51 protein-coding genes and 1 riboswitch (1 of these 52 only partly in view) are annotated in these 57,671 nt (G+C 35.4%); of the genes, 27 read left to right on the plus strand and 24 right to left on the minus strand.

From position 1 onward, the window contains the following. Positions 1-201: 201 nt before the first annotated feature. Positions 202-1,023, minus strand: coding sequence for a helix-turn-helix domain-containing protein (locus tag H8R22_RS04210; RefSeq protein WP_187008782.1), 822 nt, complete (start codon positions 1,021-1,023; stop codon positions 202-204). A 284-nt stretch (positions 1,024-1,307) separates the two neighbouring features. On the opposite strand from H8R22_RS04210, the gene H8R22_RS04215 reads away from it, so the two are divergent. Together H8R22_RS04215 and H8R22_RS04220 are read left to right on the plus strand one after the other, a co-directional pair. Continuing rightward, positions 1,308-2,654, plus strand: a complete 1,347-nt coding sequence (locus H8R22_RS04215) for a deoxyguanosinetriphosphate triphosphohydrolase (protein ID WP_187008781.1) — start codon at positions 1,308-1,310, stop codon at positions 2,652-2,654. Between the two features lie 107 nt (positions 2,655-2,761). Then, complete coding sequence (locus H8R22_RS04220; protein WP_187008780.1) at positions 2,762-5,437, plus strand: T9SS-dependent M36 family metallopeptidase; 2,676 nt, start codon at positions 2,762-2,764, stop codon at positions 5,435-5,437. 57 nt (positions 5,438-5,494) lie between these two features. Here H8R22_RS04220 and H8R22_RS04225 read toward each other — a convergent pair whose 3' ends face one another. Next, a complete protein-coding gene (locus tag H8R22_RS04225) occupies positions 5,495-6,463 on the minus strand; it encodes a DUF3078 domain-containing protein (protein ID WP_187008779.1) in 969 nt (322 codons plus the stop codon). A 31-nt stretch (positions 6,464-6,494) separates the two neighbouring features. Further along, a complete protein-coding gene (locus H8R22_RS04230) occupies positions 6,495-8,270 on the minus strand; it encodes a 1-deoxy-D-xylulose-5-phosphate synthase (protein ID WP_187008778.1) in 1,776 nt (591 codons plus the stop codon). 38 nt (positions 8,271-8,308) lie between these two features. On the opposite strand from H8R22_RS04230, the gene H8R22_RS04235 reads away from it, so the two are divergent. The 4 genes from H8R22_RS04235 to H8R22_RS04250 all read left to right on the plus strand — a co-directional run bounded on the left by H8R22_RS04235 (position 8,309) and on the right by H8R22_RS04250 (position 18,293). Beyond that, positions 8,309-8,749, plus strand: a complete 441-nt coding sequence (locus tag H8R22_RS04235; protein ID WP_187008777.1) for a nucleoside deaminase — start codon at positions 8,309-8,311, stop codon at positions 8,747-8,749. A 136-nt stretch (positions 8,750-8,885) separates the two neighbouring features. Further along, entirely contained in the window at positions 8,886-14,555 is a 5,670-nt protein-coding gene (locus tag H8R22_RS04240) for an alpha-2-macroglobulin family protein (protein ID WP_187008776.1), read from the plus strand. Positions 14,556-14,609: 54 nt separating this feature from the next. Then, positions 14,610-16,985: a penicillin-binding protein 1C gene (gene pbpC, locus H8R22_RS04245; protein ID WP_187008775.1), complete on the plus strand. Its 2,376-nt coding sequence runs from the start codon at positions 14,610-14,612 to the stop codon at positions 16,983-16,985. A 141-nt stretch (positions 16,986-17,126) separates the two neighbouring features. Next, positions 17,127-18,293 (plus strand): MFS transporter, encoded by a 1,167-nt coding sequence (locus H8R22_RS04250; protein ID WP_187008774.1) that lies wholly within the window; start codon positions 17,127-17,129, stop codon positions 18,291-18,293. A 248-nt stretch (positions 18,294-18,541) separates the two neighbouring features. Here the strand turns inward: H8R22_RS04250 and H8R22_RS04255 are convergent, their stop codons facing one another. Next, positions 18,542-20,086 carry an Rne/Rng family ribonuclease gene (locus H8R22_RS04255; protein WP_187008773.1) on the minus strand — a complete coding sequence of 515 codons (1,545 nt, stop codon included), beginning with the start codon at positions 20,084-20,086 and terminating at the stop codon, positions 18,542-18,544. Positions 20,087-20,471: 385 nt separating this feature from the next. Then, the gene (locus H8R22_RS04260; protein ID WP_066080765.1) at positions 20,472-20,762 is read right to left on the minus strand and encodes an HU family DNA-binding protein; all 291 of its coding nucleotides are present in this window, start codon (positions 20,760-20,762) and stop codon (positions 20,472-20,474) included. A gap of 133 nt (positions 20,763-20,895) precedes the next feature. On the opposite strand from H8R22_RS04260, the gene mutY reads away from it, so the two are divergent. The 5 genes from mutY to H8R22_RS04285 all read left to right on the plus strand — a co-directional run bounded on the left by mutY (position 20,896) and on the right by H8R22_RS04285 (position 25,257). Further along, complete coding sequence (mutY, locus tag H8R22_RS04265; protein ID WP_187008772.1) at positions 20,896-21,930, plus strand: A/G-specific adenine glycosylase; 1,035 nt, start codon at positions 20,896-20,898, stop codon at positions 21,928-21,930. Positions 21,931-21,978: 48 nt separating this feature from the next. Continuing rightward, positions 21,979-22,419 carry a single-stranded DNA-binding protein gene (locus H8R22_RS04270; RefSeq protein ID WP_187008771.1) on the plus strand — a complete coding sequence of 147 codons (441 nt, stop codon included), beginning with the start codon at positions 21,979-21,981 and terminating at the stop codon, positions 22,417-22,419. Between the two features lie 23 nt (positions 22,420-22,442). After that, a complete protein-coding gene (locus H8R22_RS04275; RefSeq protein ID WP_187008770.1) occupies positions 22,443-23,741 on the plus strand; it encodes a gliding motility-associated protein GldE in 1,299 nt (432 codons plus the stop codon). Continuing rightward, the gene (gene gldD / locus H8R22_RS04280; protein WP_187008769.1) at positions 23,734-24,315 is read left to right on the plus strand and encodes a gliding motility lipoprotein GldD; all 582 of its coding nucleotides are present in this window, start codon (positions 23,734-23,736) and stop codon (positions 24,313-24,315) included. The genes H8R22_RS04275 and gldD overlap by 8 nt, the downstream gene beginning before the upstream one ends. A 75-nt stretch (positions 24,316-24,390) precedes the next feature. After that, entirely contained in the window at positions 24,391-25,257 is an 867-nt protein-coding gene (locus tag H8R22_RS04285) for a DMT family transporter (protein WP_187008768.1), read from the plus strand. 88 nt (positions 25,258-25,345) lie between these two features. Here the strand turns inward: H8R22_RS04285 and H8R22_RS04290 are convergent, their stop codons facing one another. Then, positions 25,346-27,394, minus strand: a complete 2,049-nt coding sequence (locus H8R22_RS04290; protein ID WP_225875975.1) for a M16 family metallopeptidase — start codon at positions 27,392-27,394, stop codon at positions 25,346-25,348. 12 nt (positions 27,395-27,406) lie between these two features. Beyond that, positions 27,407-28,732 carry a M16 family metallopeptidase gene (locus tag H8R22_RS04295; RefSeq protein WP_187008767.1) on the minus strand — a complete coding sequence of 442 codons (1,326 nt, stop codon included), beginning with the start codon at positions 28,730-28,732 and terminating at the stop codon, positions 27,407-27,409. Between the two features lie 260 nt (positions 28,733-28,992). On the opposite strand from H8R22_RS04295, the gene rplU reads away from it, so the two are divergent. Together rplU and rpmA are read left to right on the plus strand one after the other, a co-directional pair. Beyond that, complete coding sequence (gene rplU, locus H8R22_RS04300) at positions 28,993-29,628, plus strand: 50S ribosomal protein L21 (RefSeq protein WP_187008766.1); 636 nt, start codon at positions 28,993-28,995, stop codon at positions 29,626-29,628. 32 nt (positions 29,629-29,660) lie between these two features. Further along, positions 29,661-29,927 (plus strand): 50S ribosomal protein L27, encoded by a 267-nt coding sequence (rpmA, locus tag H8R22_RS04305; RefSeq protein ID WP_026709571.1) that lies wholly within the window; start codon positions 29,661-29,663, stop codon positions 29,925-29,927. A 230-nt stretch (positions 29,928-30,157) separates the two neighbouring features. Here rpmA and H8R22_RS04310 read toward each other — a convergent pair whose 3' ends face one another. Both H8R22_RS04310 and ahcY read right to left on the minus strand, forming a co-directional pair. Then, positions 30,158-30,766 carry a hypothetical protein gene (locus H8R22_RS04310; protein ID WP_187008765.1) on the minus strand — a complete coding sequence of 203 codons (609 nt, stop codon included), beginning with the start codon at positions 30,764-30,766 and terminating at the stop codon, positions 30,158-30,160. Between the two features lie 265 nt (positions 30,767-31,031). Then, on the minus strand, positions 31,032-32,348 hold the full coding sequence (gene ahcY / locus H8R22_RS04315; protein ID WP_187008764.1) for an adenosylhomocysteinase: 1,317 nt from the start codon (positions 32,346-32,348) through the stop codon (positions 31,032-31,034). 256 nt (positions 32,349-32,604) lie between these two features. On the opposite strand from ahcY, the gene H8R22_RS04320 reads away from it, so the two are divergent. From H8R22_RS04320 to H8R22_RS04345, 6 genes are all read left to right on the plus strand, one after another. Next, positions 32,605-33,243 carry a 4'-phosphopantetheinyl transferase family protein gene (locus tag H8R22_RS04320; protein ID WP_187008763.1) on the plus strand — a complete coding sequence of 213 codons (639 nt, stop codon included), beginning with the start codon at positions 32,605-32,607 and terminating at the stop codon, positions 33,241-33,243. Between the two features lie 68 nt (positions 33,244-33,311). Next, positions 33,312-34,031, plus strand: a complete 720-nt coding sequence (locus H8R22_RS04325) for a geranylgeranylglyceryl/heptaprenylglyceryl phosphate synthase (RefSeq protein ID WP_187008762.1) — start codon at positions 33,312-33,314, stop codon at positions 34,029-34,031. A 21-nt stretch (positions 34,032-34,052) separates the two neighbouring features. Continuing rightward, positions 34,053-34,676: a nicotinamide riboside transporter PnuC gene (pnuC, locus tag H8R22_RS04330; RefSeq protein ID WP_187008761.1), complete on the plus strand. Its 624-nt coding sequence runs from the start codon at positions 34,053-34,055 to the stop codon at positions 34,674-34,676. Continuing rightward, positions 34,637-36,751: a DUF4301 family protein gene (locus H8R22_RS04335; protein WP_187008760.1), complete on the plus strand. Its 2,115-nt coding sequence runs from the start codon at positions 34,637-34,639 to the stop codon at positions 36,749-36,751. Before pnuC ends, H8R22_RS04335 begins: the two co-directional genes overlap by 40 nt. Positions 36,752-36,772: 21 nt before the next feature. Then, positions 36,773-37,177 carry an alternative ribosome rescue aminoacyl-tRNA hydrolase ArfB gene (gene arfB / locus H8R22_RS04340; protein WP_187008759.1) on the plus strand — a complete coding sequence of 135 codons (405 nt, stop codon included), beginning with the start codon at positions 36,773-36,775 and terminating at the stop codon, positions 37,175-37,177. Positions 37,178-37,422: 245 nt separating this feature from the next. Continuing rightward, a complete protein-coding gene (locus tag H8R22_RS04345) occupies positions 37,423-39,660 on the plus strand; it encodes a TonB-dependent receptor (RefSeq protein ID WP_187008758.1) in 2,238 nt (745 codons plus the stop codon). A 60-nt stretch (positions 39,661-39,720) separates the two neighbouring features. On the opposite strand, the gene H8R22_RS04350 is transcribed toward H8R22_RS04345, so the two are convergent. Next, a complete protein-coding gene (locus H8R22_RS04350) occupies positions 39,721-40,134 on the minus strand; it encodes a Rieske (2Fe-2S) protein (RefSeq protein ID WP_187008757.1) in 414 nt (137 codons plus the stop codon). Between the two features lie 163 nt (positions 40,135-40,297). On the opposite strand from H8R22_RS04350, the gene greA reads away from it, so the two are divergent. The 3 genes from greA to H8R22_RS04365 all read left to right on the plus strand — a co-directional run bounded on the left by greA (position 40,298) and on the right by H8R22_RS04365 (position 42,446). Further along, positions 40,298-40,774, plus strand: a complete 477-nt coding sequence (gene greA, locus H8R22_RS04355; protein WP_187008756.1) for a transcription elongation factor GreA — start codon at positions 40,298-40,300, stop codon at positions 40,772-40,774. A gap of 42 nt (positions 40,775-40,816) precedes the next feature. Continuing rightward, positions 40,817-41,206 (plus strand): HIT family protein, encoded by a 390-nt coding sequence (locus H8R22_RS04360; protein ID WP_187008755.1) that lies wholly within the window; start codon positions 40,817-40,819, stop codon positions 41,204-41,206. Between the two features lie 85 nt (positions 41,207-41,291). Then, positions 41,292-42,446, plus strand: a complete 1,155-nt coding sequence (locus H8R22_RS04365; protein WP_187008754.1) for a transglutaminase domain-containing protein — start codon at positions 41,292-41,294, stop codon at positions 42,444-42,446. Between the two features lie 15 nt (positions 42,447-42,461). Here H8R22_RS04365 and H8R22_RS04370 read toward each other — a convergent pair whose 3' ends face one another. Then, positions 42,462-43,610 carry a sensor histidine kinase gene (locus H8R22_RS04370; protein ID WP_187008753.1) on the minus strand — a complete coding sequence of 383 codons (1,149 nt, stop codon included), beginning with the start codon at positions 43,608-43,610 and terminating at the stop codon, positions 42,462-42,464. 167 nt (positions 43,611-43,777) lie between these two features. Here H8R22_RS04370 and H8R22_RS04375 point away from each other — a divergent pair, with 167 nt between their 5' ends. Then, positions 43,778-44,653 carry a flavin reductase family protein gene (locus tag H8R22_RS04375; protein WP_187008752.1) on the plus strand — a complete coding sequence of 292 codons (876 nt, stop codon included), beginning with the start codon at positions 43,778-43,780 and terminating at the stop codon, positions 44,651-44,653. Between the two features lie 29 nt (positions 44,654-44,682). Next, positions 44,683-45,063 (plus strand): DUF3127 domain-containing protein, encoded by a 381-nt coding sequence (locus tag H8R22_RS04380; protein WP_187008751.1) that lies wholly within the window; start codon positions 44,683-44,685, stop codon positions 45,061-45,063. Positions 45,064-45,130: 67 nt separating this feature from the next. Here the strand turns inward: H8R22_RS04380 and H8R22_RS04385 are convergent, their stop codons facing one another. Beyond that, the gene (locus tag H8R22_RS04385) at positions 45,131-45,868 is read right to left on the minus strand and encodes a phosphatase PAP2 family protein (RefSeq protein WP_187008750.1); all 738 of its coding nucleotides are present in this window, start codon (positions 45,866-45,868) and stop codon (positions 45,131-45,133) included. 69 nt (positions 45,869-45,937) lie between these two features. Here H8R22_RS04385 and aat point away from each other — a divergent pair, with 69 nt between their 5' ends. Continuing rightward, entirely contained in the window at positions 45,938-46,579 is a 642-nt protein-coding gene (gene aat / locus H8R22_RS04390; RefSeq protein ID WP_187008749.1) for a leucyl/phenylalanyl-tRNA--protein transferase, read from the plus strand. Here the strand turns inward: aat and H8R22_RS04395 are convergent. The 12 genes from H8R22_RS04395 to H8R22_RS04450 form a co-directional block, all read right to left on the minus strand. Continuing rightward, positions 46,563-46,805, minus strand: a complete 243-nt coding sequence (locus H8R22_RS04395; RefSeq protein WP_187008748.1) for a hypothetical protein — start codon at positions 46,803-46,805, stop codon at positions 46,563-46,565. The two genes, aat and H8R22_RS04395, sit on opposite strands and share 17 nt — an antisense overlap. 243 nt (positions 46,806-47,048) lie before the next feature. Continuing rightward, the gene (locus H8R22_RS04400; protein ID WP_187008747.1) at positions 47,049-47,759 is read right to left on the minus strand and encodes a HesA/MoeB/ThiF family protein; all 711 of its coding nucleotides are present in this window, start codon (positions 47,757-47,759) and stop codon (positions 47,049-47,051) included. Between the two features lie 210 nt (positions 47,760-47,969). Next, positions 47,970-49,091 carry a 2-iminoacetate synthase ThiH gene (gene thiH, locus H8R22_RS04405; RefSeq protein ID WP_187008746.1) on the minus strand — a complete coding sequence of 374 codons (1,122 nt, stop codon included), beginning with the start codon at positions 49,089-49,091 and terminating at the stop codon, positions 47,970-47,972. A 123-nt stretch (positions 49,092-49,214) separates the two neighbouring features. Further along, positions 49,215-49,592 carry a GxxExxY protein gene (locus H8R22_RS04410; protein ID WP_187008745.1) on the minus strand — a complete coding sequence of 126 codons (378 nt, stop codon included), beginning with the start codon at positions 49,590-49,592 and terminating at the stop codon, positions 49,215-49,217. Between the two features lie 123 nt (positions 49,593-49,715). Beyond that, positions 49,716-50,489, minus strand: a complete 774-nt coding sequence (locus H8R22_RS04415) for a thiazole synthase (RefSeq protein ID WP_317171723.1) — start codon at positions 50,487-50,489, stop codon at positions 49,716-49,718. Continuing rightward, positions 50,470-51,108 carry a thiamine phosphate synthase gene (locus H8R22_RS04420; RefSeq protein ID WP_026709592.1) on the minus strand — a complete coding sequence of 213 codons (639 nt, stop codon included), beginning with the start codon at positions 51,106-51,108 and terminating at the stop codon, positions 50,470-50,472. Before H8R22_RS04420 ends, H8R22_RS04415 begins: the two co-directional genes overlap by 20 nt. Continuing rightward, positions 51,101-51,856, minus strand: coding sequence for a hydroxymethylpyrimidine/phosphomethylpyrimidine kinase (locus H8R22_RS04425; protein ID WP_187008744.1), 756 nt, complete (start codon positions 51,854-51,856; stop codon positions 51,101-51,103). Before H8R22_RS04425 ends, H8R22_RS04420 begins: the two co-directional genes overlap by 8 nt. Next, complete coding sequence (locus H8R22_RS04430) at positions 51,829-52,422, minus strand: thiamine phosphate synthase (RefSeq protein WP_187008743.1); 594 nt, start codon at positions 52,420-52,422, stop codon at positions 51,829-51,831. Before H8R22_RS04430 ends, H8R22_RS04425 begins: the two co-directional genes overlap by 28 nt. A gap of 40 nt (positions 52,423-52,462) precedes the next feature. Further along, positions 52,463-54,286 (minus strand): phosphomethylpyrimidine synthase ThiC, encoded by a 1,824-nt coding sequence (gene thiC, locus H8R22_RS04435; RefSeq protein ID WP_187008742.1) that lies wholly within the window; start codon positions 54,284-54,286, stop codon positions 52,463-52,465. 305 nt (positions 54,287-54,591) lie between these two features. Beyond that, positions 54,592-54,798, minus strand: a complete 207-nt coding sequence (gene thiS / locus H8R22_RS04440) for a sulfur carrier protein ThiS (RefSeq protein WP_187008741.1) — start codon at positions 54,796-54,798, stop codon at positions 54,592-54,594. A gap of 71 nt (positions 54,799-54,869) precedes the next feature. Next, positions 54,870-54,966, minus strand: a riboswitch (TPP riboswitch). 114 nt (positions 54,967-55,080) lie between these two features. Beyond that, a complete protein-coding gene (locus tag H8R22_RS04445; RefSeq protein WP_187008740.1) occupies positions 55,081-55,653 on the minus strand; it encodes a DNA-3-methyladenine glycosylase I in 573 nt (190 codons plus the stop codon). Continuing rightward, positions 55,646-56,293 carry a queuosine precursor transporter gene (locus H8R22_RS04450; RefSeq protein ID WP_187009582.1) on the minus strand — a complete coding sequence of 216 codons (648 nt, stop codon included), beginning with the start codon at positions 56,291-56,293 and terminating at the stop codon, positions 55,646-55,648. Before H8R22_RS04450 ends, H8R22_RS04445 begins: the two co-directional genes overlap by 8 nt. A 313-nt stretch (positions 56,294-56,606) precedes the next feature. Between H8R22_RS04450 and H8R22_RS04455 the strand changes: the two genes are divergently transcribed. After that, complete coding sequence (locus H8R22_RS04455) at positions 56,607-56,921, plus strand: hypothetical protein (protein WP_187008739.1); 315 nt, start codon at positions 56,607-56,609, stop codon at positions 56,919-56,921. Between the two features lie 42 nt (positions 56,922-56,963). Then, positions 56,964-57,671 carry the 5' portion of a GLPGLI family protein gene (locus tag H8R22_RS04460; protein ID WP_187008738.1) on the plus strand. It continues 42 nt past the right edge of the window, so the window shows 708 of its 750 coding nt (coding positions 1-708); the start codon lies at positions 56,964-56,966; its stop codon lies off the right edge, out of view.

Consider the following 57,671-nt stretch of genomic DNA (forward strand, 5'->3'; position numbering starts at 1 on the left):
AAATCTAACAGTCAGTTCGAGCGGAGTCGAGAACCAGTATTGGATCTCGACTCCGCTCGATATGACAAAATCGAGATATAAAAGATAATTGTCACTGAACATCACAATCACCCTAGCCCGGATAAAAGCGGCATCCTTTTATACTGGGGTTCAGTATAAAAGATAGAGCGGATAGCCGGATTAGCTCCAGAGTAATATAAATTAGATTTCCTTCTTGAAATCAGATGGAGAAATGCCGGCTGCTTTCTTGAAAAACCGGCTGAAGGATTGAATGTCTTCGTAGCCTATTTCATAAGCAATCTCTTTGATGCTCTTGTCTGAGTAACGCAATAGCCGACGCGCTTCGAGGATCGTGCGATCTTGAATGATTTGTAAAGGTGATTTTTCGTTGTACTTTTTGAATAAATTCGATAAAGTTTTCGGACTTTTATTCAGCATTTCGGCATAATCAGCGACTTGGTGCTTGGTTTTGAAATGGCTTTCGACTAAGTAGTTGTACTCTCGTACAATGTCCAACTGTTTTTTATCAAAAGTGGTTAGCTCCGTTTGCTCTTTGTAAACGCGGGTACATAAAATGAGTAGGCGTTTTAGCATCATTTGTAGCATATCGTTTTGCAAATCGTCTTTAGAAACCATTTCGATGGTGAACATTTTCCAAAGGATTTCGAATTTCTCTAGCTCGGTTGCTGGAATAGCGATTTTTGGAAATTGAGACGCACCAAAAAATAAAATTCCCTTACATCCTACCTCGCTGTCGTGATCTGCAATGCAGTAAAACGCTCTGTTGAACCGAATTAATCTTGCAGTATTTATGCTTAAAATTTCTACTTTATGGTACTCCGTTAAAAACAAAACCGAATTAGTAGGGAAACTATATTCGATACCATCTACTTTAATTTTTAATTCGTCTAAAGCCCAAATTACGCTCAAACCGTCTGTGATCTTTTCTTTAAGTAAATCACAATTTGTATTATCAATTTCGGCTAAACGTATGAATTCATTGAGTTGACCTGTATACAGCATAGATGGTTTTTAAATGTGAAATTCCCCCTGTTGGAAGTAAAGTTTTTTAGAAAAAGTAGTTAACAATTTATAGGTACTTACGATTTTTAAAAATTTTAGCTTTGAAAGCTATTTAACGAATAATGTCAACTCTTAAACTTATGGTTTATAAAATTATGAAAGACAAAGATAGGCCGTTTTAGCGTAATTGTTTGCTTGATAATAAACAGGAAAGCTATTTTATCTTATTGCTATTTCTTTATCTTTGAAAATTAGTCCAATTATTCAAATTTGAAAAAAACAGCATGAACTGGGAACAACTTTTATCACTAAAACGCCAAGGCGACACAAGTAAACGATTACGTATTGAGCAAGATGATACCCGTTTAGGGTTTGAAGTAGATTATGATCGTATTATTTTCTCGGCAGCTTTTAGAAGTTTACAAGATAAAACCCAAGTAATCCCTTTGTCAAAAACCGACTTTGTGCACACGCGTTTGACACATAGTTTAGAAGTTTCTGTAGTGGGAAGGTCTTTAGGAAGGCTAGTTGGTAAGAAAATAATCGAGAAATATCCCCATTTACAAGAAATTCATGGATATCAGATGAATGATTTTGGAGCTATCGTAGCTGCGGCTTCACTGGCGCATGATATTGGGAACCCCCCATTTGGTCACTCTGGTGAAAAAGCAATTGGAGAATATTTTTCTATTGGTAATGGCAAGAAGTATAAAGAACAACTCACTGCCAAAGAATGGCAAGATTTAATTGATTTTGAAGGTAATGCCAATGGTTTTACTGTTTTGACGGGAAGCCGACCTGGAATTGAAGGAGGGCTTCGCATTTCATACGCCACCCTGGGCGCTTTTATGAAGTATCCAAAAGAAAGTTTACCAAAGAAACCGACCAACAATATTACTGATAAAAAGTATGGTTTTTTTCAAATTGACAAGCAATTTTTTCAAGAAGCGGCTACTGATATGGGATTGATTCCAAATAAAAAGGAGGGTAATATAGGATACGAAAGACATCCTTTAGCTTATTTAGTAGAAGCAGCAGATGATATTTGCTATACTATTATTGATTTTGAAGATGGAATTAATCTAGGTCTAGTTTCTGAGGATTTTGCCTTAGAGTATTTAATTAAATTAGTAAAGGATAATATTGGTACCTCTAAGTATCAAACTTTAGAAACAAAAGAAGATCGTATTAGTTACTTGCGCGCATTGGCAATTGGTAGCCTTATTAATGATGCAGTCAAAGTTTTTATTGACAATGAAGAAGCTATTTTAGCAGGCAAGTTTCCTTTTGCATTAATGGATAAAAGTAAGTATAAAGCGCAGATGGATGATATTATTAAAATTAGTGTTAATAATATATACCAAAGTAGAGAGGTAATCGAAAAGGAGATTGTGGGTTATCAGATCATCCAGACGTTACTTGATAAATTTATTACGGCCTTTGATAACAAATACAATGGTACGGCGTCTAATTACGATGCATTAATCTTAAAACTCCTTCCGGAGAAACATCAGATCGAAAAAGGAAATCTATACGAAAGACTACTTCATATTTGTCATTACATCTCATTACTCACTGATGGTAATGCTTTAGAGCTGTACGAGACCATTAATGGGAAGAAGAAGAATTAATGATTTTTTAAAATATTTTAAAAATCAATTTATTTTTTGTTGTTAAATGCTATTGTAATTAGTAAATTCGTTTTTTTTAATAAATATTGTTACATATTAGTCGGCTTATGAAGAAAATTACTCTAATTGCCTTTTTATTAATTTCTATCTTATCATTCTCTCAATCTAATAAGGAGGTAATTCAAAACTATTTAAATTCAAATACTGCAAAATTTGGACTTTCTAAAAATGACGTGCAGGAGTGGATAATTCAAAGTGAGGGTAATTCATCTTCTACCAATATAGAAAGTTGCTATGTTATTCAAACCTATAATGGTATCGAAATATTTAGGGCGGTTTCTAATTTTTCAATTAAAGATAAACATGTACTTAACACTCAAAACAAATTTATTAGTAATGTTTCGAGAAAAATTAATGCAGAGAAACCGCTGTTGACAGCTACTGATGCGCTGTCGAAAGCTTATTTACAATTAGGAATCACCAATACAAATTCTGCGTCTGCGGTTGAGAAAGTTAGTGAATATAAATACAAAATAAGTAACATGATAGCCAATCATGAGCCAACAGAAGCTAACTTGGTGTACCATCAATCAGTAGAAAATAATTTAATTTTAGCTTGGGATTTAACTGTTGAAACACCAGCTCATGACCATATGTGGAGTGTGCGAATTGATGCCTTAACAGGGGTCATATTAGAAAAAAATGATTTGGTTATTTCTTGTCAATTTGATAGAGAAGTAGTTTTACTCAATGAAAATAAAAACGCTTTCTCAACTTTTAATTCTTTTGACAGTTCCTATAAACAATTGTTTTCATCAGCCGCTACAACCGTGGTTGGCGGTGGGACTTATAGAGTGATTCCATTTAATTTTGAGAGTCCTAATCATAGTAATACACAACTTATTACTAATCCAGCAAATAGCATAGCTTCTCCTTACGGATGGCATGATATTAATGGTGTGGCTGGGGCCGATTATACGATAACTCGTGGAAATAATGTATGGGCTAAAGATGATTTTTTTGGATCTAACCTAGACGATGGTTCGAGCCCAGACGGAGGGCAGAGTTTGTTGTTTGATTTTCCTTATGGAGGAACAGGCGTTGCGGCATCATCCTATATTAATGCTGCAAATACAAATTTGTTTTACATGAACAATATCATGCATGATGTTTGGTACCAATATGGCTTTACAGAGGCGAATGGTAATTTTCAACAAAATAACTATGGACGAGGAGGGACAGCTTCTGATTATGTAAATGCAGAAGCACAAGATGGTTCATTAGCTACTGAAGTTAGTTTAAATAACGCAAATTTCTCTTCTCCTAGAGATGGAAGTCGAGGTAGGATGCAAATGTTTTTATGGAATAGAAGTTCTCAAATCAAGCCTTTGATTGTGAACTCTCCTTCAAGTATAGCTGGGAGTTATGTTGCTACTCAAAACTCCTTTAGTCCAGGACGTGTAGATTTACCGGTGACGCCACAATTTTTGCAATCTGATTTAGTCTTGTATCTAGATAGTTCAGGCGGAACCTCTCAAGCGTGTGTTTTGCCGAGCAATCCTGAAGCAATGAATGGAAAAATAGTAATATTAAGAAGGGGTAATTGTCCCTTTGTTGATAAAGTTAAAGCCGCTCAAAATGCTGGTGCGATAGCAGTTATTGTTGTCAATAGTGATCAAACTAATATTACGATGTCAGGAGCTGATGCTACAATAGTTATACCAGCTATTAGTGTAACCAATACTATAGGGGAAAGTTTAATCTCTCTAATGAAAACTGAGATTGTGAATTTAAAACTTCAATTAGAATCTTCGCCTTTTATCAATAGTGACGGTGATTTCGATAATGGAATCATTTCACATGAATATGGACATGGAATTTCGACTCGTTTAGCAGGAGGTCGTTTAAATTCTAATTGCTTAGACAATACAGATCAAATGGGTGAAGGCTGGTCTGATTGGTTTGCTTTAATGATGCAGTTAAAACCGGGAGATACTGGTGCTTTGAAAAGAGGTATTGGTACGTTTGTTTCTTCTCAGTCCACAGATGGTTTAGGAATAAGGAGTTATGTTTACTCAACAGATAGAGCGTTGAATCCTATGACCTATGCTTTTACAAATAATTTTCAATATGTAGATGAGGATGATAAAGTGCAAACGTCAGTACATGGAGTTGGGTCTGTGTGGGCGACTATGTTATGGGATTTAACTTGGGCCTATATCAATAAATATGGTTACGATGATAATAAATATACTGGAACGGGAGGTAACAACAAAATTATGCAACTCGTTATTGATGGTTTGAAATTGATGCCTTGTAGTCCAACATTTGTTACGGCAAGAGATGCAATAATTGCTGCTGATCAAGCTACTACCGGTGGTAGAGATTTTTGTATGATATGGGATGTCTTTGCTTCGCGAGGATTAGGCATAAATGCATCAGCAGGGGATGGAAATGTTGGAAATGATCAAGTGGAGGATTATACAAGACCTGTTGCAGGAGCTAATTGTTCTACCTTAGGCACTAATGAATTCGATAGTGAAGATGTAATGAAAGTATATCCAAATCCAACTAATGGTTTACTCAATGTTCGAATCAGTAAATATTTTGGAAATGTAGATATACAATTAATTGATATAACGGGTAAACAAGTTTATAGCGCTATTAAAGTTGAATTTAACGGTCAAAAGAGTATAGATTTAAGTAGTGTCAATCCAGGAATCTATCTTCTTAAAGTTAAAGGAGATTCTTTGAATTTTGTCGAAAAGATAATTTTGAATTAGGATCATTAAAGTTTAGATAAAAAAAGTCGGTTTGCATTTATTGCAAACCGACTTTTTTTAAAATTGATAAAGAAGGCCAACTCCTAACATTTGTTTAAGCTGTGTTTTAGGGCCAAGAGTTACTTGTTCACCATCAATGTTTTTCTTAGCTTTAATGTCGTCGTCGTATATCACGTGAATGCCGATACTAGTTCTTATGTATTCGTTAACTACTAAATCAAAAGCAACATTGTAATCCACATCGATGTTACCAAAATTATTGATGTAATCAGAATAGAGACTTAAACGATTTTCAACTATTACATTTTTTATAATTTGTTTTTTGTAATAACCGGTTAATAAAAATCCTAGTTCTATCTTGGACTTTTCACCCTCTATAATTAATATTCCGTTACTATCATAGATTCCTTTTACAACTCCAAATGCTCCCTGATTAGCTAAACTTTGATCTAGTACGAAAGTCATTTTAGAGGTAAAGGGTGATAGGTATAATAATTCATCCTTCTTTTGAGAGGCATATTCAGCTCCTAATCCTAAAAAGACGTAAGCAGGTGCAAAGGGCTTTGATATTGATTTTTCGGTATTAGGGTATGCGTATCCGTTGGTGAATTGGGTGTTAAAATTAAATTTTGCGGTGTGATACCAATTGGATAAAGTGTCTTTTCGATATCCAAATGCAGAGCTGAACTGAAAAACATCATCTGATTTTCTTAGTTCAATACCGTCTTGTTTGTTTAAACCATAACGCATAATTAATTCATTAGACCAGTTGTAATTATCAGTATTGTAATTACGGTTGAATTTTGTTTTAAGTAACCCAGAAACGGAACTCGTTCCTCCTGCATTCCAATTAACAAATGCAATTTCACTTATATCAAATCCTACTTGATTCTTTTTAGTCCAATGAGATACGGTATCTTTTGGTTTTTTTAATGAGCCCTCTAAAGTGGTAATGATTTTTTGAGAGAAGATGTTGGATGTAAAAAGTAATAAGATAAAAAGTGAATTTAAGGTGGTGAATTTCATTATGGCTCTTTTATATTAGCGGCTTAAAATATTAATTTATATTATTTAGAAAAAGAATCTCTAGACTACTAACGTCTATTTTGCAAAATTGTTGCTGCTCGAGAACAGTTCCTTGGTCTATAAATGTATCAGGAATGCCAAGTATAGTAATTTTTGACTTGTAGTTATGGTTAGTTGCAAATTCAGCTATAGCACTACCAAATCCTCCTTTTATAGTTCCGTCTTCGATAGTAATTATCTGTTTAAATTGATTGAATATGAGATGCAGCTCTTTCTCATCTAATGGTTTTACAAATGCAAAATCATAATGGGCTATTGTCTTTGGCTGACCTAATTTAGCAAGTGCAGCGGTTACATTTTTACCAATAGGTCCATTAGATAGTACAGCTGTCTCACTTCCGGATTTTAAACAATTTGCCTGACCGATTACAATTTCTTTATACGGTTTTTCCCATTCAATAGTAACTCCTCTGCCCCGTGGATATCTTATCGCAATTGGGTTTTTTAATCCTAATTGGGCTGTATATAAAATATTACGTAATTCTATTTCGTTTAGTGGAGAGTAGATGACTAAATTAGGAATGCATCTTAAATAAGCAATATCATACACTCCATGATGTGTAGCGCCATCCTCGCCTACAAGACCAGCGCGATCCAAACAAAAAATCACAGGTAGATTTTGTAGTGCGACATCGTGTATCACTTGATCGTAAGCTCTTTGTAAAAAAGTAGAGTAGATATTGCAGTACACAACCATTCCTTGTGTGGCCATTCCTGCGGCAAGAGTGACCGCATGTTGCTCAGCTATACCTACGTCAAAGGCGCGGTCAGGTAAAGCTTCTATCATAAATTTTAGTGAACTGCCCGAAGGCATTGCTGGAGTTATCCCAATAATATCTTTATTTTTTTTGGCTAAGTCTAGTACGGTCAAGCCAAAAACATCTTGGTATTTTGGAGGAAGATTCTCTTCCGATCTAGAGTGGATTTCTCCGGATTTAGCATCGAATTTTCCAGGTGCGTGGTATTTTACTTGGTCTTTTTCCGCTTGCTTTAAACCCTTTCCTTTTGTAGTTATAACGTGAAGGAATTTAGGTCCTTTTAATTTTTGTAAACGTTTTAATTCTTTTATCACCGCATGAATATCATGTCCGTCAATAGGTCCTGAGTAATCAAAATTCAATGATTTCATCATATTGTTCTGTCTTGGATTCTTTCCGTTTTTGACAGCAGTTAGGTACTCTTTTAAAGCGCCTACACTTGGATCAATGCCAATTGCATTGTCGTTAAGAATAACTAATAAGTTGGCGTTAGTGACACCAGCATGGTTTAGACCTTCAAATGCCATTCCTGATGCGATTGAGGCATCGCCTATTACAGCAATATGTTGTTTTTCAAAATTTCCTTTTAAGTTGGACGCGATCGCCATTCCTAAAGCTGCCGATATTGAAGTTGAGGAGTGGCCTACGCCAAAAGCATCATACTCACTTTCACTTCTTTTTGGAAATCCAGAGATTCCGTTTAATTGTCGGTTGGTGTCAAAGTTTTCTCTGCGGCCCGTTAGTATTTTATGTCCGTATGCTTGATGACCAACATCCCAAACAAGTAAATCAGCAGGTGTATTGAAAACATAATGTAAAGCAATGGTAAGTTCTATAACACCCAAGCTGGCTCCAAGGTGTCCCTCTTTTACGGATACGATATCAATTATAAATTCACGTAATTCCTGCGATAGTTGTATTAACTGATCTTCCTTTAGAAGACGCAAATCTATGGGACTATTTATGTTGGAAAGTAAATTTTGTGACATACCACAAATGTACGAATTGAATACTGTATTTTTGTTTTATGGAAAATATTTTTACTGACGAATACTTCATGAAAAAAGCGTTGCAAGAAGCTGAAATGGCTTTTGAAAAAGGGGAAATCCCTGTTGGAGCGATTGTAGTTGTCAATAATACAATTATTGCAAGAAGTCACAATCTAACGGAAATGCTAAATGATGTTACCGCTCACGCTGAAATGCAATCGATAACCGCTGCGGCAAATTTTCTAGGTGGAAAATATTTGAAAGATTGTACATTATACGTTACACTTGAGCCTTGTCAAATGTGCGCTGGCGCTTTGTATTGGAGTCAAATTTCTAAAATTGTTTTTGGTGCTACCGATGTTCATCGCGGTTATGAAAAAATGGGGACTCAACTACATCCTAAAACAACTGTGATAAGAGGTGTTTTGGCTGAAGAAGCAGCTGATTTGATGAAACGTTTCTTCGCGTCCAGAAGATAAAAAGTTTGCTGCGAACTTTATTTTCAGATCTTATAATAAAAATAGTACATTTACTTTTGATGAAATTAAGCTAATTTTACAAGAAGTCTGATCAGTTTTGTTAGTTATATTTTTTAACTTTTTAAAAGTAATATATATGAAAAGTAAAGGATTAGTTGCCATGCTGTCTTTGTTTTTATTATTCCAAGGATGTTCTAAAAAGTCAGCTTCTGATTTTGATTCTGACTTCTCTCTATTTAAAGAATTTATCAGCAATTTTACTGGAGGAATTGTATCAGCACAATCAGACATTCGTGTCGTTCTTGCTTTTAATAAAAAGGAATGGAAAGTAAATCAGGTTTTGGATGATGATTTATTTGACATTTCGCCTAGCGTCGATGGAAAAGTAGTAGCGCTCTCAGCTAATACAATTGCATTTATCCCAAAAGAGAAATTAAAACAAAATACAGAATATCAGGTTACCCTTCATTTATCAAAGATAATAGAGACTGAGAAACACCTTTCTGAATTTAATTTTACAGTAAAAACTATAAAGCAAAATTACATTGTTGTTACAAACGATATTCAGTCCTATAGTAAAGAATCTCAATTTTTAAATTGTGTGTTAAAAACAGCAGATGTTGTTAATTTAGAGTCGGCTATAAAGCTGGTTTCTGCCCAACAAAACGGAAGCAATCTCCCAATTAAGTTTGATAGAACAGTTCGTTCTGGAACAGAATTTAAATTTGTAATTGATAAAATTCAACGTTTAAGCGCAGAAAGCAAAGTAGCAATCCATTTTGACGAAAGTGTGCTTGATGCTGAAGAAAAAGAAGCAGTTGAATATACTATTGCTGCAAAAGGGTATTTTAAAATAATGAAAGTTGATGTTCCAGAAGGAAACAATCAAATGATGACAATCAATTTTTCTGAACCACTTCGCAAGAATCAAGATTTTAGTGGTTTGGTTTCTATTGAAAATGCTCGAAATTTAAAATTCAGTACCGATGGTAATGTATTAAAGGTCTTTTTTAATAATCAAACGGCAGCGAGTCCTAAAAAGTTGGTCGAAGAAACTGTTGAAGAAGTAGAAGCAGTAGATGGTGCTGCCGTGGAAGCTGCAGATACGGATAGTGTTGCATCAGTTGTTGCGCCCCCTGTGGTAGAGTATGTAGAGCCTGATGTGGTTACACAGCAAGTGTTAACAGGAGAATTATTAGTTGAAGTTTTTCAAGGAATCGAGAGTATTTATGGTCAAAAAATGCAGGAGAGTTACACGACAAAAATATCATTCGATCAGGTAAAACCAGGCGTTCGTTTTGTGAAAAACGGAACTATTTTACCGAGTTCTAATAATCTGAAATTAAATTTTGAAGCAGCAAACTTAAGAGCAGTAGACGTAAAAGTATATAAAATTTATTCGAATAATATTCTTCAATTTCTTCAGGATAACCAAATTAATGGAAGCCAGAATTTAAGAAGAGTTAGTCAGCCGATAGCCAAAACAACCATAAATTTAAAAGAAAATTCACTTGTAAATACAAGTAAGTGGAATACTTATGCTTTAGATCTCTCTCAAATTATTACGCCAGAACCAGGTGCGATTTATAGAGTGGAATTTTCATTCAAGAAAGCATATTCTTTATACAAGTGCGGTAATTCAAATTTAAATGAAGAACCGGAGGAGGAGCCAGAAGAAATAGATGAGGACGATGTGAATTACAGTGACTCTTCTTCCTATGATGATTATTATTATGAAAATTATAATTGGGACGAAAGAGAGGATCCTTGCTCCAATTCGTATTATTACAATAGGACGGCAGGAACTAATATTCTAGCATCAGACTTAGGAGTGATCGCCAAGCGCGGACGAGATAAATCGTATTTCTTTGCCGTAAACAATATTGTGACGACGGTTCCAGTGAGTGGTGCGAAGGTCGAATTATACAGCTATCAACAACAAAAATTAGCTACAGGAAATACAGATAGCGATGGAATCGCTAATTTTAAATTAAACAAGTTCGCCTACTTTGCAATTGTAACAGAAGGTAAAAGCGCTACTTATATTAAACTAGACGACGGTACATCGTTGTCGGTTAGCAATTTTGATGTTGCTGGAGAAACTTTGCAGAAAGGTTTAAAAGGATACATTTACGGGGAGAGAGGCGTATGGCGTCCAGGTGATGATTTGTTTTTATCATTTATTCTAAATGATGCCGCAAACAAATTGCCAGAGTCACATCCTATAAAACTAAGACTTTCGGACCCTAATGGGAAAGTGGTTTATCAGAAGGTACAAAAGTCGAATGAGCTCAATCATTATGTTTTTAATGTTAAGACTGATCCAAATGCACCAACTGGAAATTGGGAAGCTATGGTTAGTGTGGGTGGTGCCCGATTTTATAAAAGCGTAAAGATTGAAACGATCAAGCCCAATCGTTTACGAATCAAAAATAGTTTTAAAAGAGCGCTACTTTCATCTTCTTATCCTAATAATAGCAATCTAGAAGTTACTTGGCTTCATGGTGCTATCGCTAGAAATTTAACGGTCGAAATGCAGGCTAAGTTTTCGCAACAAACGACTACTTTCAAAAATTATCCAAAGTACATTTTTGATGATTTAGTGCGCAAATTTAATACAGAGGAAATTAATATTTTCTCAGGTAAAGTTGATGAGTATGGTAGAGCTTCGGTAAATATCCAACCTAAATTAAATGAACAAGCTCCAGGGATGCTGCGCGCCTCTTTTATCACCAAAGTATATGAAGAAGGTGGTGATTTTAGCACTGATGTGATTTCGACAACTTATTCTCCGTACAAAGTTTATGTAGGGTTAAAATCTCCAGAGCCTAATAAATATGGAACATTAGAAACAGGAAAAAACAACCGATTTGAGGTGGTGACTGTCGATGAAAACGGAAAACCGAGATCCGTACGAGACCTTGAAGTAAAAATATTTAAGGTCGAATGGAGATGGTGGTGGGATGCCTCAGAGGATAATTTATCCAATTATAATTCGTCTAATTCAACTACTTCGTATAAAACAATTTATATAAATACTGACTCCAATGGTAAAGGTAACTTTCAATTTGCAGTTGATGAGAATGATTGGGGAAGGTATTTAGTACGTGTTGCTGATGAAAATGGCGGACATGCAACAGCACAAACGGTTTTAATCGACTGGCCCATTTGGTCAGGAAAAACGCGAAATACCGATGCTTCGTCGGCTAGCATGTTGGTTTTTTCGACCAATAAAAAAAATTACGCCGTAGGTGAGAAAGCGGAGATTTCTTTTCCTTCAAGTGAAGGTGGAAGAGCTCTGATTTCGATCGAAAATGGAACAAAAGTGGTTCAAACACTTTGGGCTGTAACTAGAAAAGGAGAAACCAAAGTAGAAATTCCTATTACCTCTGCGATGGCTCCTAATGTCTTTTTTAATATCACTTTATTGCAACCGCATGCAACCACTAAAAATGATTCACCTATTAGAATGTACGGAATCGTTCCAATCGAAGTGGTGGATAAAAATACGATTCTGACACCAAAAATTGCGATGCCAGCAGTTCTAAAACCTGAACAAGAATTTAATGTTCAAGTAAGTGAGCAGTCAGGAAAAGCAATGACATATTCAATCGCTGTTGTCGATGAGGGACTACTAGATTTAACCCGATTTAAAACGCCAAATACTTGGGATAGTTTTTACAGTCGCGAGGCGCTTGGAGTAAAAACTTGGGATGTTTATGACGACGTTATTGGCGCTTACGGAGGTAAAGTAAATCAGATTTTTAGTATTGGTGGAGATCAAGATTTAGGAGGCGGAAAGGCTAAAAAGGCTAATCGTTTCAAACCAGTGGTCGTTTATCTTGGTCCTTTTCAGTTGCCAAAGGGAGCTACAAAAACGCATAAAATAAAATTACCAAAATATATAGGGTCGGTAAGAACAATGGTTGTTGCTGGGGATTCAAACTCTAGCGCTTATGGAAGTGTCGAGAAATCGACTCCTGTCCGCAGTCCCTTGATGGTTTTGGCTTCTTTACCAAGAAAAATTTCTCCATCTGAAAAAGTGACCATTCCAGTTACGGTTTTTGCGATGGAAAAAAACATAAAAAATGTAAAGGTCGAAATAAAAACAAATAATGGACTAAGAGTTATAGGGACAAGAACGCAAAACGTAAGTTTTGCGAACCCAGACGAAAAAATGACTTATTTCAATTTAGAAGTAGGGCAAAGCACAGGTATTGGAAAAGTAACAATTACAGCAGTTTCTGGAAATGAAAGAGCGTCTTACGATGTGGATATTGACATGACAAACCCTAACCCGATAACTAATACTTATAAAGATGTCGTTTTAGAGCCAAATAGTTCTAAAACAATTTCTTGGAAAACCTTTGGTGTAGCAGGAAGTAATAAGGCAAAACTGGAAGTTTCTTCTATGCCTACGATCGATTTTAGTCGAAGATTGCAATACCTAGTAGGATATCCGCATGGTTGTGTAGAGCAAACGACGTCGTCTGTATTTCCTCAACTGTATTTAAATGATGTGGTTGACGTTGATGCGGGTCGTCAGCAGTCGATTCAAAGAAATGTAACGGCTGGAATTACGCGATTAGGTGGCTTTCAGTTGGCAAATGGAGGATTGCCTTACTGGCCAGGCAATGTTGTTGCTGATGATTGGGGAACTTCTTATGCGGGACATTTTTTAATTGAGGCTGAGAAAAAAGGATATGTCTTACCTATTAACTTTAAATCAAAGTGGATTTCGTACCAACAAAGAGAAGCGAAACAATGGCGCTTTTCACCGCAGTATGGCAATGATTTGGCGCAAGCATACCGCTTGTATACCTTGGCGTTGGCAGGCGCTCCAGATTTGTCTTCAATGAATAGATTGAGAGAGACAGCGAATATTTCTAACGAAAGCAAACTTCGTTTGGCTGCGGCTTATGCTTTAGTAGGTCAAAAATCGGCGGGTGTTTCCTTATTACTGAAAACGACTATAGACGAAGAAAGTACAAGCTATGGTCGCTACTATTATTACGGATCAAGTGAGAGAAACCAGGCGATGACTTTAGAAACTTTATTATCATTGGGCTTAAAGGCAAAGGCATTTGGTGTAGCAAATAAATTAGCTAAGAAAATGGCAAGCGATCAATGGATGAGCACACAAACTACTGCTTATTGTTTGCTTGCGATGTCTAAGTTTGCTCAAAATAACGGAACTAAGGGAATTGCGGTACAGTTTAGAAAAGACGGAAGAGCCCAGACTATTAAAACAGCGAAGTCTATTGCAAATCGCTCTTTGACTGTTAGAACAGGTAATAACACAATGACTTTGACGAATACAAAGGACAACACAATTTATGTTAGAGTTTTAAATAGTGGTATTTTACCTATTGGTGAGGAACAAGTTTTACAGAATAATTTATCAGCATCAATACGTTTTAAAAATAGAAAAGGTGTTGTTATTGATGTGAGTAAAATTAATCAAGGAACGGAGTTTGTTGCAGAAATAAACATTCGAAATTTAAAAAATGAGCGCATAGAAAATGTAGCATTGTCACAAATTTTACCCTCTGGATTCGAAATTGTAAATACACGATTCACAGATTATGGTGACGCTATTAATAATGTTGCGGATTATATTGATATACGTGATGATCGAACGAACTTTTATTTTGGGCTTAAAGCCAATGAAAATAAAACATTCAGAGTGTTGCTAAATGCTTCTTATTTGGGATTGTACTATTTGCCAGGCTTGCAATGTGAAGCGATGTATGATAATACATTTTTAGCTAGAACAAAAGGGCAGTGGGTTGAGGTTGTGAAATAATTATAATGTAACCTAGCATTTGTAAAGACTGTTGGGTGTTTTAATGAAAATATCTTGAAGAAGAAATTAATTGTGTTAATTAAACGCATTACAAATTGGATTAAAAACAATAAAATCAAATCATCAATAGCTTTTATACTATTGGTGGTTTATTTTTTTTCATTGTCTGGAATTTTGTTTCAAGAACCTTATTCAACGGTTATTGAAAGTAAAGAAGGTATTTTGCTTGGCGCCAAAATAGCAAGGGACGGCCAGTGGCGATTTCCAGAGCAAGACAGCGTTCCTGATAAATTTAAAAAGTGTATTGTTTATTTTGAAGACGAATATTTTTATCAGCACCCAGGATTTAATCCCATTGCTATGTTTAATGCGATCAAGCAAAATAGAGCAGCAGGAAAAGTAGTTCGCGGGGGAAGTACGCTTACACAACAAGTAATTCGTTTGTCTAGAAAGGGAAAAGGGAGAACTTATTTTGAAAAAGGAATAGAAGTACTTCTCTCTACACGATTGGAGTTGGGGTATTCTAAAGACGGAATACTTAATTTATATGCTGCTCACGCTCCTTTTGGAGGAAATGTTGTTGGACTCGAGATGGCTTCTTGGCGATATTTTGGCGTACAATCGCATCAATTATCATGGGCTCAAAGTGCTACATTAGCAGTCTTGCCTAATGCTCCTAGCTTAATTTATCCTGGTAAAAATCAACAAAAATTGCGTTTAAAAAGAGATCGCCTTTTATTGAAATTACAAACAGAAGGCGTGATAGACAGTCAAACCTATGCCCTTTCTATAGCGGAGCCATTGCCTCAAAAACCGTATGATTTACCACAAATTGCGCCGCACCTTTTACAAAAAGTAGTTAAAAGCCAAGAAGGAGAACTTGTAAAAACAACTATTGAAGTGGAACTGCAAAATAGGGTGAACCAAATTGCAAAATACTATCACAATCAATACAAACAGAATGAGGTTAATAATTTAGCTATTATAGTAATTGATATTACGAATAGAAATGTGATAAGCTATGTTGGGAATGCACCAACGGATAGAAACCATCAAAAAGATGTCGATATTATTGATGCTCCTAGAAGCACGGGTAGTATTTTGAAACCTTTATTGTACGCCGCGATGATGGATGATGGAGAGCTACTGCCCAATACCCTAGTCCCCGATATACCCACACAAATATCCGGTTATGCCCCCCAGAATTACAATCTTACTTTTGATGGTGCTGTTCCAGCTCATCGTGCATTGTCGCGGTCTTTGAATATTCCTGCCGTTTTGATGCTACAAGATTTTGGAGTAAATAAGTTTTATGAAGAATTGCAAAAGTTTAAGTTGAGGGATATCTCTAAGCCGCCAGACCATTATGGTTTGTCATTAATTTTAGGTGGTGCCGAAAGCAATTTATGGGATTTGTGTAGAACGTATGCAGGTTTGTCTTCGACAGTAAATTATTTCAATAAAACCAAAGGAAAGTATCGAACCAATGAGTTTGCTGAGTTAAATATTCATCAGGATTACAAAGTAGATTTTGGAGATCAAAGTGATCAAAAAACCATCTTAGGAGCAGGTTCTATTTGGCTAACCTATAATGCCATGGAGCAAGTAGGCCGTCCTGAAGGCGATGAAGCTTGGGAGTTTTATGATAGCGCTTTAAAAATTGCTTGGAAAACAGGAACGAGTTTTGGTAATAGAGATGCTTGGGCAATAGGAACCAATTCTAAATATGTTGTGGGTGTTTGGGTAGGGAATGCAACTGGAGAGGGTCGACCAACTTTAACCGGAGTTACTAGCGCTGCACCTATTTTATTTGATGTATTTAATTTGTTGCCAAGAAAAAAATGGTTTGCTACCCCTTATAAAGATTTAAAAGAAGTAGATGTTTGCTCGCTAAGCGGTTATCTCGCACAAGAAAATTGTCCAAAAATTAGTCAGTTGGTTTCCTTAAAAGGGAGTTCAACTGCAATTTGTCCTTACCACAAGATGATTCACGTAGATAAAACAGGTCAATTTAGGGTGAACAGTAATTGTGAAAGCGTTGAGAATATAGTTGTGAAAAACTGGTTTGTCTTGCCTCCGGTTATGGAGTGGTATTACAAAAGCCATCACATAGCTTATCAAACATTGCCGCCTTTTAGAGGTGATTGCAGTGCGAACCTAACAGGCTCGATGGATTTTATCTATCCGAAGGCTAATAGTAAAATATATTTAACCAAAGATTTTAATAGTAAAATCCAACCTGTAATTTTAAAAGTAGCACATTCACAAAGTGAAGCACGACTGTTTTGGTATGTTGATAATGTGTATAAGGGGGTTACAAAAACCTTTCATGAAATGCCTATCGAACCAGCTTCTGGTTTTCATTATATCACCGTTGCCGATGAGGATGGTAATGAAATTAGGAGGAAAATAGAGATTGTACGCGAATAATTTGGATGGTATTTATTCTGATTTTATAAGTGATTTGCACTGATTATGGTTTTGTTTATTTCTAAATTTGCAAAATAGAACAAAGCCTGAGATTGCTATTTTATAAAATAGGCTTTACATGCCAATGATTAAAATATTTAAATGAAAAAAAGTTTACTATCGCTCCTGTTGGGCGGTTTGACAATAGGAATAACCGAGTTTGTAATGATGGGGCTTTTGCCAGATATAGCATCAGATTTGAAAGTTTCGATTCCGGTGGCAGGGTATTTAATATCAGCTTATGCATTAGGTGTTGTGATAGGAGCGCCTTTGATTGTAATTATTGCTCGTAATGCTCCACCAAAAAAGATTTTGTTGCTATTAGCAGTAATGCTCACTATTTTTAACTCCTTGTCTATTATTGCGCCCTCTTATAATTTCTTGTTGCTCTCTCGTTTGCTTTCAGGATTACCTCACGGAGCCTTTTTTGGTGTGGGTGCTGTAGTAGCAACACGTCTAGCAGATAAAGGGAAAGAAGCGCAAGCTATATCTATAATGTTTTCAGGTTTAACAGTAGCAAATCTGGCTGGAGTGCCTATTGGGACTTACATAGGTCATCATTTTGCTTGGCGTTATACATTTATCATCATTGCTTTTATAGGACTGTTAACGATAGCGGCTCTTTATTTTTGGATGCCAAATGTAGAGGCTAGAGCCAAAGAAACAGTAAAAAGTCAGTTGCAGGTATTTAAAAAACCAGATGCTTGGTTGGTTATTTTAATTACAGCTATAGGTACAGGAGGTTTGTTTTGCTGGATTAGTTATATCGCTCCGTTGCTAACCAATATTTCTAAGTTCTCCCCTTCTGATGTTTCTTATATTTTGGTTTTGGCGGGATTAGGGATGGTGATTGGGAATTTAATAGGAGGGAAGTTAACCGATCGATTTTCGCCGGAGATGACTATAATTGCGATTTTGTTATTGCTTTCGGTTGATCTAGTGTTGGTTTATTTGTTTTCGTCTAATCAATATATGAGTTTATTGTTAGTGTTTATGACAGGTTGTATTTCATTTTCTATAGGTGCGCCTATTCAAATGTTGATGATAAAAACGGCTGTTGGCTCTGAGATGATTGCTTCGGCAGCAATTCAAGCTGCGTTTAATGTGGGTAATGCTTTAGGCGCTTTTTTAGGAGGATTGCCATTAGTAGCTGGTTTGAACTACGCTACTCCCAATTTAGTAGGTGTTGCCATGGCGTTGAGTGGTGCTTTAATTACAGTATTCTTTATACAAAGAAAACGTAGATTAGTAGGTTTGCAAACTAATTAAATAATTATAATAGTACTTTTTATTAGCGGTACTTTTTATTTTTAAAGGGTAGGAGATGATTTAATAGAGTTGTGATGTGAATTCATAGCTCTTTTTTTTAGCCCAGATAGCAGTGAAAATCCTTTAATCCCGATCTTTAGGGATTAAAGATTGTTGCGGATAGCTGGAAATAGCTCCTAAAAAAGGAACTCAAAATGTAACGACAAAACACAAAAAAACCGCTAATCTTGCGAAAAGCGGTTTTATGTTTAGTCCTTTATAGCATTCCCTTGTTTGTCAAAGAAATGATATTCTAAATACGTGTAAGCATCACGAGGTATAATTTTCACCCATTTTTTATGTTCAAGAAACCATTTTGAACGTAATGATGGAAAACCTTTGGTAAGGTATGCGGCCACAAAAGGATGTACATTAAGTACCACTTTTTTGTGATTTTTTAATACTCTTTCTAGATCAGATATGATTTTGTCGATAATAAGTATTGGCGCTTCAATTTCGCCATTTACATCGTTTGGATCTTCTTCTCTGGTTTTAATATTTCTTTCTGGTCTTACTCTTTGTCGCGTGATTTGGACTAATCCAAATTTGCTAGGAGGTAAGATTTTGTGTTTTGCCTTATCGTCACTCATTTCTTCCCGAAGGAATTCATACAAGACTTTACGATTTTCGGGATTCGACAGGTCGATAAAATCAACTACAATTATTCCGCCCATATCTCGTAGACGCAATTGTCTAGCGATTTCGGCAGCGGCAATCATATTTACTTCCATGGCTGTATCCTCTTGGTTAGTGGCTTTATTAGAACGGTTTCCGCTGTTTACGTCTATGACGTGCAAAGCTTCAGTATGTTCGATAATAAGATAAGCCCCTTTACTCATGGACACTGTTTTTCCAAAAGAAGTTTTGATTTGTCTCTCTATGTTGTACTTCTCAAAAATAGGTGTATCGTTTGATTGATAAAACTTAACAATTGATTGTTTGGATGGTGCAATTTCTTGCAGGTAATCCTTTGTTTGGTTGTACAACTCTTCATCATCGATTTGAATACTCGTAAAAGTATCATTAAATACGTCTCTTAAAATAGAAGAAGCTCTGTTGAGTTCTCCTAAAATTTTTGACGGATGATGAGCAGTTGGTAATTTTTTACACATTGCAGTCCATCTGCTAAGCAGGTTCTGCAAATCTTTTTCTAATTCGGCTGTATTTTTGCCTTCGGCTACTGTACGAACAATAACACCAAATCCTTTTGGTTTGATGGATTGTACAAGTTTTTTAAGTCGGTCTTTTTCTTTACGATCCTCTATTTTTTGAGAAATAGAAACGCGATCAGAGAAAGGAACTAAAACAATAAACCTACCTGCTAGAGAAAGCTCAGCGCTAATTCTTGGCCCTTTGGTTGATATTGGTTCTTTTACTACTTGCACTAAGATAGATTGATTGGCGTTTATTACCTCAGTAATGGTTCCATCTTTGTCTATCTCTTTTTCAAACTGAAAGTTTTTTAGGGAGAAATCTTTTATTTTACCTGCGCTTACAAGTTTTATGAATTTCAACTGGGAAGTTAAATTAGGACCTAGATCGTGATAATGTAAAAAGGCATCTTTTTCGAAGCCTACATTTACAAAAGCAGCATTAAGTCCAGCAACTGGTTTTCGTATTTTAGCGATAAAAATATCACCTACTTGAAAATTGCTTTTTTCTTCTTCCTTGTGTAATTCAATTAGTTTTCCATCTTTTAATAAGGCAAAATCTACGAAATCAGAACTAGATCTAATGATTAATTCTTTATTCATTTGTAAATTTTTATCCTGACTTTAAGTCGAAAGTTGAAAGTCGAAGGTCAAAAGTCTTGCAACTCTTAACTAATAACTCCTAACTCCTAACTGGCTGTAAGGATGGATTAAACAATAATTTAACAGGTATTGTACCCGGAGAAAACTAGCTGGCTGTTTGCAATAAATAGTTATCAAAATGATGATAACTAATGTCTGCGGACTGTATGCTAATTTTCAATTTCAATGAACGTTTACGTTTAAAAAGAAAAAAGTAGTTAAAAACTACTTTTTCTTTTTGTGACGGTTAGCTCTCGCTCTTTTTTTTCTTTTGTGCGTAGCTACCTTATGTCTCTTTCTTTTTTTACCACTTGGCATAATCGTTTAGATTTTATGATTAATAATATTATTTTGCTTCGTTATTTGTTTTTACTCCTTCTACAAAAACTTTTGCAGGTTTGAAAGCAGGAATGTTGTGAGCAGGAATTTTGATAGTTGTATTTTTAGAAATATTTCTACCTGTTTTTTCAGCTCTTGTTTTCACGATGAAACTTCCAAAACCTCTTAAATATACATTGTCTCCAGTCTCTAATGAATTTTTAACTTCATTCATAAAAGTCTCTACTGTTGCTTGAACATCACCCTTTTCAAGACCTAATTTTTCTGAAATTTTTGCTACGATATCTGCTTTCGTCATTTTCTTCCTTATTTATTATATTGTAATAATTTTTTTGAGTTTGCAAATATAGGAATTTAAAAAACAATTATTCAAGCTAATTCATTAAATTTTAATCACATAAACTTTTACTTTTGCAAACAAATAATTAACTGTGAAATTTTCTAATGTTCTTATTCAGTGGTATTTACAAAATAAGCGCAATTTACCGTGGCGCAATACTACTGATCCTTACCCAATTTGGCTCTCAGAAATCATGTTACAACAGACGAGAGTAGTGCAAGGTACGCCTTATTTTTTATCTTTTACAAGCGCTTTTCCTACTGTTTTTGATTTGGCTAAAGCCGATGAGGAACAAGTCTTGAAATTATGGCAAGGTTTGGGGTATTATTCAAGGGCACGTAACCTACATAAAACAGCACAACATATAGCTTTTGACCTGAACGGAGTATTTCCTAAAAGTTACAAAGAGCTACTTAATCTAAAAGGGGTAGGTGAATACACTGCCGCTGCAATTGCTTCTTTCTCCTATAATGAAGTAGTTCCGGTGGTAGATGGGAATGTGTTTAGAGTGCTATCGCGTTATTTTGATGTTGAGACAGATATTGCTTTGGCTTCTGCCAAAAAAGAATTTGCAGCACTAGCTCATGAATTGATGCCAAAGGACAATCCTGCAACATTCAATCAAGCTATTATGGAGTTTGGTGCGTTGCAATGCGTTCCTAAAAGTCCAGACTGTACCATATGTATTTTTAATACAAGCTGTGCTGCCTTGCAAAAAAAGAAAGTAGATCAGTTACCGGTAAAGTCTAAAAAGGTAAAAGTGCGCAGCCGCTACTTTAATTATATTGTAGTCGCTGATGCAGATGATAGAACAATTATTCGAAAAAGAACAGACAAGGGTATTTGGCACAACTTATATGAGTTTCCCTTGATAGAAACTGAGAAAGAGGAAGATTTTGATTTTATTTCGACCAAAATTACAACTGAGTTTTTTGCGGTTGCAGATGTGTTGAGTATTGAAGCGTGTAATGCTGTAAGTATCATTCATAAGTTATCGCATCAGCATTTGTATATCAAGTTCTGGAAAGTGAATCTAGGTACAGCGCTTGAGCAGGGTGTAAGTGTGTCTCAACTTAAAACATTTCCGTTTCCTATTGTGATTCATAATTTTATTGAAAAGCAGTAGAAGTCATTTTAAAAAAAATGTATCTTTGATTAAATACCACAATATGTAATGAACGGAACCTTAAATAAAGTTATGCTTATAGGTCACTTAGGTGACGAAGTTAAAATGCATTATTTTGATGCAGGAAATTGCATTGGTCGTTTTCAGTTGGCCACAAATGAAGTGTATGTCAATAAAACAACGAATGAAAAAATCACTTCTACAGAGTGGCACAACTTAGTAGTACGCAATAAGGCTGCCGAGATGTGTGAGAAATATTTAAGTAAAGGAGATAAGATTTATGTAGAAGGTCGTATCAGGTCGCGTCAGTGGCAAACCGAGGACGGTACGGTAAAGCATACATCAGAAATTCAGGTAACCGAGTTTACGTTTTTGTCGACCAAAAAAGGCAATGAAAACAACAAACAAATTCTAAGTCCTGAATCGCCAAAAAACACTAACTTTGACCCACAAAATAATGGCTTGCCAATCAATGATTTGCCGTTTTGATTGTTTAACTAATCTTTTTTAATTTGGACCCAGAGCCCAGTTTAAATTTTGCATACACTATAGACCTTGATCTAGTGTTTGGTATTGCCGGAATAATGCTATTGCTTTTTTGCTCAGCAGTAGTATCTGGTGCGGAGGTAGCCATGTTTTCGCTTTCGCAAAAGGATCTTGATGAATCTATGCAAACAAATGCAACTACAGGGAAGATTCTCTCTGGTCTTTTAAGTAAGCCTAAAAAACTTCTGGCTACTTTATTAGTTGCAAATAATTTCATCAATATTGGCGTTGTAATCTTGTTTTCTTTTATTGGAGGCGGTCTTTTTGCGGCAATTACATCACCTGTTTTAAAATTTATTTTAGAAGTTATTGTAGTTACTTTTTTATTGTTACTTTTTGGAGAAGTTTTACCTAAGGTATATGCTAGTAGAAATAATCTGAAATTTGCAAGTTTTGTTGCTTTGCCTATTTCTATTTTAGATAGTGTTTTGTCTCCAATTAGTATTCCGATGCGAAATTCTACGGTCTATTTACACAATAAATTAGGGAAGCAAAAAACAAATTTCTCTGTTGATCAGCTTTCTCAAGCCTTAGAATTAACATCATCCGATGATACGTCAAGTGAAGAACAAAAAATACTAGAAGGAATTGTTTCTTTTGGAAACACAGATACTAAGCAGGTGATGAGTCCTAGAATTGATGTTTTTGGACTAGAAATAACGGAGACTTTTGCAGAGATTTATATTAAAATTATAGAAAAAGGATATTCAAGAATTCCAGTCTATCGTGATAATATAGATCAAATTGAAGGGATATTATTCGTAAAAGACTTATTACCTCACCTAAATAAGGATGATTTTGATTGGGTCACTTTAATAAGAGAGCCCTTCTTTGTACCTGAGAATAAAAAGTTAGATAATTTGTTGAAGGATTTTCAGGGCATGAAAAGCCACCTAGCAGTTGTTGTAGATGAATACGGAGGTACTTCAGGATTAGTCTCTCTTGAGGATGTTATCGAGGAAATAGTAGGTGATATTAGTGATGAATTTGATGATGAGGATATTAATTTTTCTCAAATCGACGATAAAAATTTCTTGTTTGAAGGGAAAGTCAATCTAAGGGATTTTTACAGAGTGGTTGATGTTGATGAAGATGTATTTGAAGAAAGAAAGGGAGAAGCCGAAACGTTAGCCGGATTTATTCTAGAGATTTCGGGAAATTTTCCTGCTAAGGGACAAAAAATAAGTTTTGCTAATTGTTTATTTACCGTCGAGGTAGTCGATAAAAAGCGAATCAAACAAATAAAAGTTACTCTTGATGTTTAATTTTAAAAAAAGCAATAATCGCATTTTAATTGTAATTGTAGGGTTTGTGGGTTTATTGTCTGCAAGCAGCTGCAAAGATGATGTGCTTCCTAAACCATCTAGTTATCTTAGGCTAGATTATCCTATAGCTAAATATGCTGATTTTGAGAATAACTGTCCGTTTACTTTTGAGATGAACGCAGATGCTATTATTAAAGCAGAAAAGGATTGTGGTTTCACTATAACGTATCCCAAAATGAAGGCTACGATTTACTTGAATTATCAGCCTGTAAATAATGATATCAATGCCTTGTTAAAGGATGCCCAAACATTGACGTACAAACATGTTATTAAAGCAGATGATATTCTAGAACAACCATACTTAAATCCCGATAAAAAGGTATACGGAATGTTTTATCAAGTAAATGGTAATGCGGCTACTAACTCTCAATTTTATGCTACTGATAGTACCAAACATTTTGTTCAAGGGACTGTTTACTTCTATGCAAAGCCCAACTTTGATTCAATTATGCCTGCAGCGAGTTACATTAAAAATGACATGCAGCGTTTGCTAGAAACTTTAAAATGGAAGTAATACTGCTTTAACTTTTCTTAAAAAAATGAAACATATTCCATAAAAATGATTCAATTTTGACAAAAAAATGAATTAATGGAATCCAAACAAATAAAATGGGGTTATTTATTAGTGCTTTCTTTAATATGGGGAAGCTCTTTTATTTTAATTAAAAAAGGGTTAATAGGATTAACAGCTCTTCAGGTGGGTTCGCTGCGTATTGTATTTGCTGCTTTCTTTTTGCTTTTAATCGGCTTTAAGAGTTTATCGAAAATTCCAAAGAACAAATGGAAATTTATCGCCTTGACCTCTATTTTTGGTACTTTTGTTCCCGCCTTTCTTTTTGCTATTGCTGAGACGGAATTAGATAGTTCAGTAACGGCTATTTTAAATTCCCTAACTCCTTTAAATACCTTAGTGCTTGGAGCTGTTTTTTTTGGGGTACAATTTCAACGCAGGCAAATGTGGGGTGTTTTAATTGGTCTTTGTGGTAGCTTACTATTGGTTTTTAATGGAGCTATGAATCATCCTAATCAAAATTATTACTATGCAATACTAGTGATCATAGCTGCGATTTGCTATGCAATTAATGTGAACCTCATAAAACGTTATTTGCATGACTTGTCTCCGTTGAGTATTTCTACTGGAAACTTTTTGTTTTTGTTATTTCCATCATTATTAATTTTGTTCTCTACTGGTTTTGCCGATGTTATTGAGGTGCAACAAGCACAGGAATCTATTCTGTTTATTATGATTTTGGGTGTGGTTGGGACCGGTATAGCAAATATATTGTTCTTTAAATTAATTCAAATTTCCTCTCCTGTTTTCGCGACTTCAGTTACCTATTTAATTCCAGTGGTGGCCTTTTTTTGGGGATTGTTAGATAGCGAAATGCTGACATCGGTTCAGTTCTTTGGAGCATTGATTATTTTGGTGGGTGTGTATTTGTCTGCAAAAAAATAGTTGCTCAAGGGTATATTGGGTTATGATATAAATAAAAATGGCTGTCAGTGATAAACTGACAGCCATTTTTTATTGGGTAGATCGAAGACTATTTAAAGTCAGCCTCTGTTACTCCTTCATTAATTTTCACTTCATTAATTTTGATGTCTAATTCAAAACCTACATTTTGAATCATATTATACGGTACTTTTACACCTTTAACGGCTCTGTAGTCTCCTAGTGTTGTTGTTTGTGTAACTGATTTACCTGCTTGTTCCATAGTTTTAGTTTCAGCAATCTTTAAACCCGTAGCTACTTCATAGTATAGGGTTGTTTTATCATTTTTGATAACATAAGCCTCCTTACCGTTGATAGTCTCTATTCCGTCAAGAGTCACTCCAGGTTTACTAGCTAAAGTAGTTTCTTCAAATAAAATAGTACTTTTCTTCATTTCAGCTAATGGCTCTCCAGTGAGATCCATGCGTTGTCCTTGTTGAACAATATAGCCTCCTGTTTCGTTAAGTACTTGTTTCATTATACTCATTGGACCCATAGCAAGTTCTATGTTCAATTTTCCTTTCGTGTCTACTTTAGATGTGTAAGTTAATGGAGATGGAGCTTGTGGGATAACTGTTTGTCCTACCATTGAGATAGTTTTTACTGCTTGTACCGCTTTTAGACCGCCTATTGCTGTGATGTAGTTGTCGATAACTGTTTTAGCGGTTACGCCTGCTGCTACTTCTTTCTTAAAAACTGGTTTTTCTACCGGGTTTCCGTAGGTGTCAAAGTAGTACATAGGGATTTTTAATTTTTCTAAGCTTGCCGCCACTTCTGATCCCTTACCTGCGATAACAATTCGTGTATTATCAGCTAAGAAAAAACGATTCGCTACTTCCTTGATGTCTTCTACAGTTACTGCATTGATGTTTTTAATGTAGTTTTCGTAGAAATCAGCTGGTAGGTCTTGTGTTTGCGTGTTCAAAGCATAACGAGCGATTGTCGTTGGTTTTTGAACCTGCATTACAAAGTTTCCGATGTATTTTGCTTTTGCATTTTTTAGATCTTCAGTCGAAACTAACTCTGTTCTCATTCTTTTTAATTCGTTCAGTATTTCAACAACTGAACTATCTGTAACTGCATTTCTAACTGAAGCGGTAGAACTAAATTTTTGCACATATTTACCAAATCCAATGTCTGAGTAAGATCCATATGTCCATCCGTGTTTTTCACGTAAGTTCAAAAATAACCTTCCTTCACCACCACCACCAAGAATTTGGTTTGCTAATATCGTAGCAAAATATTGCTTATCAGTGATTTTTAAATTAACCGTATTTACAAGAGCAATTTCTGATTGCACAGCGTTAGGCATATCAACAAAGTTAATTTGAGTTTGCGTTACGTTTTTAGGATCTTGATAAGTAGGCGTTGGTGCTGATGCTTTTTCCCATGAACCAAAAAGTTTGGTTACCAGTTTTTTTACATCATTAGTTTTTACGTCACCTACAATTACTAGGTAAGCATTGCCAGGTACAAAGTTTGTCTTGTAGTTTTTAACTGCATCTTGCAAGGTAACCTTAGAAACACTTTCTGCAGTTAGGTATTCTCCTGATGGATGATTTTTACCAAAAGATAAAGCATTAACGACTCTTCCGGCAACTGCAGGAACGCTCTTTTCTTGTGATTTTATTCCTTCGATAAGTTTTGCTTTTGTTTTATCGAACTCTTCTTGGGTAAAAATAGTGTTCAGTGCACCATCTGCCATTAAAGCTAGTATCTTATCTGAATATTTAGATAGTCCGCTAGCTGCGGCTCCGTTAGAGCTAAAATAGATATTAGCACCTAAAAAGTCAACTTCTTCGTTAAAAGCACTTTTAGATGTTTTTGCAGTTCCGCTTCCTATAAGTTGACTAGTAATGTCAGCCACACCTTTGATGTCTCCCTCAGCGTAAGGCATATTGTCTAAGCTAAGGCTGTACGATACTCTTGGTAATTTATGGTTTTCAACAACCATTATTTTAAGTCCGTTTTTCAATTCAAAATTAGTAGACTTACCAATTTTGATAGAAGGTACTGACGTTGATTGTGGTTGCGGAATTACTTGTCCTTGCATAACGATAGTCAATAATAGACTGGATAATATATAAATTGTTTTTTTCATGATCTTTAGATTTTATTTTGTTGCTTTTTCTGTTTTTGGCAAATAATCCAATACTAATCTTTGATTAGGATTTAGGTATTTTTTTGCAACAGTTCTAATCTCTTCTGGTGTGATGCTACGGTAGATATCAATCTCTGTATTGATCAAGTTGATGTCTTTGTAAAGCATGTAAAAAGTGGCTAGATTACTCGCGATACCTTCAATGCTTGCATTACTATTTACATATTGATTTTCGTATTTGTTTTGCAACTTCTGTAACTCTTTATCAGAGATTAATTCTGTTTGAAGTTTTACAATTTCAGCATCGATCTCATTTAAGATGTTTTCAGATGTAAAAGGTGCTTGCGGTAATCCATACAATATATAGGTACCATAATCTTCCTGACTATTGTTAAATGCTCCAATTTGTAAAGCCATTTTTTTGTCGTCAACGATTTTTTTGTACAATCTAGAACTCTTACCATCGCTTAATATGGTAGAGATAAAGTCTAAAACTCTTGCGTCGCGATCTTTCATAGATGCTGTTCTGTAGGCCGCAACGATCATCGGAATTTGAATATTAGGATCTTCAAAGGTAGCTTTGATAGTTTGAGTTATTGGCTCTTCCGGAAAAGCAGGTCTTTCGATAGCAGGTCCTTTTTTGATATTACCAAAGTATTTTTCAATCCATTGTTTTGCTTCGTCAGTTTTGAAATCACCAGCCACAACAAGAACTGCGTTGTTAGGCATGTAGAATTTCTTGTTGAACGATTGGAATTCCTCTAAAGTAGCTGCGTCTAAATGATCCATAGATCCGATAGTTGTCCAACGGTACGGGTGGTTTTTAAAGATGTTTTTCTTTACCTCAGGAATAAGTTGCCCGTAAGGTGAGTTGTCGTAGCGCAATCTTTTCTCTTCTTTTACCACTTCGTTTTGTGTATCTACACCTATTTGATTAATTATAGGGTGTAACATACGCTCTGCTTCCATCCATAATCCTAATTCAAGATTGTTAGAAGGGAAAACTTCGTAATAGTATGTACGGTCATCGCTAGTATTGGCGTTGTTTGTACCGCCATTTCCTGTAACTATTTTAAACCATTCTCCTCTTTTAATGTTTTCAGTACCTTCAAACAACAAATGTTCAAAAAAGTGTGCGAAACCAGTTCTTTCTGGATTTTCATTTTTTGAACCTACGTGGTACATTACTGATGTAATTACAACAGGAGCCGAAGGGTCATTTTGTAGAACAACGTGTAGACCGTTGTCCATAGTGTATTCTTCAAAAACTACTTTTTGAGCAGATGCGGCTCCTCCGATTAAAAGTGCGGCGCTTAAAGCCATTATTGATTTTTTCATATTGGTTAGTGAATTTGTTTTATTAATTAGACGCATTAATTGCGGGAATGTTACAATAAAAAACAATTTTTTTATCAGAAATATAAGATAGATTAAATAAGTTAGTTAGTTTATTGGATTCGTTTAAAACTCTAGGAAATAGCAAAAAGCCATGAAAATCAAGCTTTAATAATTTCGGTATATTTTTTTGAAGGAACTAATTGCATACTAATTTTTTAATTGTATATTTGCAACCTTAAAAATCAATAAATCAATTTGGTATGTATGCAATCGTAGAGATAGCAGGGCAACAATTTAAAGTAAGCAAAGACTTAAAGGTTTATGTTCACCGTCTATCTAATGAAGAAGGTTCAAAAGTTTCTTTTGACAAAGTTCTTTTATTAGATGACAATGGTAGCATAACTTTAGGCGCCCCAGCTATAGAAGGTGCTTCAGTAGAAGCTAAAGTGTTACAACACTTAAAAGGTGATAAAGTTATCGTTTTCAAAAAGAAAAGAAGAAAAGGATACAAAAAGAGAAATGGTCACAGACAATATCTTACTCAAATTTTGATTGAAGGTATTTCTGCATCAGGTACTAAAAAAGCTGCTCCAAAGGCAGAAAAAGTAGCTGAGGCTAAAGCTCCAAAAGCATCAAAAAAAGGAGATGATTTAAAGTTAATTGAAGGAGTTGGACCAAAAGCTGCAGAGGCATTAGTTGCTGCTGGGATTGATACATTCGCAAAATTAGCTAAAACAAGTGCTGATGCTGTAAAAGAAATTTTAGAGGCATCAACATCAAAATTATCTCATTTAGATCCAACTACTTGGGCTCAACAAGCACAATTAGCTGCAGATGGTAAAATGGATGAATTGAAAAAATTACAAGATGAATTAAACGGTGGTAAAGCTGTTTAATTAATTATTAACAATATTTAAACTAATACGTCATGGCTCACAAGAAAGGTGTCGGTAGTTCGAAGAATGGTAGAGAATCAGAATCAAAACGTTTAGGCGTTAAGATTTTTGGTGGACAAGCTGCTATTGCTGGGAACATCATCGTAAGACAAAGAGGTTCAAAACACAATCCAGGTGAAAATGTTTACATTAGTAAAGATCACACCCTACACGCAAGAGTAGATGGAGTTGTTAAGTTCCAAAAGAAAAGAGATAACAAATCATACGTTTCAATCCTTCCATTCGAAGTTGAAGCTTAATTGATTTTCTCAATTTATTAAAAAACCCAATCTGTAAAGATTGGGTTTTTTTGTTTCTAGCTTAAACGTATTACTTCACTATACATACAAAGCAGGTAGATGACTTGGTTTAAAATTTTAATACTAAAGCGTTTCTATCCTTTTGAAGGCTGGAAACTAAGGGTATAAATATGCAATAGACATAGATGTAGTGATTTGATTGTTTTTTGTGCTAGTCATGAGGTTTTTAACTATTGTAATTTGAAATAAAATAGTTCTTTATTACCGCAGACTAATTCAGTATAATTATCGTCTATTTTTTCGCCTACGTAATATGCTATTAATTCTCCAGTAGTCGAATCAATTTTATAATCCCAAATTTCATTATTAGAATTTAAAAATTCTGTAAAGGAATACGATTCTGGATTTTCAGAAAATTTAATCTTGTCGGTTTGTACTAGTTTCCATTCTTTGGCATTTTTATACAATTCAAAAAACAGAATTTCTTCTGTAGTAATATGAATCATTTTGCCAACTAAATTATCTTCTCGTATTGCCCAATTGCCTTCTTTGGGGATCCATTTCCATTTTCCAATAAGTTCGTTGATTTTGTTCTGTCGCAATTTTCTTTTTAAGGAGTCACCTTTTTTAATTGCAAAAGCTGCGATTTCGGCTTTAGGATTGATGTTGTTGTTAGTTGCAAAAGTTCTTATTGCTTCTAAATAATTACCACTCTCGCTCGTTTTTATGGCTAGTTTATACAGTTGAGTTTGGTAGGCACTTCGATCATTATCTTGTGCAGCTATGCTTTGATAAAAAATTATTAAAAATATAACTAAGTAAGGCTTGATGGGAGTCAAAATGTTTTTTTTAGTATTGTTCTCTATGTAAAACTACAATATTAAATTGCTTTTGTACGGTTTTTAAAAAAGCTTTCTATTAATAAAAGTCTTCTTAACAGCATGAGGGATAGCAGCGGCATCCTTTTATGTAGTCTCGATTTTTATCGGGACGAAATAAAAGATAGAGCAAATAGCCCGACTCGCCCAAAAACAAAAAACCCTCACTTTTCAGTAAGGGTTTTGAAAATTATAGTGAGATTGCTTCGTTCCTCACAATGACTCCCTAGTATCTGTAGTACTCTGGTTTGAATGGACCTGCAACTTCAACACCTATGTAAGCAGCTTGATCGTCACGTAAAGTCTCTAATTCTACTCCTAGCTTAGCAAGGTGTAACATCGCTACTTTTTCATCTAAATGCTTAGGCAACATGTATACTTCGTTGTTGTAAGCAGCACTGTTTTTCCACAATTCGATTTGAGCCAATGTCTGGTTTGTAAATGAGTTACTCATTACAAAACTTGGGTGACCTGTAGCACAACCTAGGTTTACTAAACGACCTTCGGCAAGTAAGATAATATCTTTGCCATTGATCGTATATTTATCAACCTGAGGTTTGATTTCAACTTTTGATGCTCCGTGGTTTGTGTTTAACCAAGCGACAGCAATTTCGTTATCAAAGTGTCCAATGTTACAAACGATAGTTTTGTCTTTCATTTGCTCAAAGTGCGAACCTAGAACGATATCTTTATTTCCTGTAGTAGTGATTACAATATCAGCATTTGCTACAACAGTGTCTAATTTTTTAACTTCAAAACCGTCCATTGCAGCTTGTAAAGCACAAATTGGGTCAATTTCTGTAACTGTAACAATAGATCCAGCACCTCTAAATGAAGCCGCAGTTCCTTTTCCTACGTCACCGTATCCACATACAACTACTCTTTTACCAGCAAGCATAATGTCAGTTGCACGACGAACAGCATCAACTGCCGATTCTTTACAACCGTATTTGTTGTCAAATTTCGATTTAGTAACCGAGTCATTAACGTTGATTGCAGGCATTGGTAATGTTCCTGCTTTCATTCTTTCGTATAGTCTGTGAACTCCAGTTGTAGTCTCTTCAGATAAACCTTTAATTCCAGGAATTAATTCTGGGTAACGGTCAATAACCATATTAGTTAAATCTCCACCATCATCAAGGATCATGTTCAATGGTTGTTTGTCTTCACCAAAGAATAATGTTTGCTCGATACACCAGTCAAAATCCTCTTCGTTCAAGCCTTTCCAAGCATAAACTTGAATTCCAGCAGCAGCTATAGCAGCAGCAGCTTGATCTTGAGTTGAGAAAATATTACATGATGACCAAGTAACCTCAGCACCAAGAGCGATCAATGTTTCGATTAAAACCGCTGTTTGAATAGTCATGTGTAAACATCCTGCGATACGAGCTCCTTTAAGTGGTTGCTCATTTTTATATTCAGCACGAAGCGCCATTAAACCTGGCATTTCAGCTTCTGCTAGTTCAATTTCTTTTCTTCCCCAAGCCGCTAGAGAAATGTCTTTTACTTTGAAAGCCACATAAGGCATAGTCGTTGTACTCATTTATAGTATATTTGTAATTAGTTCGTCCGTTTGCCCACTGGGCTTAGGTGAATTTTTTTGCAAATTTACGTAATAACTTTATAAATATAGCACATAACACAAGATTTATGAAATGTTTAATAGCCTAATATTTTGAGCGTTAGTTAAATAAAGTCTTTTATGAGCTGTTTCCCGCTATCCGCTTAATCTTTATGTTCTTAAAGAAAGAACATAAAGGATACCGCTACTATCGGGGCTAAAAAATAGAATACAACACATGCCCTTATTCAAAACAATACAATTCAACAAAACGACCCAAATCCTAGTTTGGAAGATAACCGAAACCTACCAAGAGCTGTTTGATTCGGTTATAGTTAATCCAACAAACCTTACTAGGTTGAGTAAAATGAAATCTGAATTACACCAACGTGCTTTTTTAAGCGTGCGCCGTTTGTTTCAAGAAATCGGTCATACCGATCTAGATTTGCATTATGACGCACTTGGAAAACCGCACATCAAAGGCGAAAATCATATTTCTATAACGCACTCTCATGAGTTTTCGGCTATAATTATAAGTGATGAAACGGTAGGTATTGATATGGAATTACAACGAAATAAGATTATGCGCATTGCAGATAAATTTGTCGAAGAGGAGTTCCAATATTTAGAGCCAGATAGTCCCGAGGAGTACATTAAAAAACTAACTGTAATTTGGGGCGCTAAAGAAGCCATTTTTAAAATTAGAAACGAAAAAGGAATTAGTTTTAAAAATCATATTCGCGTTAAAACCTTTGAAAACATCGCGAAAACTACAACTGCTACACTTCATTTTGGTGGCTTGGTAAAAGATTTTCGTATTTATTTTGAAGAAATAGAAGGTTTTACTTTAGTTTTTGCATTAGAAAAACAGTTTTAACATCACTTTTTATCCTATCTTATTTGGGTAAATCAAAACCTAATCTTGCAGATTCCTTACAATACAAAATGACATCAATTTACAATCAAATAGTACAAGCCAAAGCAGCCAATAAAAAATTATTAGCCGTACTTCTCGATCCAGACAAAATAGTGCGGGAGCAGTTAGAGGTTTTGGTTCTAAAAATCAATCAATCATCCGCTACGCATATCTTTATCGGTGGAAGTCTTGTGAAAAATAATATCTTAGATGAGTTGATTGTTTTTATAAAAAACAATGTTGTACTGCCCGTTGTCCTTTTTCCTGGGAATCCCTCTCAGATTTCAGATAAGGCGGATGCTATTTTGTTTCTATCTTTGATCTCCGGTCGTAATCCTGATTATTTAATAGCGCACCAAGTTGATGCGGCTCCAATAATTAAAAAGACGCAGTTAGAAGTTATTTCAACGGGTTATATGTTGGTTGAAAGTGGTGGCCTGACAGCGGTGCAAACAGTAAGTAAAACGACACCATTGTCTAGGGATAATATTGAACATGCGTTAGCTACAGCACAAGCAGGTGAGATGTTGGGGAACAAATTAATTTATCTTGAAGCAGGTAGTGGTGCAAACAATCCTGTACCTTTAAAAATGATTAGTTTAGTTGCTCAAAACATTACTATTCCCCTGATTGTTGGTGGTGGAATAGTAGATTTGACAGGAATACAAAATGCTTATGATGCAGGCGCTGATTTGGTGGTTATAGGAACCGCTTTTGAAAATAACATGCATTTTTTTGAAAATAAATAAGAGTATAAAAAGGAAAAAAATATGATAGATTTTTTTATCGATGCCTACAGAAATGCTACAATGACACAAATCATTTTAGAATTTCTTGCCTTTATCTGTGGTATACTTAGTGTGTGGTTTGCAAAAAAGGAAAATATATTAGTATATCCCACAGGCTTAATTGCAACTATAATTACTGTTTATTTATTATATAAAGCAGGCTATGTAGGTGATATGTTAATAAATGCGTATTTTAGTGTGATGAGTATCTATGGATGGTACAAATGGTCTAGAAAAACTCAAAAGGAAGATAATTTACCAATTACAAGAACTAATAAAAAAGAAAAAATAATAGGAATTGTATTGTTTATTGTAACTATTTTTGTCGTTTTTGGGATTTACAAATTGTTTGATTACGAGATTCATAACGAGAATTATATAGACATGATTGCTTCAGGTATATTCTTTACTGGAATGTGGTACATGGCACTTAAAAAAATAGAGAATTGGACATTGTGGATTATCGGTGATGTGATAGTGACACCTTTGTACGCGTACAGAGGGTTGGGAATTTTGTCTTTACAGTATTTAATATTTACAATATTAGCTATATCAGCTTATTTAGAATGGAAGAAAATCTTAAACAGCACAAAGCTGACATCATAAAAATAGCCATGTTTGGCCCAGAGAGTACTGGGAAAACAACGCTATCAATACAACTAGCTGAATACTACAAAACAGAATGGGTACCTGAGTTTGCTCGGGATTATTTGCAACAAAAATGGGATAACAACCAAGGCATTTGCGATGTCAATGATATGATGCCCATTGCCTATGGACAAACCAAATTAGAAAATGAAAAGCTAAAAACAGCTAATCAATTTCTTTTTTGTGATACTAATCTAATGGTAACTAAAGTTTTCTCTGAGGTATACTATGATTATTGTGACCCCCTATTAGACAAGGCGGCAAAAAAACACCAGTATGATTTGTTTTTTCTTACGGATATAGATGTTCCTTGGGAGAAAGATGATTTAAGAGATAGTCCTGACAATCGCAAGTCAGTTTTTGAAGTTTTTAAAGCTAGCTTGATAAATAACAAAAAACCTTTCATAACCTTATCAGGAGATAAAAGTAGTAGGTTGAATATGGCTGTTTCTATTATCGATAGTTTGGTTATTGCTAAAGACATGGGATTTAGCACGCTAGATTTCGTACAAGTGTATGATCATGGTATAGCCATAAATGCAATTAAAAAGCAGTTAGCCATTTTTAAAAGTGGTGTCCCTAAAATAAAATTAATCGCTCCTGCAACTGTTGGTAACGGTATTGTAAAATTAAAAGAAGCCGAATTTCAAGAAAAAGCTGATTTTTTTGATGCTAACAAAACAGATTTAAATTTACTTAAGTTTGTCCCAGCCTCTGGTGCGGCAAGTAGAATGTTTAAATTTTTAAACACTTTTTTAAATGAATTTGATCCCTGTTCAGAAACTATTAATGCCTATGTTAATAGAACTAAGGATACAGACCTAGCGATTTTTATAGTTGGGATGGATAAACTTCCTTTTTTTGGAGCGGTAGATAAAAAACTGAAAGAAATCTATGCTAATTTTGACGACTTATCTCGGGATTATAAAAATTATTATTTTATCAAATTAATACTAGACCCAGCTTATTTTGATTTTGCTAACAAACCAAAAGGAGTACTGCCTTTTCATGCTTATCAAACTACAGTAGCCTCTCCAATAGAGGAGCAACTTTATGAGTGCGGTTATTATGCTGCTGCAAAAAACAAATCAACCTTACATTTTACGGTTTCAGAAACGCATCTTGATCAATTTCAGGAAATAGTAGAACAAGTGAAGCTAAATGTTGAAGCAAAACTAAATACAAAACTAGAGGTCGAATATTCGTATCAAAAACCAAGTACAGATACTCTAGCAGTTGATGATAAAAATGAACCAGTGAGAGACGTGAACGGAAAATTAGTATTTCGTCCAGGTGGTCATGGTGCCTTAATCGAAAATTTAAACCAATTAGACGTTGATATTATTTTTATCAAAAACATCGATAATATTATTATCCATAAAAAGGAAACGATAGCATTGTATAAAAAGGCACTTGCCGGCATTTTGTTAGAGCTACAGCAAAAGGTATTTGCTTATTTACGTGCAATTGATTCAGATGAACTTAGTGAAACAATGGTTTCAGAAATTAAGGTTTTTTTAAGTTCATGTTTAAATGTTGATATTCATGTTAATGATTTTGAAATGTACACCTTTGATAATAAAATAAAAGTGCTCAAAAAAGCATTAAATCGTCCTATTAGAATATGCGGAATGGTAAAAAATGAAGGTGAACCTGGAGGAGGACCATTCTGGGTCAAAGGGGATAATGATGTTACTTCTTTACAAATTGTAGAATCGTCACAAGTTGATTTAGATAACAAAAAACAAGCTAAAATTTTAGCTAATGCGACGCATTTTAACCCTGTAGATTTGGTGTGTTCAACGCTCAATTACAAGCAAGAGCGTTTTGATCTTACTAAGTATGTTGATCCTAATGCTGGCTTTATAGTTCACAAAAGTCTGTTAGGAAAGAATATTAAATCGTATGAGTTACCTGGTTTATGGAATGGCGCTATGGCTGATTGGTTAACCGTTTTTGTGCAAGTGCCACTAATTACTTTTAATCCTGTTAAAACCGTTAATGATTTGCTCAAATCAGCACATCAATTGTAAAAGGAAATCTAAAAAATAATCATGGATAAGCTAAAAATAATTTCAGAACTCCAGTACAAAGCCGTTAGGAGCAGTGGTGCTGGCGGTCAGAATGTAAATAAGGTTTCGTCAAAAGTAGTTTTGTCATTTGATCTGCGAAATTCCGCTGCTTTGTCTGAGGAAGAAAAGATGCTTTTGGAACAAAATATTTCCAATAGATTAACTACAGATTTAGTTTTACTTTTAAACTGTGATGAAGATAGGAGTCAGCTTAAAAATAAAGAACTTGTTACTAAGCGATTTTTGCAAATCATCAAGAAAGGATTAGAAGTTCCTAAAGATCGTAAGCCTACAAAAGTTCCTAAAGGCGTTATAAGGAAACGGATTAAGGACAAAAAGAGTGCCTCTCAGGTAAAGCAAAACAGAAGAAAACCAAATATAGAATAAGTCGCAAAAAAAAGTCCAATTTCTATTTTGATTTTTGATCTTTTTAGATCTACATTTGCACCGTCTCAAAGGGGTGCTCTAAATAACGAGCTGAGATTATACCCAACGAACCTGAGCAAGTAATGTTGCTAAGGGAAAAAATGACTAAATAATGCAGTGAACACTGTTATTAGTCATAGGAAGCAATCATTTATTAATATAACAAAAAGAATAATTCCCCCTTTTATTCGTGAATCTTTTTACGAATGAAAACAATTATTAGTTACAAAGTTACAAAGTTGCAAATTCTCAAAGTTGCACAGATTCAAAAATGTTCTAATCTTAAAACATTTTTATTTTCTTTTTTCTTGATTTTATCTTTCTCCATTTCTTTTGCACAAGTAAAAGATACCGCCACAGTTAACAAACTAGATGAGGTATTAGTTTCTGCGGTCCGTGTTACTACAAAAACACCGGTGCCTTTTAGCAACTTAAGCAAAAGAGAAATCGCTCCACGAAATCTAGGGCAAGACATTCCTATTTTAATGAATTATTTACCCTCAGTAGTCACCACATCTGATGCGGGTAATGGTGTAGGTTATACCGGAATTCGAGTTCGTGGTAGTGATGCTACTCGTGTGAATGTTACCATTAATGGAATCCCATATAATGATTCAGAGAGTCATGGAACTTTTTGGGTAAACATGCCAGATTTTGCTTCCTCTGTCGAAAGTTTGCAACTGCAACGCGGTGTAGGTACCTCTACAAATGGATCGGGTGCCTTTGGCGCAAGCCTAAACATGCTTACAGATAGCTATGCTAGTGAGGCTAATGGGGAAATATCCAATTCTGTTGGGAGTTTTAATACAAGAAAACACACCGTGAAATTCAGTACGGGTCTATTGAATGATCATTTTGAATTAGCAGGACGTTTGTCTGCTTTAAAATCAGATGGATATATTGATCGTGCTAGTTCCGACTTGAAATCCTATTTCTTACAAGGAACCTATATTGGTAAAACAACTTTAATAAAAGCCTTGGCTTTTGGAGGTACTGAGAAAACCTATCAGTCATGGAATGGTCTAGAGGATTTAGATAAATTAAAAAATGACCGAACATTTAATGTCTCGGGTATTTATACAGACGAATTAGGGAACACTCGTTTCTATGATAATGAAACCGATAATTACCAGCAGGATCATTACCAATTGCATTGGAATGAGAAGCTATCGAATAACTGGAATACAAATTTAGCTTTTCATTACACAAAAGGTGAGGGATACTATGAGAACTTTAAGGAGGATGCAAAAATAGCGGACTATGGTTTTGCACCTATAGTCGTTAATGGAGTGACGACAAAAAAAGTAGATTTAGTCCGTCAAAAATGGTTGGATAATGAGTTTTACGGTACGACATTCTCAGCAAATTACAAAGACGAAAATATAGACTTAATTATTGGGGGAGGATATAATAAATATGAGGGATTGCATTTTGGAAAGGTAATCTGGGCTCGATTTGCCTCAAATTCAGAGTTAGGAGATCGTTATTATGAAGATAACGCGACAAAAACAGATGGAAATGTGTTTACTAAAGCCAATTATCAAATCACCGATGAGTTGAGCGTTTTTGGTGATTTACAAATACGTAATGTACAGTACAAGGCTAATGCGACAGAAACAGGATTGGTTAACGCAAATTTTAATTTCTTTAACCCTAAAGCAGGTCTTAATTTTGAAATTGATTCTCAAAATGCTTTGTATTTCTCTTATGCCAGAGCCAATCGCGAACCGAATAGAACTGATTACGAAAACGGAAGTCCGAGACCAGAGAAACTGAATGATTTTGAATTGGGTTTGCGTCATGCTACTGCAAAAGTAAAACTAAACGCCAATATTTATTATATGGCTTATAAAGATCAATTGATTCTTACAGGTGCATTAGATGATGTAGGCGCGCCTGTGAGGGAGAATAGCGGAGATAGCTACCGTTTAGGACTGGAACTTGATGCAACTATTACCGTAGCTAATAATTTATTTTTACGTCCTAATGTTACAATAAGTACCAACAAGAATAAAGATTTCTTTTTTACAAGAGACGGAGTGCTAACCGCTTTAGGAAATACTAATATCGCTTACTCACCAGATTTTATTGCGGGGAATATGCTAACTTTTTTGCCTGTAAACAATTTGCAAGTTTCGTTTTTATCAAAATTCGTAGGAGAGCAATATATGGGGAACATCGATTCCGAAGGTTCAAAACTTAAATCGTATTTCGTAAACGATTTGAATTTTTCGTATGAGTTCAAACCTAAGTCAGTTTTTAAATCGATTATACTAAATGGTTTGGTGAATAATATTTTTGATTACAAATACATATCAAACGGTTATTTTTATACCTATGATGATGATTTCTCGAATCCTCCGGCAGTAACCACTATCGAAGGTGCTGGTTATTACCCACAAGCAGGAATTAATTTTCTTTTAGGATTGACGATGAAGTTTTAAATTCTCTTTTTAAAATAATTAGAAAGAATGCCTGAAAGTTAAATCTTTAAGGCATTCTTTCTAATTATAAACTCTAAGAATATTTCCATTGGCTTCTACTCGGTATTGCTTTAAAGGATACTGTTTGCCACCTTGACCTGTAAATAAACTGTACTCGGTATCATCACAAGCACAAACTACATTAATTCCTTTAAGTGTCATGGTCGAGCAGCTACTAATAGCTTGGTTAGGGCATGCAGCATCAAAGGCCGTGTAGCCACTTCCGGTATTAAAAACAAATATACCGCGAACCCCAATACCACCGTAATATACAGCATTACTAGGGAATTTTAAGTTAGAGTAAGCGGGCAAGCTCATGTTGAGGTCTACCGTAAAAGTGTAGTTGGGTAAAAAAGGATTATTATTGTTAAAACCATTATCGCTACAGCCTATTAACAAAGGCAATAGTAGTAGTAGGACAAGTACTTTTTTCATCTTTTAAAATAATTTACAACTATTAGTAAAACAAATTTAATTTATTTAACTTTGATAGAGATATGATTAACATATAATTATAGACTTAAAAAAATAATGCTATCTTTGTGGAAAGAAATCCCGTCCTGATGGGATTTTTTCTATTTATATAAACGACCAAACTATGAGCGCAATATCTTATTATACAGCAGAAGGATTAAAGAAATTAAGAGAAGAATTAGATTATTTAAAAAGTGTGATGCGTCCCAAAGCATCTGCTGATATTGCAGAGGCAAGAGATAAAGGCGATTTGTCTGAAAATGCAGAATACGATGCTGCAAAAGAAGCACAAGGAATGCTAGAAATGCGTATTGCAAAGCTAGAAGAAGTACATTCAAACGCTAGATTGATTGATGAATCTAATCTTGATTTATCTAAGGTTTTGGTGCTTTCTATTGTAAAGATTAAAAATCAGACCAACGGAATGGAAATGAAATACACCTTAGTAGCTGAAAGTGAAGCCGACTTGAAAACCGGAAAGATATCAGTTACTTCTCCTATAGGGAAAGGATTGTTAGGAAAATCTGTTGGAGATGTTGCCGAAATTACAGTACCAAACGGTATCTTGAAATTTGAAATTTTAGAAATCTCAAGAGAGTAATCGTAATCAGTTAAACGATTTTAATCCTAATTTCTACCCACTATGAGTTCTATATTTACCAAAATAGTAAATGGTGAAATCCCATGTTATAAAATTGCCGAAGACGAAAATTATTTGGCTTTTTTAGATGTGAATCCAAATGCTAAAGGGCATACACTTTGTATTCCCAAGTTCGAAATTGATAAAATTTTCGATATGGACGAGGCACATTATTTAGGATTGATGCATTTTTCAAGAAAGATTGCTATCGCCTTAGAGCAAGCGGTTCCGTGCAAAAGAGTAGGAATGTCTGTGGTTGGTCTCGAAGTACCACATGCACACGTACACTTGATTCCCTTGAATGAAATGGATGAAATGAGGTTTCAAAATAAAGTGAGTTTAACAAAGGAAGAGTTTCAGGCAGTAGCACAAAGCATCGCCTCTAAATTATAGTTCACAATACAATCCAATAAATTGGTATGGTTTTCGTTTAAAACCAGATAGTCTAATCTGTTTTAAACGAAAGCATCCCAATCCCATGAAATCCAGTGTTTTAGTCTTTACTCTTTTATTTGTTTCCCTTAGTTTTGGTCAAGCCAAAGCAGATTACAGCAGGGTAGATAGTCCCATTTCTAAAATTCCCGCTAGCGCTACCGTTTCTACAGCCGCTATTGCCGCCTATATTCAATCAAAATTTACTACTCCCGATGATAAAATACGAGCTGTATTTTACTGGACAACCGCTAACATTAGTTATGATGTGGCAAATAGAATTGCACTACAACAAGAGCAATTGTTGGAGGATAGAATTGCCATAACGTTAAAAACACGAAAAGGAGTCTGTAAAAATTATGCTGAGGTTTTTAGTGATTTAGCTAATAAATTGGGTGTACAAACAGTCATAATAAGAGGATATACCAAACAATATGGAATTATAGGGCAAATTCCACATGCCTGGTGCGCTTCTAAAATTAGTGGTAATTGGTACCTTTTTGATCCCACTTGGGCGGCAGGTTATATCGATGCAGGTCAATTTAAAAAAAGGTTTCGTGATACCTATTACAAAGTGCAACCTGAGCAAATGATAAAATCGCATATGCCTTATGATTATGTGTGGCAGTTTTTAAATTATCCTATCACCAATGCAGAATTCACTACAGGAAAGCTGTTGCCTTCTAAAGCAAAAAAGTACGTTGATTTTGAACAAGAAATTGCCAAAGCAGCCATGCAAGACGAGGAACAACAGCTAACAGCGTCATCAAAAAGAATTCGTGAAAATGGCATTACGAATACCATGATTGCTGAGGTGCTATCGTATAACGATAGGAGAATCGCTTACGTACAAGAGGAGCGCTCTTTAGAACAACTGAATGTTATCTTAAAAAAATACAACGAGGGCGTAGCTGAATTGAATCAATTCATTGCCTTTAAAAACAGACAGTTTAAGCCAGTCAAGAATGATCAAACATTGATAAGCATGATTCTTAGTCCATATGATAAATTAGTATGGTGTCAAAAATCATTGTCTTCAGTAGGTTCATTGAGTGAGCCCAATAGGAGTAGTGTGATTGGATTACAGAGCTCCCTTAAAGCAGCGCTTCAAATGACAATTGAGCATAAAAACTTTGTGTATCAGTATGTTGAAAAATCGCCAATAAGCAGAGATAAAATGTTTTACAAGAGCGTATACTAACTATGTTGAGGAGTTTTAAGACTCTTTTTTAAAAATCATCTGCATCGTAGTTCCTTTCCCTATCTCGGATTGCAATACCTTTATGATTCCTTTGTGGTATTCTTCTACTATTCGCTTAGTTAAGGATAGGCCTAATCCCCAACCTCTTTTTTTGGTCGTAAATCCGGGTTCAAAGACGGTTTTAAATTGGTTTTTGCTTATACCGCTACCACTATCTTTAACGCTAATTTTTACTTGCTCTTGGTCTTGACTAATTCGTAAATCAAGACTTCCTTTGCCTTTCATAGCGTCAATCGCATTTTTAACTAGGTTTTCGATTGTCCAACTGTGCAGCGTAGGATTTAGTTTGACAAATATAGGCGTATCAGGCGCCTCGAAAGTAAATGCAATTTGCTTTGAAAAACGAGATTGCAAATAGGTATAGGATGCGATGGTTTCAGCAACAATATCGCTGCGTTCTAAAACGGGTTCTGATCCTATTTTAGAGAAACGTTCGGTTATGGTTTGCAGTCGCTCAATGTCTTTCTCAATTTCTTTGGTGATGGATTCGTCTACGTTATCTGCTTTTAAAATTTCGACCCAACCTATTAAAGATGATAATGGCGTCCCTATTTGATGTGCTGTTTCCTTAGCCATTCCAGCCCACAGTTTGTTTTGTGTAGCAATCTTTGTGCTGCGATAAAAATAATAAACCAAGGCGGCAAACAGCACAATGATCAATAGTAAGGCAATGGGGTAATACTTTAGTTTGTTCAATAAGGCGCTATTACCGTAATACAATTTCTGGAAATGGCCAGGGACATACTCAATCACGATAGGGTCATTATCGCTTTTTAGGGTAGCCAAAAATTGAGTAGCTCTAGCTTGATCATTGATGATTTCGTCAGCAATGTTTACGGTGTTAATAATACTATCGTTCTCTGTTAATATAATAGGGATGGTCGTATTATTACTAAAAATTTGCAAGGGTAGTTCAACATCGGTATTTTCTCCAGCATTAATCAGTGTTTTTTGCGCTTTCGCCCAAAGATTCATTTTTAAACGCTCTTCATTTTTAAAAATTTGAAAAAAAGTATAAGTGTTCCATAGTATCAAGATGATGATAAAAAAGGAAGTAAAAATAATAAGCCAGCGACTGGTGTTTCGTCTTTCAGAAAACTGCATAGAGTAGATTTTGAGCTATAAATATAACGAAATTTCTATCGTATTATTTCAGATTTTAATTCAAGGCTATTTATTAATTTGGCATTCTAATTTTAATTCGTGTGCTACTCTTTTTATAGTTAAACGATTTACTTACTTTTGTAAATGGATACCTTAAAAAACAAAGCATGATTACGATTGACCCAAAAAGTATTACCACAGCAAAACTACAAGGATACCTGCAAGGTTCAGTAGGGCCTAGACCTATAGCTTTTGCAAGCACCGTTGATGCAGACGGAAATCCTAATCTATCCCCCTTTAGTTTCTTTAATGTATTTAGTGCAAACCCACCTATTCTTGTTTTTTCTCCATCAAGACGGGTGCGAGACAACAGTATAAAGCATACTTTAATTAATTGTGAAGCGACTAAGGAAGTTGTCATTAATGTGGTTAATTATGACTTGGTACAACAAACTTCATTAGCAAGCACAGAGTATGCTGATGGTGTCAACGAATTCATCAAATCAGGATTAACGCAAGTTCCCTCTGATCTTGTAAAACCATTCAGAGTAAAAGAATCTCCGGTACAGTTTGAGTGTAAAGTAACTCAAATCATAGCACTTGGAGAAGAAGGTGGAGCTGGAAACTTAGTTTTATGCGAAGTGGTAAAAATCCATATTAACGAGGCTATTTTAGACGAAAACGGAGCAATTGATCAATATAAAATTGACTTAGTATCACGATTAGGAGGCAATTGGTACGGAAGATCGAATCAAGGTTTGTTTGAAGTGCCCAAGCCATTAACCACTCTCGGAGTAGGCGTTGATGCGATTCCTGATTTTGTCAAAAAGAGCCCTGTTTTTAACGGAAATGATTTGGGTAAATTAGGAAATATAGAAGCCTTGCCTAGCACCGAAGAAGTTAGTATATTTGTAAAAGAAAATTTTTCTATCAAAGCCGTTTTAAGTTCAGACGATCAGAAGAATATTCACTTAGAAGCGAAAAAGTACTTAGATGAGAATGATGTTTTATCCGCATGGAAGGTGCTTTTAGCAAAAAAATAAATTAGAGCAAAACAATTAAATTATAGAAGATGGAAGTTACAGGAAAAATTAAAATGATCGATCAAACTAAAGAAGTTGGATCTGGAGGTTTCAAAAAAAGAGATGTTGTTGTCACAACAGATGAGCAGTATCCTCAACATATTTCTGTGCAATTTGTTCAAGATAAATGTGACTTACTTAATAGTTTTCAAGTAGGAGAAGCAGTAAAAATCGATATTAATTTAAGAGGTAGAGAGTGGACTAATGCGCAAGGTGAAACGGTTTATTTCAATACTATTCAAGGTTGGAGAATCGCAAAATTACAAGCTGATGCTCCTGCTGCAGGGCAAGCACCACCTATGCCAGCAGCTCAAGCATTTGCACCTGCGACAAATCTTAATGAGGACGAACCAGACGATTTGCCTTTTTAATTCAAAGCAAAACATAAATAATTTTAAAAACCCCGAAATGATTCAATCGTTTGGGGTTTTTTTATATTTAAAAATTAGGGTTTATAATGGCACCAAGACCAATTTGATTGCCAATTTGAGGATATACAAAGGCCGTTGTATTTGTTTTTTTCGATACTCTAAAAGATTTTAGCGGACTCACATACGAGAAAATTATTCCAGACGCCATTCCTATTCCAGCACCAGCAAGTACGTCTGATGCATAATGCTTATTGTTTGCGAGTCTAAAAGCCGCCGTTGCACCTGCAAACAAAAATCCGCTACTGGCGTACCAAAAATTAGAATCCTTATATTCATAGTACAACAAAGTAGCATTTGTAAACGCAACAGCCGAATGTCCCGAAGGGAAACTCATATTATCAGACAAATCAGGACGAGTTCTCTTTGCAATCCGTTTCGCAATCTCTGTAACAATCACAGTAGCAGTATTAGCAACCAGAATATTTACTGTTTGATTTTTATAATCTGTTTTGGGCTCAAACCCTAATGATTTCCCAAGATAGATTTGAGCGATGGGAACAAACGGGAAAATATTATCAGCGCCTGATTTAAAAGTAGTACCAAAAACTCTTCCTGATTTTGTCTGAATATCACCATTAATCTCTGAATTCAATAAAATGCCTCCAGCGGTCAACAGCGCTACCGGAGCTATGAAAGACTTGTATGTTAGTTTATGCTGTACTTTCAAAGAATCCACATTTTGTCCATACATTTGCAGAAACGGACTAAGCAAGATGATTAAAAGTAAAAAAAATGTTTTTTTCATTATTCTAGTTAATTGAGTAACGCTTTGATCAAAAATAAGGTTTAAAAGTTTAATTATAATAGAAAATTAATGGTTTATTTATCTCAGGAACTGTCTTTTCCAGATGTAAGGTTAACGCATTCTTCCGGAATTATTGCCTTGGGTGGCGATTTATCTTCGGAGCGATTGCAACTAGCCTATAAAAGTGGCATTTTTCCATGGTTTGAAGATGGCGAACCCATCACTTGGTGGTCACCTGATCCCCGTATGGTTTTATTTCTAGACGAATTGGTCGTTACTAAAAGCATGCGAAACGTCCTCAATCGAGATACATTTACAGTCACTTTCAATCAAAATCTTAGAGAAGTAATTTCTAATTGCCAGCAAATAAAACGCGACGGTCAAAACGGAACTTGGATTACTAATGACATGATCGAAGCCTACTGCAATTTACATGAATTAGGAATCGCAAAGTCTGTTGAGGTGTGGCAAGATGGCCAAATTGTAGGCGGTTTATACGGCATTGATTTAGGTCACATTTTTTGTGGCGAAAGCATGTTCTCAAAAGTCTCTAATGCAAGTAAAGTCGCATTTATCACCTTAGTGCGTCATTTGCAAAAAGAAAATTATAAGCTCTTAGACTGCCAAGTCTACAACGAACATCTAGAAAGTCTAGGTTGCCGCGAAATAGCACGCGAAGATTTCATTGCGATTCTTAAAAATAATAATTAGAGCCCAATCCAGCTGTGCGCTGCAAGTCCTCCCTCAAAATCTTTTTTTCTAAAGTCATAAAAGGAGCTTCCTGCGGTCGCTCTTTTATTCCTAGAAAAAATAGTTTTTTCCCTCCGGGCTTTCCACTTCCATCTGGGGCAAAATACATTCCTTTCACCAAGAAAATTCGTAATAATTGACTTGAGATACAATCAAATGCATCATTATGTATGAGGATAAACCTCATTTTTTTAAATCTGCCTAATCTGCGTGCCATAACCTATAATCGAGCTCCTTTAAGACTTTCGACTTTCAAACTTTAGGACTAAACTTAAATCCGTGTCATCTGCGTTCCATTACGTACAGTAAACACAATAATTATGGTAACAAGAAATCCGCGTTAATCGGTTTAATCAGTGTCCTCCGCGTGCAATAGCTACACAATCGAAATCAACTTTACGACTTTAGACTTTCAAACTTTTAGACTTTCTTAAAACTTCAACTTGGTAAACTGCCAGTTCAACGTACTAAACAAAACCAACTCATTCCTTAAACAAGGCAATTCTAGTACCACCTTAAGGGTTTCATGCGCCATCATAGTCCCAATCATTCCAGGCAAGGTTCCTAGAACACCATTCATGCTACAATTGGGCACATCCTTGGGATCGGGCGATTCAGGAAACAAGTCTCTCAGATTTTTACTTTTTCGATGATTAAAAACAGCAACTTGCCCCTCAAAACCTAAAATACTTCCATAAATTAATGTTTTGTCGAGATTCACACAAGTATCGTTGACTAGATAGCGAGTCGCAAAATTATCAGAACCATCTACTATAACATCGTAATCCTTTAAAATAGTAACAGCGTTTTCTTTTGTAACTTTTTCAGGTATCGCAATCACTTCAATCAAAGGATTCAATTTGTGCAAAGTCGTTTTGGCAGTTTTAGCTTTCGATAACCCTACTTGGTCTTCAGTATATAAAATCTGTCGGTGCAAATTGTGAATTTCGATAGTATCAAAATCGACGATACCTATAGTGCCAACACCCGCTGTTGCGAGGTACTGTAAAATAGGACAACCCAAACCTCCCGCACCAATTACTAGAACTTTGGCTTTTTTAATCTTGGCTTGCCCAGCATCTCCAACTTCGGGTAACATCACTTGGCGGTTGTAACGTAAAAAATCTTGTATAATGCTCATTTATTTTGAGTGATTAGTTGTTAGTGAGAAGTGAATAGTGAGAAGTGAAAAGTAATTAGGTAATAGCAAAGTTGTTGTCAGTTCGAGCTTAGTAGAGAACTTTCGTTATTGCAATGCCTTTTTATTTGTGTATAAGAATCAAAAGTCAACGTAATATAGAATCGTGATTATGAAATAATAAAGCGTTCTTATGACTTTTGACATTCGACTTTATGACATTCGACTAAAATTTTTATCCCAATCTTTCCAAACGGGTTCGTAACCGCTATTCGAAATTAAAGTGGCAATTTCTAGAGCAGAGCGTTCGTCACTTATTTCAAACTGTTCCAGGGATTGCGGATCGACTACATAACCTCCCGGATTTGTTTTAGAACCCGCGCTCATGCTTGTGGTTCCAATTGGGATAATGTTGTTTCTAAAGTTTTCATTCTCGCGAGTCGAAATCGAAATCTCTAAGTCTTCATTCCATAAACGATAAGCACAAATCAGCTGCGTCAAATCGCGGTCATCCATGATAAAATTTGGGGGAACCGTTCCTTCAGCCGGACGCAATCTAGGAAATGAAACGGAGTACTTTGTTTGCCAATAGGTTTTTTGTAAATAATTCAGATGCAAAGCGTTAAAAAAACTATCTGTGCGCCAATCCTCTAGACCTAATAAAACACCCAATCCTATTTTGTGTATACCCGCTTTCCCAATGCGGTCTGGAGTATCTAGTCTAAAGTCAAAGTTGGATTTCTTACCCTTGGTGTGATACTTTTTATACACATCCTGATGATAAGTTTCTTGATACACTAACACCGAATATACACCAGCTTTATGCAAACGTTCATATTCTTCTTGGGACAAAGGTTGCACCTCAACCGAAATAATTGAGAATTGATCTTTGATTATATCAATGGCGTTCAAAAAGTAATTGATATTTACCGTATAGTTAGCTTCACCAGCGACTAATAAAACATGATCAAAACCCGCTTCTTTAAGTGCAGCGACTTCTAATTTAATCTCAAAGTCCATTAATGTTTTTCGCTTGATTTTATTATCGAGACTAAAACCACAATAAGTACAAATGTTTTGGCATTCGTTACTCACATACAAAGGAGCATACATATGAATGGTTTTTCCAAAACGTTTTTTTGTCAGCTCGTGTGTGAGTTGCGCCATTTCCTCCAAGTAAGGTTGCGCTGCAGGCGAAATCAAAGATAAAAAATCATCTAGATCCCTTTTGGATTTGGCTAACGCTTGCTCCACTTGTTTTGAAGTACTGGCATAGATTTTAGATTGGATTTCGTCCCAATTGTATTTTTCGAAAGTAGATTTGAATGTTGTCATTGTATTTTTTTTGCACGCAGATTTAATAGATTTTGGCAGATTTTTTACATTGAATTTTACTTTTTTTTATCTGCAGAAATCTGCCAAATCTGCGTGCCAATATTTATAAGTTTTAATTTCTAACTACATTTTATTGGCAATTCTTTTAATATCATTTAAAATTGTTACTGTGTTGAAGTTGACAAGTATGCCAAGCTTTTTATTCGTTAGTTTTAAATAATTAGTAATTTGTTTAAAGTGAATAGGAGCTAAGTCTGTTACGGATTTTATTTCAATAATGACTTTTTCCTCAACTAGTAAATCAATTCTAAAGGCAAGGTCGAGAATTATATCATCATAAGGAATTGTAATCTCAGATTGCCTCTCAACTTTCAATCCCAATTTTGTTAATTCATAATACAATGCGCTTTCATATACAGACTCAAATAAGCCAGGACCAAGTGTATTGTAAACTTTGAATATTGCCCCTCTAATCTCAAATGATATTTCGTTTTCAGTCATTTTTCCAATTATTTACTATTTATTAAAATGAAAAGTTACTTCAAAATATTTTGTATTAATAATTTTTAATGCTTCAATATCAATAGTTTATTGTGATCTGCAGAATCTGTGTGCCAAAAAGCTTTAATATAAAAACGACGTCAACGGACTCGATGCCACGGCGTGCTTATATTGTTGCCCTAATCTAGCTTCGTATGCTTTTCTACCAGCAATAACCGCTTCCTTAAAAGCCTCCGCCATTAATTTCGGATTTCCTGCGACTGCAATAGCGGTGTTCACTAAAACAGCATCAGCGCCTAATTCCATAGCTTTTGTAGCATCTGAAGGAGCTCCGATTCCAGCGTCGATAATTACGGGAACTTTAGATTGTTCGATAATAATTTCGAGAAAATCAATTGTCTTAAGTCCTTTATTGCTCCCTATTGGCGATCCTAATGGCATTACAGCCCCAGTCCCAGCATCTTCTAGTCGCTTGCACAAAACAGGGTCAGCATGAATATACGGCAGTACAATAAAACCTAGTTTAGCTAATTCCTCTGTGGCTCTCAACGTCTCGATGGCATCTGGCATTAAATATTTAGGATCGGGGTGTATTTCTAACTTTAGCCAGTTGGTTTCTAATGCTTCTCTGGCAAGTTGAGCAGCAAAAACTGCTTCTTTAGCGTTTCTAGCTCCAGATGTATTGGGCAATAGATTAATGTGCGAATGCTGTAAATGTCTCAAAATGGCATCTGTTTCTGTTTCCAAATCTATGCGTTTTAAAGCTACGGTGACCAACTCACTCGCTGAGGCTAGAATGGCTTCTTCCATTTGGACATTCGAACCAAATTTACCCGTTCCTAAAAACAAGCGGGATTCTAATATTTTGTCACCTATTTTAAACAATGATGGTTCCATAAAGGTCGTTTTTAAGTTGTTTGATTGTCTTTTTCTTATCTTCTGATTGTGTAATTAAACCCGAAACCGCAATACCATGGATACCGGTTTCCATTAACGCAGGAATGTCATCTAAACCAATTCCGCCAATCGCATATACTGGAGTTGTAAGTTCATTTTTCTTCATCTCATTCAAAATCGTTTGGTAGCCTTCGAGACCTAAAATCGGACTCAAATTTTCCTTTGTAGTTGTGAATCGAAACGGACCTAATCCTATATAATCGCAACCATTTTGTATGTGGTTTTGAATATCTTCAAAAGTGTTTGCAGTAGCTCCAATGATTTTTGTGTCTCCTAAAATGCTTCGCGCTTCTTTGATTGACATATCAGTTAATCCCAGGTGGACGCCATCTGCTGCAATTTGTTGGGCGAGATAAACATTATCGTTGATGATGAAATTCGCTAGGTATTCCTCGCATAAAATTTTTGCGGCTTCCGCCAAAGCAAAAGTTGCGTCAACTGACTTATTTTTAAAACGAAGCTGAATCCATTTGCAACCGCCGTCTAATGCTTGATGGATATTTCTAGTTTGTTCCTCGACCGTGTTTCCTTGCGAGATGTATTGTAGTTTGTTAAACATAATGATATCCTAGTTTGGTATGGTTTGACAATAGGTAATTTTCGATATAAATTTTGGCATTTTTACAAGCATTCAAAACATCTTGTTCTTTGCTAAGATTAGCCGTAATTGCCGATGATAATACGCAACCCGAACCGTGTTTTTCATATATTTCGCTGTGATGTGGTTCAAGTCTAAAAAAGTGCTCTTTAGTATATAAATAATCAACTCCAGGTTCATTGGGATTGTGACCGCCTTTCAATAAAACAGCACAATGCTCTGATAGTGATTCGGCTATAGATTCAGGATCTGTTTCTTCTTTAGATAGTTTTATAATCTCATTGTAATTGGGCGTGATTAAATCTATTTCGCTTAAAATAAGTCGCAAAGACTCATAGTTTTTAATTTCTAAAAAATCAAATGTAGTAGAGGATTTCACAACGGTATCCCAGACAATTTGAGTTGCAGGAGACAGTTGCTTAATAAGTGTAACAATGGTTCCTAAATAAAATAGCGAAGGAACAATCCCAATTTTAACAGCCTTAATTTTATAGGTATTAAAAAGCTTTTCTATGGAACGTGTTGTGAATTCTAATGAAGTCCATTCTATTTCATAGAAATTGTTTTCTGTCTGGATTGTGTTTGCTGTATTGATAGCCAACCCATATACTTTATGCTGTTCGAATGTTTTACAATCAGCCACAACTCCTGCACCTCCAGAAGGATCAAAACCAGCAATACTCAATACAAACGGGCGATTTTTTGACATAATTTAAAATTTTGTATGGGTTGATTAGTATTCCAAATACTTCCTAATAATGCCACATCATCAAAACCTAACTGAAATGTTTTCTCTATGTTTTGGGCTGAAATTCCACCTAAAGCGACTAGTTTCGTTTTAAAATTGGTGCGTTCGAAGATTGCTTTTTCAGCATCCAAATCAGATTTATAATCCGGTTTAGAAATACTTTGATGTATCGGACTTAAAAATGCGTATTCAAAACAATGGTCTAGTTTATTAAAATCAGCTATGGTATGTGTTGAAGTCGATTTTATAAAATCATCTCGACTATTCGTTGATTCCAGATCCAAAGTTGCTCTTGCGTTTTCAGTAAAATGAATGCGATTGATGCCAAAATCCTGTGCTAATTGATGCTGCTGGTGTATAACCAATTGCGATCGATATTCGAGTTCAATTTTCGATAAAAACAGTTTCATGTCTTCCTCTGACAAATCAGGTTTGCGTAAATGAAGCAACTCCAATCCACACTCAAAAAGAGCGTGAATGGTGTTGATTTCATTTAGTATCGAAATTGGATTTGCGATTACAATCATAATCTTGACTCTTGGATCTTTATTCTATTTTCTTTTTGGACTAACTATAAATCTCTTTCCCTTGTTCGATAAATTCCTCTGATTTTGCTGCCATTCCTTTTTCAGCTTCGGCAACGTCACGGATTTCTTGTGATATTTTCATAGAGCAAAATTTAGGTCCGCACATCGAGCAAAAATGGGCAACTTTGGCACCTTCAGCAGGCAGTGTTTCATCGTGAAATTCTCTTGCTGTATCAGGATCTAATGATAAATTAAATTGATCTTCCCAACGGAATTCAAAACGGGCTTTACTTAAGGCATTATCACGATATTGAGAACCAGGATGACCCTTAGCTAAATCAGCAGCATGAGCAGCAATTTTATATGTAATCACACCATCTTTTACGTCTTTTTTATTGGGTAAACCAAGGTGTTCTTTTGGCGTTACATAACACAACATCGCACAACCGTACCAACCAATCATCGCCGCTCCAATAGCTGAGGTAATGTGATCGTAACCTGGCGCAATATCAGTCGTTAACGGGCCAAGAGTATAAAACGGAGCTTCGTCACAATGTTCTAATTGTTTCTCCATATTTTCTTTAATCATGTGCATGGGAACATGACCAGGACCTTCGATAAATACTTGAACATCGTGTTTCCAAGCAATTTTAGATAACTCACCTAAAGTTTCTAATTCGGCAAATTGTGCAGCGTCATTAGCATCTGCAATAGAACCTGGACGCAAGCCATCACCAAGTGAGAAAGCAACATCGTATTGCTTCATGATTTCGCAAATGTCTTCGAAATGCGTGTATAAGAAGTTTTCTTTGTGGTGAAACAAACACCATTTTGCCATGATAGAACCACCACGCGATACGATTCCTGTAACACGCTCAGCAGTTAAGTGAATGTAACGCAATAGTACTCCAGCGTGAATAGTGAAATAAGACACCCCTTGTTCTGCTTGTTCAATTAAAGTATCACGAAAAACTTCCCAAGTTAAATCTTCGGCAATTCCGTTTACTTTTTCCAAAGCTTGATAGATCGGCACCGTTCCAATAGGCACAGGAGAATTACGGATGATCCATTCTCTAGTTTCATGAATGTTTTTTCCGGTTGATAGATCCATAATGGTATCTGCTCCCCAACGGCAAGCCCAAACAGCTTTTTCAATCTCTTCTTCTATTGTTGAGGTAACAGCACTGTTCCCAATGTTAGCATTTATTTTTACTAAGAAATTACGTCCTACAATCATCGGTTCACTCTCTGGATGGTTGATGTTGTTCGGGATGATGGCGCGTCCGCGAGCAACTTCTGAACGAACAAATTCTGGTGTAATTTTGCTTTTAGGTGTGTTTGCTCCCCAGCTGTGCCCTTGATGTTGACACTGCATCGCTGCTGATTGATCGTTTAATTGTTCAATACGTTGGTTCTCTCTAATGGCGATGTATTCCATTTCTGGAGTGATGATACCTTGCTTAGCGTAATACAATTGGGAAACGTTAGCCCCTTTTTTAGCACGCATCGGTTTGTGTAAATATTCAAAACGGAGGTGGTTCAGCTTTTCGTCATGTAATCGTTGCTTTCCGTAATCAGATGATATCTCGCTCAGCTCTTCTACGTCATTGCGATCTAAAATCCATTGTTCGCGAATGCGAGGCAATCCTTTGCGAATGTCGATTTCGATATTGGGATCAGTGAACGGTCCCGAAGTATCGTAAATAGTAATTGGCGGATTTTTTTCGATGCGGCCGTTTGACATTTTCGTATCGGCCAATGTGATTTCGCGCATCGCCACTTTTATCGGGTGGATGTCACCATCGATGTATACTTTTTTTGAGTTTGGAAACGGGGTTCTTGATATTTTTTCTTCGTTTGTCATTTTTTATATGTCTTAAAGGTTTGATTGTGTAAATGGCACGCAGATTGACGCAGATTTAATCTTGTGATGTATCTTGATATTTGGAATTTGTAAGTTTTAAAAGTATGCTTGGATTTTATGTAAATAGCGCGTAGATGTAAAAGGTTTTTACAGATTCTAAGTTTGAGTAATAGGTTTTTATTATCTATTTAAATCCTCTACTTTTCACACCTTACTTCTCACTCCTCACTCTTCACTTCTCACTATTGACTCCTCACTATTGACTCCTCACTAATACGCAACAAATAGCCCACCCGAGCAGCCAATTAGCCTCCTTGGGTTGCGGAAATAATTAAAACAGTATCGGTTTCTTTTAGGGGATGGGAATTCCAGTTGGATTTTGGAATTACGGTGTCGTTGATGGCTACGGCGATTCCTTTTTGTTTTTCGGGAATTTCCAAGTCAAGAAGTGCCTGAACAGTTAGGTTACTGCTGGCAAAATGTTTGTTTTCATTGTTGATTTTTAGTTCCATTCCTTTTGAATTTAGTATAGTTATACTTATACTTTAGGAATGGCTACAAGTTGTCCCAAAAAAGGGACTATGGAAGTCATCGTACTTTTCCCTACGCTAGTATGAACTAGATCAGGTTCAGAGGGTAATTCTCAGCCTACAAAGTTGTAGACACCCCTAAAGTGTGAAACAAATGTAGGGGTTTTTTTAGTTTGAAGATGATTTATTTAGGTTAAATTTTTATCATCAAATAGTAATTTTTGTGAAATCATCCAATCTTGAGTAAAGAATAGCATGTGAAAATCAGCTTTTTTTCCAGCAGTTTTCCACGTGATCATTGACAATTCCTGTGGCTTGCATAAAAGCATACATGACCGTAGAACCGACAAATTTAAAGCCTCGTTTTTTTAAATCTTTACTGATTGTATCAGAAAGTGGGGTAGTAGCAGGGACGTCTTTTAGCGTTTTTGGGGTGTTGATGAGTGGTTTTCCATCTGTAAATTCCCAAATATATTTGGAGAAGGAACCAAATTCTTCTTGAATTTTGATAAAGTTTTGTGCGTTGGTTACAGCCGAATATACTTTGAGTTTGTTGCGAACTATACCAGCATCTTGTAACAAGTCTAAGATTTTGTCATCGTTGTATTGCGCGATTTTTTTGTAATCAAATTGGTCAAAGGCAGCACGAAAATTTTCTCTTTTATTGAGAATAGTAATCCAACTCAAGCCTGCTTGAAAAGTTTCGAGTAATAAAAATTCAAATAATGTAGCATCATCATAAACGGGCGTTCCCCATTCTTGATCATGGTATTTTTTGTACAATTCGCTAGATAAACACCAGCCACATCTTTGTTTTTCGTCTGTGGAATTATTCATTGTGCAAGTATTTTTCGATTAGAGAATGTCCCAGATAAATTAATGGAGTCAAGGCGATGGCTATGATAAGCTTTACAAAATAACCTGTAAATGCAGATGCTATAAAAACTTCGGTGGTCATTTTACCCGTCATCCAAAAAGCGATGCCTAAAACTATAAAGCTATCAAATAATTGTGAGATCACGGTCGATCCCGTACTGCGCAACCAGATCATTTTGTTACCCGTTTTGTTTTTAAGGAAATGAAAAATAGTGATATCGATTAGTTGAGAGACCATGAAGGCGGTAATACTCCCAACAATGATCCACAAACTTTGACCAAAAACACCATTAAATTGGTTGTCAGATACGAGTCCGTCGCCTGCAACGGCTGGAATTTGCATCGCTGCATAGATAATTACAAAGGTATAGGCGATGAGGCAAGCGGTTATTACCGATAACTTTTTAACGCCTCGTTCGCCAAAGTACTCATTAATTAAATCAGTAGTGACAAATACGATGGGCCATGGTAAGATACCAACACTCATGAGGTAAGGGCCAACGTGAATTAATTTCCCACCAATCAGCTCGGCGACAACGGCATTAGTGATGAATATTCCGGCTAGGATGATGTAAACGGTTTCTTTTTTGGATTGAAGCATAAAAATTGTAAAACTCAAATTTAGTCTTTTATTTTTTTATTGAAAATTAAATTATTAGTAGGAAGAAATCGTTTTGGTCCTAAGTTTTATATCGCTCTTGTATGCTTTTTGAGGTTTGTTTACATTTCACTGTGATTAAAGTATTTACACAGGCCAGTGTTTGTTAGCTCTTAAGATTAATCTTATATTATTTTTATAATTTGTACGATAATTATTAGGTTATATCGTTTTTTTTTTTTTGATTTGTACTCGGACGTCCAAAACCACTTGTTAAATAGTTTAACAAGGAAATAACCAAATTATTTTTAATATTATGAAAAAATTATTTTTTAGTGCGGCTATAGTAGTCGCTTTTTCTTTAACTTCGTTTGCGGCTGAAAATAAATTAGTAAAAGTTCCATCTTATTCAACTATGTCTAATTCTATTATTGTAAATCAATTGAATTATTCAGATGCTAGTGCTATTATTTTTGATGGTACTTGTACAGTTTATGTAACGCAGTATAATAGTGAAGGAGAGGTAACTGGTACCAGAATTCATACGCTTCCAGCAACTAGCCAAGCAGACTGTGAAAAGACAGCCAATCAAATAAAAACACTTTATGAAATAGGTGCTTTAACAATGTAAGGTAACAGGGTGGTATTAAAACCACCCTTATTAATTAAAAATATGATGAAGAATTTAAAAGTTTTATTTTTTGTTTTACTAAGTAGCACTGTTTTTGCGCAAAGCGATAGCAAAACTTTTGTAAGAATATTATATGATGTCTTTTACAATACGGAAATACCAAATACCAGGAAAGCTATTTTAGAAATAAACTTAGCTAGTAATACCTCTGTTTTTGTCACTCTTGCAGGTGATTTACAGTCAGGCTCTACGGTTAAAGATAATACGATTAGTTTAGTTGAAAAAGGAGGCGATCGTTATGTGAAAACGTTAATAGATAAAAGAGAGTTCATATTAACAGATAAATTTAAAAATCAAGAGTACTTACTTCATGATACTATTCCAGAATTGGAATGGGACATTAGCCATGAAGATATCAAGAAAATTGGCGAATTTACTTGTAATAAAGCTACAGTCACTTTTAGAGGCAGGAATTTTATTGCTTGGTATGATGGTACAATTCCAATGAACTACGGACCATGGAAGTTTAATAGTTTACCAGGTTTAATTTTAGAAATTTTTGATGAAACTAAAAGGTATAATTGGCAAGCAACGGCTATACTTTATAGCGATAAAGCCGAAATTGTATTTCCTACAACTCCTAATTCTAAAATAATATCAATTAAGGATTTTGCAAACCTTCGTTATAAGCAATTGGAATCTTCTGTAATGGCACAGTTACCAAGAGGTGTACAGACAAGGACAGTAAAC

Source organism: Flavobacterium kayseriense (genome assembly GCF_014305095.1).
GTDB classification, from domain to species: Bacteria; Bacteroidota; Bacteroidia; order Flavobacteriales; family Flavobacteriaceae; genus Flavobacterium; species Flavobacterium kayseriense.

Bases quoted from the DNA above. Each gene is read 5' to 3' on its own strand.
- H8R22_RS04225 (WP_187008779.1), bottom strand. From the start codon at position 6,463: ATGAAATTCACCACCTTAAATTCACTTTTTATCTTATTACTTTTTACA.
- H8R22_RS04415 (WP_317171723.1), bottom strand. From the start codon at position 50,489: ATGGAACCATCATTGTTTAAAATAGGTGACAAAATATTAGAATCCCGC.
- H8R22_RS04235 (WP_187008777.1), top strand. From the start codon at position 8,309: ATGGAAAATATTTTTACTGACGAATACTTCATGAAAAAAGCGTTGCAA.
- H8R22_RS04240 (WP_187008776.1), top strand. From the start codon at position 8,886: ATGAAAAGTAAAGGATTAGTTGCCATGCTGTCTTTGTTTTTATTATTC.
- pnuC (WP_187008761.1), top strand. From the start codon at position 34,053: ATGATAGATTTTTTTATCGATGCCTACAGAAATGCTACAATGACACAA.
- H8R22_RS04455 (WP_187008739.1), top strand. From the start codon at position 56,607: ATGAAAAAATTATTTTTTAGTGCGGCTATAGTAGTCGCTTTTTCTTTA.
- H8R22_RS04210 (WP_187008782.1), bottom strand. From the start codon at position 1,023: ATGCTGTATACAGGTCAACTCAATGAATTCATACGTTTAGCCGAAATT.
- H8R22_RS04345 (WP_187008758.1), top strand. From the start codon at position 37,423: ATGAAAACAATTATTAGTTACAAAGTTACAAAGTTGCAAATTCTCAAA.
- H8R22_RS04250 (WP_187008774.1), top strand. From the start codon at position 17,127: ATGAAAAAAAGTTTACTATCGCTCCTGTTGGGCGGTTTGACAATAGGA.
- H8R22_RS04360 (WP_187008755.1), top strand. From the start codon at position 40,817: ATGAGTTCTATATTTACCAAAATAGTAAATGGTGAAATCCCATGTTAT.
- H8R22_RS04425 (WP_187008744.1), bottom strand. From the start codon at position 51,856: ATGTCAAAAAATCGCCCGTTTGTATTGAGTATTGCTGGTTTTGATCCT.
- H8R22_RS04260 (WP_066080765.1), bottom strand. From the start codon at position 20,762: ATGACGAAAGCAGATATCGTAGCAAAAATTTCAGAAAAATTAGGTCTT.
- thiC (WP_187008742.1), bottom strand. From the start codon at position 54,286: ATGACAAACGAAGAAAAAATATCAAGAACCCCGTTTCCAAACTCAAAA.
- rpmA (WP_026709571.1), top strand. From the start codon at position 29,661: ATGGCTCACAAGAAAGGTGTCGGTAGTTCGAAGAATGGTAGAGAATCA.
- H8R22_RS04365 (WP_187008754.1), top strand. From the start codon at position 41,292: ATGAAATCCAGTGTTTTAGTCTTTACTCTTTTATTTGTTTCCCTTAGT.
- H8R22_RS04295 (WP_187008767.1), bottom strand. From the start codon at position 28,732: ATGAAAAAATCAATAATGGCTTTAAGCGCCGCACTTTTAATCGGAGGA.
- thiS (WP_187008741.1), bottom strand. From the start codon at position 54,798: ATGGAACTAAAAATCAACAATGAAAACAAACATTTTGCCAGCAGTAAC.
- rplU (WP_187008766.1), top strand. From the start codon at position 28,993: ATGTATGCAATCGTAGAGATAGCAGGGCAACAATTTAAAGTAAGCAAA.
- H8R22_RS04290 (WP_225875975.1), bottom strand. From the start codon at position 27,394: ATGAAAAAAACAATTTATATATTATCCAGTCTATTATTGACTATCGTT.
- arfB (WP_187008759.1), top strand. From the start codon at position 36,773: ATGGATAAGCTAAAAATAATTTCAGAACTCCAGTACAAAGCCGTTAGG.
- H8R22_RS04335 (WP_187008760.1), top strand. From the start codon at position 34,637: ATGGAAGAAAATCTTAAACAGCACAAAGCTGACATCATAAAAATAGCC.
- H8R22_RS04430 (WP_187008743.1), bottom strand. From the start codon at position 52,422: ATGATTGTAATCGCAAATCCAATTTCGATACTAAATGAAATCAACACC.
- H8R22_RS04445 (WP_187008740.1), bottom strand. From the start codon at position 55,653: ATGAATAATTCCACAGACGAAAAACAAAGATGTGGCTGGTGTTTATCT.
- H8R22_RS04320 (WP_187008763.1), top strand. From the start codon at position 32,605: ATGCCCTTATTCAAAACAATACAATTCAACAAAACGACCCAAATCCTA.
- greA (WP_187008756.1), top strand. From the start codon at position 40,298: ATGAGCGCAATATCTTATTATACAGCAGAAGGATTAAAGAAATTAAGA.
- H8R22_RS04285 (WP_187008768.1), top strand. From the start codon at position 24,391: ATGGAATCCAAACAAATAAAATGGGGTTATTTATTAGTGCTTTCTTTA.
- H8R22_RS04375 (WP_187008752.1), top strand. From the start codon at position 43,778: ATGATTACGATTGACCCAAAAAGTATTACCACAGCAAAACTACAAGGA.
- H8R22_RS04220 (WP_187008780.1), top strand. From the start codon at position 2,762: ATGAAGAAAATTACTCTAATTGCCTTTTTATTAATTTCTATCTTATCA.
- H8R22_RS04420 (WP_026709592.1), bottom strand. From the start codon at position 51,108: ATGTTTAACAAACTACAATACATCTCGCAAGGAAACACGGTCGAGGAA.
- gldD (WP_187008769.1), top strand. From the start codon at position 23,734: ATGTTTAATTTTAAAAAAAGCAATAATCGCATTTTAATTGTAATTGTA.
- H8R22_RS04370 (WP_187008753.1), bottom strand. From the start codon at position 43,610: ATGCAGTTTTCTGAAAGACGAAACACCAGTCGCTGGCTTATTATTTTT.
- H8R22_RS04255 (WP_187008773.1), bottom strand. From the start codon at position 20,086: ATGAATAAAGAATTAATCATTAGATCTAGTTCTGATTTCGTAGATTTT.
- H8R22_RS04400 (WP_187008747.1), bottom strand. From the start codon at position 47,759: ATGAGCATTATACAAGATTTTTTACGTTACAACCGCCAAGTGATGTTA.
- H8R22_RS04350 (WP_187008757.1), bottom strand. From the start codon at position 40,134: ATGAAAAAAGTACTTGTCCTACTACTACTATTGCCTTTGTTAATAGGC.
- ahcY (WP_187008764.1), bottom strand. From the start codon at position 32,348: ATGAGTACAACGACTATGCCTTATGTGGCTTTCAAAGTAAAAGACATT.
- H8R22_RS04395 (WP_187008748.1), bottom strand. From the start codon at position 46,805: ATGAGGTTTATCCTCATACATAATGATGCATTTGATTGTATCTCAAGT.
- H8R22_RS04410 (WP_187008745.1), bottom strand. From the start codon at position 49,592: ATGACTGAAAACGAAATATCATTTGAGATTAGAGGGGCAATATTCAAA.
- H8R22_RS04215 (WP_187008781.1), top strand. From the start codon at position 1,308: ATGAACTGGGAACAACTTTTATCACTAAAACGCCAAGGCGACACAAGT.
- thiH (WP_187008746.1), bottom strand. From the start codon at position 49,091: ATGACAACATTCAAATCTACTTTCGAAAAATACAATTGGGACGAAATC.
- H8R22_RS04270 (WP_187008771.1), top strand. From the start codon at position 21,979: ATGAACGGAACCTTAAATAAAGTTATGCTTATAGGTCACTTAGGTGAC.
- H8R22_RS04325 (WP_187008762.1), top strand. From the start codon at position 33,312: ATGACATCAATTTACAATCAAATAGTACAAGCCAAAGCAGCCAATAAA.
- H8R22_RS04230 (WP_187008778.1), bottom strand. From the start codon at position 8,270: ATGTCACAAAATTTACTTTCCAACATAAATAGTCCCATAGATTTGCGT.
- aat (WP_187008749.1), top strand. From the start codon at position 45,938: ATGGTTTATTTATCTCAGGAACTGTCTTTTCCAGATGTAAGGTTAACG.
- H8R22_RS04380 (WP_187008751.1), top strand. From the start codon at position 44,683: ATGGAAGTTACAGGAAAAATTAAAATGATCGATCAAACTAAAGAAGTT.
- H8R22_RS04450 (WP_187009582.1), bottom strand. From the start codon at position 56,293: ATGCTTCAATCCAAAAAAGAAACCGTTTACATCATCCTAGCCGGAATA.
- H8R22_RS04385 (WP_187008750.1), bottom strand. From the start codon at position 45,868: ATGAAAAAAACATTTTTTTTACTTTTAATCATCTTGCTTAGTCCGTTT.